General features: G+C 72.7%; 60 protein-coding genes and 1 tRNA gene (1 of these 61 cut by a window edge). 36 read left to right on the forward strand and 25 right to left on the reverse strand.

What is annotated here, in order from left to right; all coding sequences use genetic code 11:
* The first annotated feature begins 45 nt into the window (after positions 1–45).
* The gene (locus tag BLW78_RS12610) at positions 46–432 is read left to right on the forward strand and encodes a response regulator (RefSeq protein WP_026604970.1); all 387 of its coding nucleotides are present in this window, start codon (positions 46–48) and stop codon (positions 430–432) included.
* 58 nt (positions 433–490) lie between these two features.
* Positions 491–1783 (forward strand): O-acetylhomoserine aminocarboxypropyltransferase/cysteine synthase family protein, encoded by a 1293-nt coding sequence (locus BLW78_RS12615; protein WP_091679953.1) that lies wholly within the window; start codon positions 491–493, stop codon positions 1781–1783.
* A gap of 130 nt (positions 1784–1913) precedes the next feature.
* On the opposite strand, the gene BLW78_RS12620 is transcribed toward BLW78_RS12615, so the two are convergent.
* Entirely contained in the window at positions 1914–3083 is a 1170-nt protein-coding gene (locus BLW78_RS12620) for an acetyl-CoA acetyltransferase (RefSeq protein ID WP_091679956.1), read from the reverse strand.
* Positions 3084–3281: 198 nt separating this feature from the next.
* Positions 3282–3851, reverse strand: a complete 570-nt coding sequence (locus BLW78_RS12625) for an NUDIX domain-containing protein (protein ID WP_091679959.1) — start codon at positions 3849–3851, stop codon at positions 3282–3284.
* 129 nt (positions 3852–3980) lie between these two features.
* On the opposite strand from BLW78_RS12625, the gene BLW78_RS12630 reads away from it, so the two are divergent.
* Genes BLW78_RS12630 through BLW78_RS12660 form a run of 7 tightly spaced genes read left to right on the forward strand, consistent with a single transcriptional unit; the run spans position 3981 to position 8201 of the window.
* Positions 3981–4484, forward strand: coding sequence for a hypothetical protein (locus BLW78_RS12630; RefSeq protein WP_020093420.1), 504 nt, complete (start codon positions 3981–3983; stop codon positions 4482–4484).
* Positions 4481–4732: a monovalent cation/H+ antiporter complex subunit F gene (locus BLW78_RS12635; protein WP_020093421.1), complete on the forward strand. Its 252-nt coding sequence runs from the start codon at positions 4481–4483 to the stop codon at positions 4730–4732. Before BLW78_RS12630 ends, BLW78_RS12635 begins: the two co-directional genes overlap by 4 nt.
* Positions 4729–5013: a monovalent cation/H(+) antiporter subunit G gene (locus BLW78_RS12640; RefSeq protein ID WP_091679961.1), complete on the forward strand. Its 285-nt coding sequence runs from the start codon at positions 4729–4731 to the stop codon at positions 5011–5013. The genes BLW78_RS12635 and BLW78_RS12640 overlap by 4 nt, the downstream gene beginning before the upstream one ends.
* On the forward strand, positions 5010–5261 hold the full coding sequence (locus BLW78_RS12645) for a Na(+)/H(+) antiporter subunit B (protein ID WP_056525210.1): 252 nt from the start codon (positions 5010–5012) through the stop codon (positions 5259–5261). Before BLW78_RS12640 ends, BLW78_RS12645 begins: the two co-directional genes overlap by 4 nt.
* Complete coding sequence (locus BLW78_RS12650; RefSeq protein ID WP_091679964.1) at positions 5258–6034, forward strand: MnhB domain-containing protein; 777 nt, start codon at positions 5258–5260, stop codon at positions 6032–6034. Before BLW78_RS12645 ends, BLW78_RS12650 begins: the two co-directional genes overlap by 4 nt.
* Positions 6031–6450 (forward strand): sodium:proton antiporter, encoded by a 420-nt coding sequence (locus BLW78_RS12655; protein ID WP_091679967.1) that lies wholly within the window; start codon positions 6031–6033, stop codon positions 6448–6450. The genes BLW78_RS12650 and BLW78_RS12655 overlap by 4 nt, the downstream gene beginning before the upstream one ends.
* The gene (locus BLW78_RS12660) at positions 6447–8201 is read left to right on the forward strand and encodes a complex I subunit 5 family protein (RefSeq protein ID WP_091679971.1); all 1755 of its coding nucleotides are present in this window, start codon (positions 6447–6449) and stop codon (positions 8199–8201) included. Before BLW78_RS12655 ends, BLW78_RS12660 begins: the two co-directional genes overlap by 4 nt.
* A gap of 111 nt (positions 8202–8312) precedes the next feature.
* On the opposite strand, the gene BLW78_RS12665 is transcribed toward BLW78_RS12660, so the two are convergent.
* The 3 genes from BLW78_RS12665 to BLW78_RS12675 form a co-directional block, all read right to left on the reverse strand.
* A tRNA-Thr gene (locus tag BLW78_RS12665) sits at positions 8313–8388 on the reverse strand.
* Between the two features lie 109 nt (positions 8389–8497).
* A complete protein-coding gene (aroB, locus tag BLW78_RS12670; protein ID WP_091679973.1) occupies positions 8498–9637 on the reverse strand; it encodes a 3-dehydroquinate synthase in 1140 nt (379 codons plus the stop codon).
* Positions 9638–9656: 19 nt separating this feature from the next.
* On the reverse strand, positions 9657–10280 hold the full coding sequence (locus tag BLW78_RS12675; protein WP_020093428.1) for a shikimate kinase: 624 nt from the start codon (positions 10278–10280) through the stop codon (positions 9657–9659).
* A gap of 244 nt (positions 10281–10524) precedes the next feature.
* Between BLW78_RS12675 and BLW78_RS12680 the strand changes: the two genes are divergently transcribed.
* The 3 genes from BLW78_RS12680 to BLW78_RS12690 all read left to right on the forward strand — a co-directional run bounded on the left by BLW78_RS12680 (position 10525) and on the right by BLW78_RS12690 (position 12266).
* The gene (locus tag BLW78_RS12680) at positions 10525–10677 is read left to right on the forward strand and encodes a hypothetical protein (protein ID WP_012317685.1); all 153 of its coding nucleotides are present in this window, start codon (positions 10525–10527) and stop codon (positions 10675–10677) included.
* A complete protein-coding gene (locus tag BLW78_RS12685; protein ID WP_091679976.1) occupies positions 10674–11618 on the forward strand; it encodes a site-specific tyrosine recombinase XerD in 945 nt (314 codons plus the stop codon). Before BLW78_RS12680 ends, BLW78_RS12685 begins: the two co-directional genes overlap by 4 nt.
* Positions 11619–11747: 129 nt before the next feature.
* Positions 11748–12266, forward strand: a complete 519-nt coding sequence (locus BLW78_RS12690) for a MarR family winged helix-turn-helix transcriptional regulator (protein WP_020093430.1) — start codon at positions 11748–11750, stop codon at positions 12264–12266.
* 63 nt (positions 12267–12329) lie between these two features.
* Here BLW78_RS12690 and BLW78_RS12695 read toward each other — a convergent pair whose 3' ends face one another.
* Positions 12330–12695: a c-type cytochrome gene (locus tag BLW78_RS12695; protein WP_042673136.1), complete on the reverse strand. Its 366-nt coding sequence runs from the start codon at positions 12693–12695 to the stop codon at positions 12330–12332.
* A gap of 210 nt (positions 12696–12905) precedes the next feature.
* Positions 12906–13922, reverse strand: coding sequence for an NAD-dependent epimerase (locus tag BLW78_RS12700; RefSeq protein WP_091679978.1), 1017 nt, complete (start codon positions 13920–13922; stop codon positions 12906–12908).
* 160 nt (positions 13923–14082) lie between these two features.
* Between BLW78_RS12700 and BLW78_RS12705 the strand changes: the two genes are divergently transcribed.
* The 7 genes from BLW78_RS12705 (at position 14083) to xseA (ending at position 20143) form a co-directional block, all read left to right on the forward strand.
* Positions 14083–14313: a hypothetical protein gene (locus BLW78_RS12705; protein ID WP_020093433.1), complete on the forward strand. Its 231-nt coding sequence runs from the start codon at positions 14083–14085 to the stop codon at positions 14311–14313.
* Between the two features lie 147 nt (positions 14314–14460).
* Positions 14461–14724 carry a hypothetical protein gene (locus BLW78_RS12710; RefSeq protein WP_056522641.1) on the forward strand — a complete coding sequence of 88 codons (264 nt, stop codon included), beginning with the start codon at positions 14461–14463 and terminating at the stop codon, positions 14722–14724.
* Between the two features lie 104 nt (positions 14725–14828).
* The gene (locus tag BLW78_RS12715; protein WP_020093435.1) at positions 14829–15086 is read left to right on the forward strand and encodes a DUF6894 family protein; all 258 of its coding nucleotides are present in this window, start codon (positions 14829–14831) and stop codon (positions 15084–15086) included.
* A gap of 67 nt (positions 15087–15153) precedes the next feature.
* Positions 15154–15360 (forward strand): ribosome modulation factor, encoded by a 207-nt coding sequence (locus BLW78_RS12720; protein ID WP_020093436.1) that lies wholly within the window; start codon positions 15154–15156, stop codon positions 15358–15360.
* Positions 15360–16676: an MFS transporter gene (locus BLW78_RS12725; protein WP_020093437.1), complete on the forward strand. Its 1317-nt coding sequence runs from the start codon at positions 15360–15362 to the stop codon at positions 16674–16676. The genes BLW78_RS12720 and BLW78_RS12725 overlap by 1 nt, the downstream gene beginning before the upstream one ends.
* A 182-nt stretch (positions 16677–16858) precedes the next feature.
* Complete coding sequence (locus BLW78_RS12730) at positions 16859–18331, forward strand: MDR family MFS transporter (protein WP_020093438.1); 1473 nt, start codon at positions 16859–16861, stop codon at positions 18329–18331.
* Between the two features lie 111 nt (positions 18332–18442).
* The gene (gene xseA, locus BLW78_RS12735) at positions 18443–20143 is read left to right on the forward strand and encodes an exodeoxyribonuclease VII large subunit (RefSeq protein WP_091679980.1); all 1701 of its coding nucleotides are present in this window, start codon (positions 18443–18445) and stop codon (positions 20141–20143) included.
* 52 nt (positions 20144–20195) lie between these two features.
* Here xseA and BLW78_RS12740 read toward each other — a convergent pair whose 3' ends face one another.
* The gene (locus BLW78_RS12740; RefSeq protein ID WP_091680181.1) at positions 20196–20948 is read right to left on the reverse strand and encodes a GNAT family N-acetyltransferase; all 753 of its coding nucleotides are present in this window, start codon (positions 20946–20948) and stop codon (positions 20196–20198) included.
* Between the two features lie 125 nt (positions 20949–21073).
* On the opposite strand from BLW78_RS12740, the gene BLW78_RS12745 reads away from it, so the two are divergent.
* Positions 21074–22501, forward strand: a complete 1428-nt coding sequence (locus BLW78_RS12745) for an alpha/beta hydrolase (RefSeq protein ID WP_091679983.1) — start codon at positions 21074–21076, stop codon at positions 22499–22501.
* A complete protein-coding gene (locus BLW78_RS12750) occupies positions 22498–24045 on the forward strand; it encodes a GMC family oxidoreductase (protein ID WP_091679985.1) in 1548 nt (515 codons plus the stop codon). The genes BLW78_RS12745 and BLW78_RS12750 overlap by 4 nt, the downstream gene beginning before the upstream one ends.
* Before the next feature lie 6 nt (positions 24046–24051).
* Here the strand turns inward: BLW78_RS12750 and BLW78_RS12755 are convergent, their stop codons facing one another.
* Positions 24052–24768, reverse strand: coding sequence for a GNAT family N-acetyltransferase (locus tag BLW78_RS12755; protein ID WP_091679988.1), 717 nt, complete (start codon positions 24766–24768; stop codon positions 24052–24054).
* Positions 24765–25391: an FMN-binding negative transcriptional regulator gene (locus tag BLW78_RS12760; RefSeq protein WP_091679991.1), complete on the reverse strand. Its 627-nt coding sequence runs from the start codon at positions 25389–25391 to the stop codon at positions 24765–24767. Before BLW78_RS12760 ends, BLW78_RS12755 begins: the two co-directional genes overlap by 4 nt.
* Before the next feature lie 98 nt (positions 25392–25489).
* Between BLW78_RS12760 and BLW78_RS12765 the strand changes: the two genes are divergently transcribed.
* Positions 25490–26995: a MocR-like pyridoxine biosynthesis transcription factor PdxR gene (locus BLW78_RS12765; RefSeq protein WP_091679994.1), complete on the forward strand. Its 1506-nt coding sequence runs from the start codon at positions 25490–25492 to the stop codon at positions 26993–26995.
* On the opposite strand, the gene BLW78_RS12770 is transcribed toward BLW78_RS12765, so the two are convergent.
* The 9 genes from BLW78_RS12770 to BLW78_RS12810 all read right to left on the reverse strand — a co-directional run bounded on the left by BLW78_RS12770 (position 26967) and on the right by BLW78_RS12810 (position 36181).
* Entirely contained in the window at positions 26967–28241 is a 1275-nt protein-coding gene (locus BLW78_RS12770; RefSeq protein WP_091679996.1) for a hypothetical protein, read from the reverse strand. The genes BLW78_RS12765 and BLW78_RS12770 overlap by 29 nt on opposite strands.
* Before the next feature lie 88 nt (positions 28242–28329).
* Positions 28330–29355, reverse strand: coding sequence for an ABC transporter ATP-binding protein (locus tag BLW78_RS12775; RefSeq protein WP_091679999.1), 1026 nt, complete (start codon positions 29353–29355; stop codon positions 28330–28332).
* Positions 29356–29363: 8 nt separating this feature from the next.
* Entirely contained in the window at positions 29364–30419 is a 1056-nt protein-coding gene (locus tag BLW78_RS12780; RefSeq protein ID WP_091680001.1) for an ABC transporter ATP-binding protein, read from the reverse strand.
* Positions 30416–31351 carry an ABC transporter permease gene (locus BLW78_RS12785; RefSeq protein ID WP_091680005.1) on the reverse strand — a complete coding sequence of 312 codons (936 nt, stop codon included), beginning with the start codon at positions 31349–31351 and terminating at the stop codon, positions 30416–30418. Before BLW78_RS12785 ends, BLW78_RS12780 begins: the two co-directional genes overlap by 4 nt.
* A gap of 14 nt (positions 31352–31365) precedes the next feature.
* Positions 31366–32319 carry an ABC transporter permease gene (locus BLW78_RS12790; protein WP_056522601.1) on the reverse strand — a complete coding sequence of 318 codons (954 nt, stop codon included), beginning with the start codon at positions 32317–32319 and terminating at the stop codon, positions 31366–31368.
* A 160-nt stretch (positions 32320–32479) separates the two neighbouring features.
* Complete coding sequence (locus BLW78_RS12795) at positions 32480–34102, reverse strand: ABC transporter substrate-binding protein (protein WP_091680008.1); 1623 nt, start codon at positions 34100–34102, stop codon at positions 32480–32482.
* Between the two features lie 107 nt (positions 34103–34209).
* Entirely contained in the window at positions 34210–34593 is a 384-nt protein-coding gene (hpxZ, locus tag BLW78_RS12800) for an oxalurate catabolism protein HpxZ (RefSeq protein ID WP_091680011.1), read from the reverse strand.
* Positions 34590–35990, reverse strand: a complete 1401-nt coding sequence (locus BLW78_RS12805) for an AtzE family amidohydrolase (protein ID WP_091680014.1) — start codon at positions 35988–35990, stop codon at positions 34590–34592. Before BLW78_RS12805 ends, hpxZ begins: the two co-directional genes overlap by 4 nt.
* Positions 35987–36181, reverse strand: a complete 195-nt coding sequence (locus BLW78_RS12810) for an AtzG-like protein (RefSeq protein WP_091680016.1) — start codon at positions 36179–36181, stop codon at positions 35987–35989. Before BLW78_RS12810 ends, BLW78_RS12805 begins: the two co-directional genes overlap by 4 nt.
* A gap of 767 nt (positions 36182–36948) precedes the next feature.
* Between BLW78_RS12810 and BLW78_RS12815 the strand changes: the two genes are divergently transcribed.
* The 3 genes from BLW78_RS12815 (at position 36949) to BLW78_RS12825 (ending at position 38198) form a co-directional block, all read left to right on the forward strand.
* Positions 36949–37329 carry a DUF6481 family protein gene (locus tag BLW78_RS12815; RefSeq protein ID WP_020093455.1) on the forward strand — a complete coding sequence of 127 codons (381 nt, stop codon included), beginning with the start codon at positions 36949–36951 and terminating at the stop codon, positions 37327–37329.
* Positions 37330–37500: 171 nt separating this feature from the next.
* Positions 37501–37806, forward strand: a complete 306-nt coding sequence (locus tag BLW78_RS12820) for a hypothetical protein (RefSeq protein WP_091680019.1) — start codon at positions 37501–37503, stop codon at positions 37804–37806.
* A gap of 104 nt (positions 37807–37910) precedes the next feature.
* Complete coding sequence (locus tag BLW78_RS12825) at positions 37911–38198, forward strand: hypothetical protein (RefSeq protein WP_091680021.1); 288 nt, start codon at positions 37911–37913, stop codon at positions 38196–38198.
* 15 nt (positions 38199–38213) lie between these two features.
* Here BLW78_RS12825 and BLW78_RS12830 read toward each other — a convergent pair whose 3' ends face one another.
* From BLW78_RS12830 to BLW78_RS12845, 4 genes are all read right to left on the reverse strand, one after another.
* Positions 38214–38420: a hypothetical protein gene (locus BLW78_RS12830; protein ID WP_091680024.1), complete on the reverse strand. Its 207-nt coding sequence runs from the start codon at positions 38418–38420 to the stop codon at positions 38214–38216.
* A gap of 189 nt (positions 38421–38609) precedes the next feature.
* Complete coding sequence (locus tag BLW78_RS12835) at positions 38610–39275, reverse strand: HAD family hydrolase (RefSeq protein ID WP_091680026.1); 666 nt, start codon at positions 39273–39275, stop codon at positions 38610–38612.
* 154 nt (positions 39276–39429) lie between these two features.
* Positions 39430–39837, reverse strand: a complete 408-nt coding sequence (locus BLW78_RS12840) for a DUF2934 domain-containing protein (RefSeq protein WP_091680029.1) — start codon at positions 39835–39837, stop codon at positions 39430–39432.
* A gap of 109 nt (positions 39838–39946) precedes the next feature.
* Positions 39947–40414, reverse strand: a complete 468-nt coding sequence (locus BLW78_RS12845) for an atp-dependent helicase (protein ID WP_091680183.1) — start codon at positions 40412–40414, stop codon at positions 39947–39949.
* 190 nt (positions 40415–40604) lie between these two features.
* Between BLW78_RS12845 and BLW78_RS12850 the strand changes: the two genes are divergently transcribed.
* From BLW78_RS12850 to BLW78_RS12900, 11 genes are all read left to right on the forward strand, one after another.
* Positions 40605–41171: a NifU family protein gene (locus tag BLW78_RS12850; RefSeq protein ID WP_020093462.1), complete on the forward strand. Its 567-nt coding sequence runs from the start codon at positions 40605–40607 to the stop codon at positions 41169–41171.
* Positions 41172–41459: 288 nt separating this feature from the next.
* Complete coding sequence (gene tsaB / locus BLW78_RS12855) at positions 41460–42134, forward strand: tRNA (adenosine(37)-N6)-threonylcarbamoyltransferase complex dimerization subunit type 1 TsaB (protein ID WP_026604975.1); 675 nt, start codon at positions 41460–41462, stop codon at positions 42132–42134.
* On the forward strand, positions 42131–42646 hold the full coding sequence (locus BLW78_RS12860) for a GNAT family N-acetyltransferase (RefSeq protein WP_091680032.1): 516 nt from the start codon (positions 42131–42133) through the stop codon (positions 42644–42646). The genes tsaB and BLW78_RS12860 overlap by 4 nt, the downstream gene beginning before the upstream one ends.
* A gap of 4 nt (positions 42647–42650) precedes the next feature.
* Positions 42651–43517: a lysophospholipid acyltransferase family protein gene (locus BLW78_RS12865; protein WP_091680034.1), complete on the forward strand. Its 867-nt coding sequence runs from the start codon at positions 42651–42653 to the stop codon at positions 43515–43517.
* A 343-nt stretch (positions 43518–43860) separates the two neighbouring features.
* Positions 43861–45597 carry an L-lactate permease gene (locus BLW78_RS12870; RefSeq protein WP_056522564.1) on the forward strand — a complete coding sequence of 579 codons (1737 nt, stop codon included), beginning with the start codon at positions 43861–43863 and terminating at the stop codon, positions 45595–45597.
* Positions 45598–45751: 154 nt separating this feature from the next.
* Positions 45752–47089, forward strand: coding sequence for a tRNA (N6-isopentenyl adenosine(37)-C2)-methylthiotransferase MiaB (gene miaB / locus BLW78_RS12875; protein WP_091680037.1), 1338 nt, complete (start codon positions 45752–45754; stop codon positions 47087–47089).
* A 127-nt stretch (positions 47090–47216) separates the two neighbouring features.
* Positions 47217–48233: a PhoH family protein gene (locus tag BLW78_RS12880; protein WP_244526936.1), complete on the forward strand. Its 1017-nt coding sequence runs from the start codon at positions 47217–47219 to the stop codon at positions 48231–48233.
* Between the two features lie 2 nt (positions 48234–48235).
* Positions 48236–48715, forward strand: coding sequence for an rRNA maturation RNase YbeY (gene ybeY, locus BLW78_RS12885; protein WP_026604977.1), 480 nt, complete (start codon positions 48236–48238; stop codon positions 48713–48715).
* A 36-nt stretch (positions 48716–48751) separates the two neighbouring features.
* Entirely contained in the window at positions 48752–49885 is a 1134-nt protein-coding gene (locus BLW78_RS12890) for a hemolysin family protein (RefSeq protein ID WP_091680042.1), read from the forward strand.
* Positions 49886–49973: 88 nt separating this feature from the next.
* Entirely contained in the window at positions 49974–51605 is a 1632-nt protein-coding gene (lnt, locus tag BLW78_RS12895; RefSeq protein ID WP_244526929.1) for an apolipoprotein N-acyltransferase, read from the forward strand.
* A complete protein-coding gene (locus BLW78_RS12900) occupies positions 51602–52846 on the forward strand; it encodes an MFS transporter (RefSeq protein ID WP_091680047.1) in 1245 nt (414 codons plus the stop codon). Before lnt ends, BLW78_RS12900 begins: the two co-directional genes overlap by 4 nt.
* On the opposite strand, the gene BLW78_RS12905 is transcribed toward BLW78_RS12900, so the two are convergent.
* Both BLW78_RS12905 and BLW78_RS12910 read right to left on the reverse strand, forming a co-directional pair.
* Entirely contained in the window at positions 52798–53274 is a 477-nt protein-coding gene (locus BLW78_RS12905) for a cupin domain-containing protein (protein WP_091680049.1), read from the reverse strand. The genes BLW78_RS12900 and BLW78_RS12905 overlap by 49 nt on opposite strands.
* Before the next feature lie 83 nt (positions 53275–53357).
* Positions 53358–53922 carry the 3' portion of a catalase gene (locus tag BLW78_RS12910; protein WP_056522549.1) on the reverse strand. Its footprint extends 1025 nt past the window's final position, so the window shows 565 of its 1590 coding nt (coding positions 1026–1590); the start codon falls outside the window, past its right edge — the gene reads right to left on this strand; it ends in the stop codon at positions 53358–53360.

A 53922-nucleotide genomic window follows, 5' to 3' on the forward strand; every position in this document is an offset into this window, starting at 1 on the left:
AATAGGGCGCGGGTTTCGGAATTGAGACGCACCTTCGCAGGTCTGATGTCAGATAGCCCGTCCGACCACCCCGTCGTTCTCCTCGTGGAAGATGACGGCCTCCTTCTGATGGAGGCCTCGGACACCCTCGCGGATGCGGGCTTCACCGTCGTCGAGGCGACGCATGCCGACAAGGCGTTGAAGGTTCTGGAGAACCGCGACGACGTCGGGGTTCTGATGACCGACGTCGACATGCCGCAGGGGTCGATGGACGGCTTCGCCCTGGCGCGCCTCGTCGCGCATCGCTGGCCGTCGATTCCCGTGCTGGTGGTGTCGGGCATGGGCACGCCCGGTCCCAACGACATGCCGGAGGGCGCCCGGTTCATCCCGAAGCCCTACGAGCCGACCACCCTGGTCCGGACCCTGCAGGCCTTCATCCGCCGCGCGGCTTGACGCACGGATCCGCTCGGGCTGACACCCGGTCCGGGCCCTGAACACCCGACCGAGAGCCATGACGGACAAGAATCGACCGCACCGCTTCGCGACCCGGGCCATACACGCCGGCGCGGCGCCCGATCCCGCTACGGGTGCCCGGGTCCAGCCGATCTACTTCACCAACGGCTTCGTCTTCGACTCGACCGAGCAGGCCGCCGACATCTTCGCGGGCCGCCGGACCGGCTTCTCCTACTCGCGCGGATCCAACCCGACGGTCGCCGCGCTGGAGCGCCGGATCGCCGATCTGGAAGGCGCGAAGGCGGGTGTGGCAGTGTCCTCCGGACAGTCGGCCATGCAGCTCATTCTGATGACGCTGTTGAAGAGCGGCGACGCCTACGTCGCGTCGCCGCGCCTGTTCGGCGGGTCGCTCGGCCTGATGCGCCGGCTTGACGGGCGCTACGACCTGAAGCCGCGCTTCGCGCGCGGTATGGCCCCGGAGGATTTCGAGGCGGCGATCGCCCCGGACTGCCGGGCCATCTTCTGCGAATCGATCGTGAACCCCTGCGCGTCGGTGGTGGACCTCGACGGCATCGCCGCGGTGGCCCGCCGCCACAATCTGCCGCTCGTCGTCGACAACACCCTCGCCTCGCCGGCCCTGATCCGGCCGATCGAGCACGGCGCCGACATCGTCTGGCACTCCACCTCGAAGTTCCTGAGCGGCTCCGGCCAGACCATCGGCGGCGTGATCTGCGACGCCGGCCGCTTCGACTGGGCGAAGGTCGGCGGCTACAACCTGATCACCGAGCCCTGGCCGGACTATGACGGGCTGGTCCTCACCGAGGCCTTCCCGGCGACCCCCTTCGCGGCGGCGTGCCGGTTCTTCGGCCTGCGGGACCTCGGGCCCGGCCTGTCGCCGATGAACGCGTTCCTGACGCTGATGGGGATCGAGACCCTGCCGCTGCGCATGGAGCGGCACTGCGCCAACGCCCGGGCGGTGGCGGCCTTCCTGAAGGATCACCCGGCCGTGGCCTGGGTGAGCTACCCGATGTTGCCGGGCCAGACCGGCGAGGACCTCGCCCGCCGCTACACCCCGGACGGGCCGGGCTCGATCTTCACCTTCGCGCTGAAGGGCGGCGAGCCGGCGGCGCTGCGGTTCATCGCCGGCCTGGAGCTGATCTCGCACTTGGTGAACATCGGCGAGATCAAGTCGCTGGCGATCCACCCGTCCTCGACCACGCACCGGCAGCTGCCGGAGCACGAGAAGGCCGCCGCGCAGGTCGGGCCCGAGACCGTGCGGTTGTCGATCGGGCTGGAGAACGAGGCCGACCTCATCGCCGATCTCCAGCAGGCGCTGGATCGCCTCCTCTAGTCCGTCATCGCGAGCGCGGCGAAGCGACCCAGAGCCGCGCGATCTCGACGATCGTGAGGCCGCTGGATTGCTTCGCGCTGCCCGCGAGGACGGCCACGGCGGGCAGGGATTGGACGCAACCGGGACGGCCTCAGCGCCGCCGCTCCAAGATCGACACGTAGTTGGCGACCGCCGCGCCGCCCATGTTGAAGATCCCGGCGAGCTCCGCCCCGGGCACCTGCATCTCACCGGCCTCGCCCATGAGCTGGAGGCAGGCCATGACGTGCATCGACACGCCGGTCGCCCCCACAGGATGACCCTTGGCCTTCAACCCGCCGGACGGGTTGATCGGCAGCCGGCCGCCCTTCTCGGCGAGTCCCTCGCGCACCACGCGAAAACCCTCGCCCGGGGCGGCGAGACCCATCGCCTCGTACTCGATCAGCTCGGCGATGGTGAAGCAGTCGTGGGTCTCCACGAAGGAGAGGTCCTCATTGGCGATCCCGGCCTGGGCCCGCGCCCTCTCCCAGGCCATTCGCGCGCCCTTGAACTCCACCGGGTCGCGGCGGGACAGGGGCAGGATGTCATTGACGTGCGCCCGGGCGCGGAAGCCGATCGCCCGCTCCAGGCCCTCGGCGGTCTCGGCATCGGCCACCACAAGCGCCGCCGCCCCGTCCGAGATCAGCGAGCAGTCCGTGCGCCGCAGGGGGGCGGCCACGTAGGGGTTCTTCTCCGAGACCCGGTTGCAGAAGTCGAAGCCGAGGTCCTTGCGCAACTGCGCGTAGGGGTTGCCGACGCCGTTGCTGTGGTTCTTGGCGGCGATGCGGGCCAGCTCCTCGCTGCGGTCGCCGTAGCGCTGGAAGTAGCCCGCCGCGATCCGCCCGAACACGCCCGCGAAGCCGCCCTCGATGTCGGCCTCCTCCTTCCGGTAGGAGGCGCCCAGCAGGATGTCGCCGGTCTCGGCGACGGTCTTGGCGGTCATCTTCTCGGCGCCGATCACCAGGGCCACGCGGCCGCGGCCGCTGTCGACGAAGTCGAGGGCCGCGTAGAGCGCCGCCGACCCGGTGGCGCAGGCGTTTTCCAAGTGGGTCGCCGGCGCGTGGGCGAGGCCCGGCCGGTTCACCGCAACCAGCGAGCCCTCGAAGCCCTGCTTGGAGAAGCCGGTGTTCATCGAGCCCACGTAGATGCCGTCGACCTGCGACTCCTCGACGCCGGCATGGGCTAGCGCCTCCCCCGAGACCCGGGCGATCAGCCCCTCGACATCGGGCTCCTCGAGCTTGCCGAAGGGGGTGTGGGCCCAGCCCACGATGCAGGCGCGCGTCATCCGGTGACCTCCCGTGTGTGGACAGGACGATGGGCCCGCCACGGCCGGCGATCAAGACAGGGCGCGGGTTCTTCGACGCGCCGGACCCGTCCGGAGGAGGGCCGCTCGGGCCCGCTCAGCGCAGGTGGAAGGCGACCCACGCGACGCCGACCAGCACCAGCGCGGTCAGCAGCGCGCGGCCGAGCGCGCGGCGGCCTCTCACGGGGCGAACAGCTCCGAATGGCGTGCACGGAGTGCCAGGATCAGGGCCAGTGTCTTGAGGTCGGTGATCTCGGCGCGGTCGGCGCATGCGGCGAGCTCGGACAGCGGCATCTCAACCACCCGGATGTTCTCGTGCTCGCCCTCGGCCCCGCCGCCGGCCTCGGCGCGGTCCGCCCGGCCGTAGGGCGCGAGGTAGAGGTGGATCTTCTCGGTGGTCAGGCTGGCGCAGGAATAGGTGGCGCCGACGAACTCGAGCGCCCGCAGGCGCAGGCCCACCTCCTCCAGCGCCTCGCGGCGGGCATTCTTCTCCGGGCTGCCGGCGTCGATCAGCCCCGCCGGCGCCTCCAACTGGACCTGCTCGCCGGCCGCGAAAAGCGGCGGCACCCGCAGCTCGCGCACGAGCGTCGCGACCTTCCGCTCCGGGTCGTAGGGCAGGATCCCGACCGAGTCGCCGTGGTCCTCGATCTCGCGCTCGACGACGGCGCCGTCGGCGAGGCGCACCCGCGCGATCCCGAAGCGGCTCCAGCTCTCGTGGACGAAGCGGACAGTGAGGATCTCAGCTTTCATATGCACGCCCACCCCTCATCGCCTTACACGGAACCGTGTCCCCGGGTTCCGGGAACGCCGGCGCCCGCGGTCACGTTTGGTCGGACACGCGCATGGTCACGCTTCCGCGGGGCGCGCCGGTCAGGATCGATGCGGGCAGGATCGACGCAGGCAGGACCGATCGGCGGGATCCGGAAGCGTTCGCGGCGGGACGGCGCCGCGATCTGGGTCGTCCTCGCGCTCACCTACATGGTCTTCGCCGGCTCGGTCAGCCTGAACGAGGGGATGGCCGCCGTCGGATGCGCCAGTCTCGGCACGCTCTGGTGGTGGGGCGTCGGACGGCGCGGCGGGCTGCGCTTCCGCTTCGACCGGGCGTCGCTCCACCCGCTCGGCCCGGCCGTCCGCGACATGCCGCGCCAGACCGCCCGCGTCGGGCTGCACCTCCTGCGCGCGATCCTCGGTCGCGCCGGCGGCGGCGCGACCCGCGAGCGGAGCGCCGCCGAGATCGCCTGGGCCACGCCGGAGGGCGACGCGGCGCCGGCGGCGCGGGCGGTCGGGTTGCTGGCCGCGTCGCTCGCCCCCGACAGCTACGTGCTCACCCTCGACCGCGCGCACGGAACCGTGGTGACGCACGGCCTGGAGGAGGCGCGATGAGCGTCTGGACGGTCGCCATCCTGGCGCTGCTGCCGCCGCTCGCGGTGGCCGCGGTGCTCGCGTGGCGGGGCAGACCCGGCCAGCGTTTCGCCGCCTACCAGCTCGCCGGCAGCGTCACGGTCCTGATCCTGACGCTCATGGCCTTCGCCACCGATCAGGCGTCGATCACCGATCTCGCCCTCACCCTGGTCCTGCTCAACCTGCCCGGCACGATGCTGCTCGCGGTCTTCCTGGAGCGCTGGATATGAGCGTCGCGATCGGCTCGGTCCTGGCCCTTGCCGTGGCGGCCGCGTGGCTCGCGGCCCTCGCCCTCTGGCGCCTGCCCCGGGCGCTCGACCGGATTCACGCGCTCGCGTTCCTGAACGTCGCGGCCGCGATCCTCGTGACGGTGGCGGCCTTCCTCGCGGACGGCGTCTCCGGGCGCTCGCTCAAGATCCTGGTGATGATGGTGGTGTTCCTCGCCTGGGCGGCGGTGCTGTCGCACGTCTCCGGCCGGGCCGTGCTGATGCGCGAGGGCCGCTCGGCATGACGGTCATCCTGCCGCTGCTCTTCCTGCTCACCGCGGTCTCCGGAACCGCCGTGGTCCTCGTGCGCGACCCCGCGCGGCAGGTCTTCGCCATCGCGGTCAACGGGCTCATCCTGGCGATCCTGTTCGACGCCCTCCAGGCCCCAGACGTCGCGCTCTCGGAGCTGGCGGTCGGTTCGGCGGCGGTGCCGCTCCTCTTCCTCGTGGCCCTGATGGCCGTGCGGACGCAGCCGCCCGAGGAGGAATCGTGAGCCCGCGCGCCCGCGTCGCGCTCCTGGCCGTCGCGGGCCTCGTCCTCCTCCCGGGCGCGGCCGCGGTGATCGCCGGCTTGCCGCCCTTCGGATCGACGATCGCCCAGTACGGCGCGCGCATCAACGCGATCACCCCGGAGGCCCGGCACGTCGCCAACATGGTCAGCGCGATCAACTTCGACCTGCGCGGCCTCGACACCCTCGGCGAGGAGTTCATGCTACTCGCCGCCATCACCGGGACGGTGGTGTTGCTGCGCGGGCGGCGCGGCGAGGGCACGACCGGGCGCGCCATGCGCCGGCCCGGCCGGGCCGTGATCCCGCGCTCCGAGGCCGTCGTGCTCGCGTGCCGCGTCGCCGGCCCGCTCACTGCGCTGTTCGGCCTCTACGTCGTGCTGCACGCGACCGTCACGCCGGGCGGCGGCTTTCAGGGCGGCGTCATCCTCGCCTCAGGGACCCTGCTGATCTATCTCGGCGAGGGCTATGCCGGCTGGCGCGACGCCATCCGCAGTCACTGGCTCGATGCCCTGGAGGGTGGCGGCGCGCTGCTCTTCGCCCTGTGCGGGCTCGCGCCGATGCTGACCGGCGCCGCCTTCATGCAGAACATCCTGCCGCTCGGCACCTTCCGCGACCTGTTCTCGGGCGGCCTGATGCTCGTCGAGAACCTCGGCGTCGCCCTGGCGGTGACGGGCGGCTTCACGCAGCTCTTCCTGGAATTCATGGAGGAGACCCGCGCGGCCGACGCGCCCGAGGAGCCGGGGGAGGAATCCGCGTGAGTGCGGTCATCAGTGTCCTGCCCTACGCGGTCGCCGCGTGGCTGTTCGGGATCGGCCTCTACGGCATCGCCACGAGCCGCAACTTCATCCACCTCGTGGGCTGCCTCGGCGTGTGCCAATCGGCGACCTACGTGCTCCTGCTCGGCCTCGGCTATCGCTGGGGCAGCATCGCGCCGATCTTCTACGACCACCCGCCGGGAACGCCCGCCGTCGACCCGGTGATGCAGGCGCTGGTGCTCACCGACATTGTGGTCGGCGCGACGCTCACCGCCCTCCTCCTCGTCCTCACCATCCAGGCCTACAAGCGCGGCGGCAGCCTGGACCCGGAGAAGCTCCGGCCGATGCGCGCGGGCGGCAAGTCCGGGCGCGATGCGGGATCGAGCCGGGTGCGCGACGCGGAGCGGGGCGGCCCGTGACCGCCTTCCCGGCCGCCCTCCTGCCCCTGCCCGTCGCGATCCCCCTCGTGGTCTGCGCCGCGATGCTGGCGACCGCGCACGTCCTGCCCGGTCGCCTGCCCGACATCCTGGCGACGCTGGCGGCGCTCACCGTCGCGGTGCTCTGCGGCGTCATCGCCACACACGCCGCCGACGGGCCGCTGGTCTACTGGTTCGGCGGCTGGGAGCCGCGCGACGGCGTCCATCTCGGGATCGGCTTCTCGGTGGACGAGGCCAGCGGCTGGGTCGCGGCCTTCATCGGGCTGCTCTACGCCCTGACCTTCGTGTTCGCCTGGGGCTTCTTCGACCGCACCCACGGCCACTTCCACATCCTGATGCTGCTGTTCCTGGCCGCCATGGTCGGGTTCTGCTTCACCCGCGACATGTTCAACCTGTTCGTGTGGTTCGAGGTGATGAGCGTCGCGGCCTTCGCGCTCACGGCCTACCACTTGGCGGAGTCGTCGCTGGCGGGCGCCATCAACTTCACGGTGGTGAACAGCCTCGCGGGCTTCCTGATGCTCGGCGGCATCGGGCTGATCTACGCCCAGACCGGCACGCTCGACTTCGAGGGCATCGCGGCGGCGGTGGCGCGGGGCGGCCGGGATCCGGTGGTGGCCGGGGCGTTCTGCCTCGTCGCGGCCGCCCTGATGATCAAGGGCGCGATCGTGCCGTTCCAGTTCTGGCTCGCCGACGCGCACGCGGTCGCGCCGAGCCCGGTCTCGGTGATCTTCTCCGGATCGATGGTCTCGCTCGGCCTGTTCGGCCTCGCGAAGGTGAGCGCCATCGTGTTCGGCGGCTCCGATCAGGTCCAGCACGCCCTTCCGGGACTGCTCATCGGCCTGGGCAGCTTCACCGCCCTCCTGGGTGGCTGGATGGCGCTGCTGCAGCGGCACCTCAAGCGGCTGCTCGCCTTCTCGACCATCTCGCACGCCGGCATCATGCTCACCGGCCTCGGCGCCCTCTCGGTCGACGGGACCGGCGGGATGCTCGTCTACGTGGTCGGGCACGGGCTGGTGAAGGGCGCCCTGTTCATGATCGCCGGCATCCTGCTCGCCACCCAGGCCAGCATCGACGAGATCGCCCTGCGCGGCCTCGGACGGGGGATCTGGCCCGCCGGCGTCGCCATGGCTCTGGCCGGGCTGCTGCTCTGCGGCCTGCCCCTCGGTGTGCTCGACCAGGGCACGCGCCTCGTCCAGGGGGCGCTCTGGCAGCAGGGGCACGGGGTGGCGCTGGCGGCCGGTGCCATCGGCGCGGCGCTGACCGGGGCCGCGGTGCTGCGGGCCGCGGGCCGGATCTTCCTCGGGCTCGGGCCCGATCCCGGCGACGAGGCCGGCGCCCCGAGCGCGGACGAGCGCGAGAAGGCCAACCGGCCGCTCTGGCTGATGCTGGCGCCGTGCTGCCTTCTCCTCGCGCTCGATATCGGTCTGCCGGTGGCTCTCATCGAGCACGCCCTGCCGCGGGCGGCGTCGGCCTTCATGCACCGGCCGACCGTGCACGCGCTGGCGGAGGGGCCCGGCTGGCTCCCCTGGGCCTCGGTCGCCGCCGCTCTGGCCGGCGCGGGATACGGGCTGTTCCGCAGACATCTGCCCGCGTTCGTGGTCCGGCCGGTCAGCGCGACGCAATCCGCGCCGACCCGCGTGCTGGAAATGCTCCATAGCGGCTTGATCGGCGATTACGCCGCCTGGCTCGCCGTGGGCGTGGCGGCGATCGCGGCCGTGCTGGCCATCGCCTGAGCGCGCCCGTCGCCGCGCGCCTCAGCCGACGGGCTCACGCGGGCTCGAGCCGGCACAGGCCATCGGCCAGCGGCTCGCTCGTGTATGCTTTCGGGAAACGCCTGGGGGAAGTGGTGCCGCAAGAGGGATTCGAACCCCCGACCCCCTCATTACGAATGAGGTGCTCTACCAGCTGAGCTATTGCGGCCCTGGCCCCGACGGGACCGTCGGCGGCGCGCGGTGACCGGCGCCGGACGTGGCAGGCTCATAGCGGCCCGGCCTGCGTTAGGCAAGGCCACAGCAGGCGCTCGCGGGCGTCAGGCGGCTTGGTCCGACGCTAATTCATCCTGCAGGAACGCCGCCACCTCCGCCCGGTCCACGCCGGGGGCGATGAAGCTCTGGCCGATCCCCCGAGCGAGGATGAAGGTCAGCGCGCCGTCGCGGACCTTCTTGTCCTGGGTCATCGCGTCGAGGAGCGCCTCGGCGTCGCCGCACCCGCCCGGAACGGCCTGCAGACGGGTCGGCAGGCCGGCGAGCGCGAGATGGTTGGCGACCCGGCCCGCGTCCTGTCCCGCGCAGAGCCCGAGGCGTGCCGAGAAGCGGAAGGCGAGCGCCATCCCGATCGCGACGCCCTCGCCGTGGACCAAGCGGGCGGAATCGTAGCCGGTCAGGCGCTCCAGGGCGTGGCCGAAGGTGTGGCCGAGATTGAGCAGCGCCCGCTCGCCGTCCTCCCGCTCATCGCGGGTGACCACCGCGGCCTTGGCCCGGCAGCAGGCGGCGATCGCCTGCTCGCGCTCCGGGCCGCCGGCGAAGATCCCGCGCCAGTTCGCCTCGCACCAGTCGAAGAAGCCCGGATCGGCGATCAGCCCGTACTTGGCGACCTCGGCGTAGCCGGCGCGCATCTCGCGCTCGGACAGGGTGTCGAGGGCGGCCGTGTCGGCCAGGACGAGGCGCGGCTGGTGGAAGGCGCCGATCAGGTTCTTGCCCAGCGGCGCGTTGATGCCGGTCTTGCCGCCGACCGAGGAATCGACCTGCGCGAGCAGGCTCGTCGGCACCTGAACGAAGCGCACGCCGCGCCGCAGGGTGGCGGCCGCGAAGCCCGCGAGGTCGCCGACCACGCCGCCGCCCAGCGCCACGACGAGGTCGCCGCGCTCGACCTTGAGGGCGAGCAGACCGTCGCAGACCTCCGCGTAGCCCGCGTAGGATTTGGAGGCCTCGCCCGGCGCCACCGTCACCACGCCAGCCTGGAGGCCGGCGCGCTCCAGGCTGGTCCGCAGCCGCGCGGCGTAGAGCGCGCCGACCGTCGCGTCCGTCACGATCGCCGCCCGGCGGGCCCCGAGTGCGGCGACCGCGGTGCCGGCGGTGTCGATCAGCCCGCGCCCGATCTGGATATCGTAGGCGCGGCCGGCGTCGAGGGGTACGTGGACGGTCAGGAGGTCCGGACGGGGCAGGGTCATGGATCGGTTCGCTCGGGTCTCACTGGGCGGCCACGGGGATGGATCCTTCGCCGCTGAGATGGGCATCCAGCGCCTCCAGCACGTCCTGGACGACCCGGTCGTGCGAGACCTCCCGCGAGATGACCATCACGTCGGCTGCAGCGTAGACCGGGTGGCGCACGGCCATCAGGTCGCGCATCGTCGCCTCGGGATCCTCGGTCTGCAGCAGCGGGCGGTTGCCGCGCTTGCGGACCCGACGCATCAGCACGTCCAGATCGGCCTTCAGCCAGACGGAGACCGCCGATTCAGCGATGCGCGCGCGGGTCGCCTCGCGCAGGTAGGCGCCGCCGCCCGTCGCCAGGACCAGCGGGCCGGCCCGCAGCAGGCGCGAGATCACCCGCTCCTCGCCGTCGCGGAAGCTCGGCTCGCCGTAGATCGCGAAGATGTCGGGGATCGTCAGGCCGGCCGCGGCCTCGATCTCGATGTCGGCATCCTTGAAGATCAGGCCGAGGCGGCTCGCCAGACGGCGGCCGACGGTGCTCTTGCCCGCTCCCATGAGGCCGACGAGCACGATCGAGCGCAGGCCGAGCGCGCGGCGCAGACGCGCCTCGATCGGTTCCCCCGCCTCCTCCCCGCTCATGGCCTCCTGCATCGACTCCTGCATCGCATCCGTGCGGCGTCCCCGCCTCTCCACCGGCCCCCGCGCGCCTGTCGCCCGGGCAGCCTCACATCCTGCGGCAGGCTCTTAGCGCGATTCAAGCGGCCTGCGAAACGCATCCCTGTGTCGTCGTGGGCCTTGTCAGCGCCTCGTTCACGTGGTCGAACCCGGGCATCGGCGGCGGCTCGGAGAAGGCCTTCGCCCGCCCCCTCCCCGCCGCCAGCGCCCGTCTGCCCGAGGTTCGACCGACGTGCCGACCCTGTTCCGTTTCTTTGCCACCCTCGCGATCCTGGCGGGTCTGGTCTACGCGGCCATGTTCGCGCTCGCGCATTTCGTCCAGCCGACGCCGCGGGAGATGAGCGTGACCATCCCCGCCTCGAAGCTGCAGCCGGGCAACCGTTGAGCGGGCCGGAGGGCAGCGGCGACGCCGCCCGGGCGCCGCACCCCGAGGTCGCCGAGTACCTCGACATGCTGGCCGCCGAGCGCGGTGCCGGACTGAACACCCTGAGCGCCTACCGCCGGGACCTGGACGATTACCTCGACTATCTCGCGCGCTCGGGCACGGCGCTCGGCGACGTGGAGGCCGGCACGCTGCGGGCCTTCCTGATCGACCTCGAGACCCGGGGCCTGAAGGCGTCCTCGGCGGCGCGGCGCCTGTCCTGCGTGCGCGGTTTCCACAAGTTCCTCTATGCCGAGGGCGGCGCCGAGAGCGATCCGAGCGTCGCGGTGTCCGGTCCGCGCCGCGGGCGCGCGCTCCCCAAGGTGCTATCCATCGCGGAGGTCGACCGGCTGCTCGCCACGGCGCAGGCGGCCGCCGCCGCCGATCAGGCCCCCGGCCCGGCCCGGCGGGCACGCCGGATGGCGTGCCTGCTCGAGCTGCTCTACGCCACGGGCCTGCGCGTCTCGGAACTGGTCGCCCTGCCCCGCGCGGCGGGCGCGACGCGCGAGCGCTACCTCATCGTCAAGGGCAAGGGCGGCCGCGAGCGCCTCGTGCCCCTGACCGATGCGGCCCGCACCGCGATGGCGGCGCATCTTCCGGCCGTGCCGGAGGACAACTCGTGGCTGTTTCCCGCCGACAGCGACAGCGGCTATCTCACCCGGCAGGCCTTCGCCCGCGATCTCAAGGTGCTGGCCTCGGCGGCGGGGCTCCACCCGGATCGGGTGAGCCCCCACGTGCTCCGCCACGCCTTCGCGAGTCACCTCCTGCAGAACGGCGCCGACCTGCGCATCGTCCAGGAGCTGCTCGGCCACGCCGACATCTCGACGACGCAGATTTACACGCACGTCCTCGATGAGCGCCTGAAGGCGATGGTCCGCGATCTGCATCCGTTGATGGATGGCTAAGCGCTGCCGAGCGGATGGTGTGGCAACTCTCGGTCGGTCGCCCCAATTGTATACGTTTAGCGAACTGCCTAGAAGTAGCCCCTCGCCATACCGGTACGCGAGCCAGCCTTTACCAGAGAGAGTTTTCCTATGTCAGGCCCCACGGCCTCGCAGATCGGCATCGAGCCGGATCGAGCGGGGCACACGCGTGCCGACCAGCTTTCGCAGCGGGAGCGGCAGCGCCTCGACAACCAGCTGTGCTTCGCGGTCTACGCCGCCGCGCACGCGTTCGGCCGCGCCTACCGCAACCTCCTGGGGCGCCACGAACTGACCTATCCGCAATATCTCGTCCTGCTGGTCTTGTGGGAGCAGGACGGATTGTCGGTCAAGGAGATCGGGAACCGCCTGTTCCTGGATTCGGGGACGCTGACGCCGCTCCTGAAGCGCCTGGAAGCCTCCGGGCGCGTGCGCCGCGCCCGCGACCGGGTCGACGAGCGTCAGGTCAGCATCTTCCTCACCGCCGCCGGCGAGGCCCTGCGCGAGGAACTCGCCTGCCTGCCCGACGAGGCGGGGGGCATGACCGGTCTCGATATCCAGGGCCGCAAGGACCTGCTTCAGGATCTCGTCACGCTCAGGCTGAGCCTGCAGGCCGGCCTCACGCCCGACTAGGGCGCGGCCGGAGCCCCGGGAGCGGCCGGGCGGCCGCTCCCGGTTCGTACCGATCTTCGCCTCTCAGGACTGCGTCTTGAGGTAGGCGATGACGTCGTTGATCTTCTTGTCGTCGGGGTAGCCCTGGAAGATCATCTTGGTGCCGGGCACCTTCGCCTTCGGGTTCTTCAGCCACTCGTGCAGGTTGGCCTCGTCCCAGGTGATGCCGGAGTTCTTCAGGGCGGCGGAGTAGTTGTAGCCCTCGTAGGTGCCCGCCTTGCGGCCGACGACGCCCTTCAGGTCGGGACCCACGCCGTTCTTCTGGAAGTTGTGGCACGCCTTGCAGGGGGCGAACGCCTTCTCGCCGGCCGCGGCGTCGCCGGCGTCCTGGGCCTGCGCGGCGAACGGCATCACGACGGCAAGGACGGCGCCGAAAACGAGTGAACGCATGGATTTCCTCCTGTTGGCCGCCGCTTGGGCAGCGATGCGGGCAGAGCTTGCCTGCCTGGAACAGCTCTAAATGAATGTGCCCGGCGCGCGCAACGGCCCAGTCTGGGATAGCCGTCATCCGGGGCCGGTTGGCGGCTGCTGCGGGCCGCCGCCCCACTCAACACCGCGTGAACGGATTGGCTCCGTGCGACGGCGCGCGGCGCCGTTCCCTCAGATCCCGTGATAGGTCCGATACCAGTCGACGAAGCGCCCGATCCCCGTCTTCAGCGGCGTGGCGGGCCGGAAGCCGGCGTCCCGCACGAGGTCGTCGATGTCGGCGTAGGTCGCCGGGACGTCCCCGGGCTGCATCGGCAGGAGGATCTTCTCCGCCTTGCGGCCCAGGGCGTCCTCGAGGAGGGCGATCATCTCCAGGAGCGCCACCGGCTCGTTGTTGCCGATGTTGTAGATCCTGTAGGGGGCGGAGCTGGTCCCGGGATCCGGCGCCGCGCCGCTCCACGCGGGGTCGGGCGCGGCCGGCCGGTCGGCCAGGGCCCGGATCCCCGCGACGATGTCGTCGATGTAGGTGAAGTCCCGGAGCATCCGCCCTTCGTTGAACACGCGGATCGGTTCGCCCGCCAGGATCGCGCGGGTGAACAGGTACAGCGCCATGTCGGGCCGGCCCCAGGGGCCGTAGACGGTGAAGAAGCGCAGGCCCGTCGTCGGCAGGCCGTAGAGATGGCTGTAGCTGTGCGCCATCAGCTCGTTCGCCTTCTTGGTCGCGGCGTAGAGGCTGAGCGGATGGTCGACGTTCTGGTGCACCGAGAACGGCATCGCGGTGACGCCGCCGTAGACGGAGCTGGAGGACGCGTAGAGGAGGTGTCCCACGCCGCCGTGGCGGCAGGCCTCGAGGATGTTCAGGAAGCCGACGAGGTTGCTCGCCGCGTAGGCGTGCGGATCGGTGAGCGAGTAGCGCACGCCGGCCTGGGCCGCGAGGTGGATCACCGTGCGGAACGCGTGGCGGTGGAACAGCGCGTCGAGGCCGCCGCGGTCGGCGAGGTCGAGGCGCGCGAAGCTGTAGCCCGGGAAATCCGCGAGGCGTTGCAGCCGGGCTTCCTTGAGGCGCACGTCGTAATAGGCGTTGACGCTGTCCAGCCCGACGACCTGCCGACCCTCTTCGAGGAGGCGCAGGGCGAGCTGGTTCCCGATGAAGCCGGCCACGCCGGTGATCAGAACAGGTGGCAGGGACATGCGCGCGGACCGACGGGCTGACTGGCCGCCCGGGGTCGAGCTGTAGCATGGGGTATGGGCGCGACAAATCGGTGTCCGACATGAGCCTGCCGACATGAGCCTGCCGACGCTCCGAGCGGCCTGTCGCGCGGGCGCGTGACGCGCTAGGCTCGCGGCTGCCGTGCAGCCCGATCCGAGACCGCTCCCCGACAGCCTGACCCGCCTGCTCACCGTGCCGGAGCAGCGCCCGGTCCGGGCGCGTCCCGAGCCTTCGCGGAGGGAGCGGGCTTCGGAGCCGCGCTCCGCACACGCGGCGCTGGAAGCGGCGATCCTCCGCGGCTTCGTGTTCGGTCTCTCGGGGCTCGTCTGGCTCGTCGTGCTGGCGCTGTCGGTCCGGCATATCGCGCACTGATCGTGCCCCGAGCCCCCGCAGTCCCGGCGTGACGCTGTGGATATCGGTGGTGCGCCTGTTCGCCCGCGTCCTCAATCAGTACGCGAACAGCCAAGTTCGCTATTGAGGCGGCCAGACCGGGGGCGGCTCGACGGCGAGGATGGGACGATGTCTCTGACAGGGCGTTTCTGGTTCCGGAAGACCTGGACAGGGCGGCTGGTGCTCCTGGTCGAGGAGGAGCGCCCCCGCTGGTTCGGCCGCGGCTCTGGCAAGCCGCGCTGGCGCAACGCCAAGCTCCTCGATTTCGCCGAGCCCGAGCTGCGGCCGCTCATGGCGATGGAGAAGCAGCACCGCGCGGGCGGTTCCAGCGGCCAGGTGCGGGCGCTGCGCCCGGTCCCGTCCGCGCCGGCCGCGCGCGCCGCGCACGGCTGAGGGCCGAGACAGGGGGGCGCGCCGCATCTGGTCCGACGCGCGGCCATCACCACCTGTCGTGGGTCGCTCCGCCCGGGGCGGCACCCCTGCAATCGGTGAAGACCATGCCGCGCTACTTCTTCCACACGCAGATCGGCGAGGACGTCATCTCCGACCCGACCGGGATCGAGCTTCGGGATCCGGACGCGGCCTGGGAGGCGGCGCGGGAGACGATCCGCGCCGCCCTGCGCCAGCCGCAGGATCAGGCCCGGCTGATGACGGCGTGCCTCGTGGTCACGGACGACGACGGCGAGGTCGTGCTGGAATTCCCGTTCAGCGAGGCCGTGGCGCTGCCCGCCGACGCGGACCCGACGCGTCACTGAGATCGGCGACGCGCGCGCTCCGCGCCCTACATCGCGCCGCAGCCCACCGGAACGGAGCTGCGCCCGTATGGATACGCCACCGAACGACCTCGATGCCCGCGCCCTCGGCCGGGCCGCGCCCGCCAAAGGGCTCGCCCGGGAAGCCTGCCCCTACGCGGAGGGGACGGAGGCGCGCGCGCTCTGGCTGGCCGGTTACGACGCGGCCCTGGCGGAGGGCGAGACGCCCGTGACCGGCGGTCTCGCCAAGCACCCGGTCGACGGATCGGCCCGCTGATGGACGCCCGGACCGCACCGCATCCCGGCGCGCATCATTCGACTCTCGACCGCAAGTCGGTCGGGGCCGTCGTCCTGGGCAACGCCCTCGAATTCTACGACTTCACCGTCTACGCCTTCTTCGCCAAGCCGATCGGCGAGGCCTTCTTCCCAGCGAACGACCCGACCCACAGCCTGCTGGCATCGCTCGCCCTGTTCGGCATCGGCTACGTCATGCGGCCCATCGGCGGTGTGCTGATCGGCGCCTTCGCGGACCGGGCCGGCCGCAAGCCCGCGATGCTGATCACCATCGCGCTGATGGCCGTCGGCATGCTCATGCTGGCCGCCTGCCCCTCCTACGCGACGATCGGCGGCTGGGCGCAGGTCATCGTCATCGCCGGACGCCTCGTGCAGGGCCTCGCCCTCGGCGGCGAGGTCGGTCCCTCGACGGCCTTCCTGCTGGAGGCCGCGCCCCCGGACCGGCGCGGCTTCGTGACGAGCTGGCAGATCGCCAGCCAGGGCTGCGCGGCCCTGTTCGCCGGGATCATCGCGACCGCCCTGGCGCTCGCGGTCGGCGACCAAGCGATGGCGCAGTGGGGCTGGCGGCTGATGTTCGCCCTCGGCCTGTGCGTCGTACCGGTCGGCCTCATCATCCGCAGCCACCTGCCCGAGACCGCCGGCGCCGAGGAGGATCCGCACGCGGCGGCCTCGACGATGGCGGTGGTCGGCCGGCTCCTGCGCGAGCACGGCCGCCTGCTGGGCCTGACCTTCCTGGTCATCGCGGCCTCGACCGTGTCGAACGCGGTCGGCACCAACATGCCGGTCTTCGCGGGCGCGACCCTCGGCCTGAGCGAGACCGCCGCGACGGCGGTGCCGATCGCCCTCGGGCTCGCCTCGGTGATCTTCCCGCTGCTCGGCGGCTGGCTGGCCGACCGGTACGGGCGGCGACCGGTGATGATCTGGCCGCGGGCGCTGATCCTGATCCTGGCGGTCCCGGCCTTCGCCTGGGTGGTGCGGGCGCCGAGCGCTGCCAGCGTCTACGCGGTCACCTTCCTGCTCTCGGCGCTGTCGTCCATCAACGCGGCGGCCGTGATCGTCGGCATTCCCGAGGCCCTGCCGCGGGCGGTGCGCAGCGCCGGGTTGTCGATCGTCTACGCGGTCTCCGTCTCGGTGTTCGGCGGCAGCACGAACTACGTGGTGAACTGGCTGATCGCCGCGACCGGCGACCGGCTCGCGCCGGCCTACTACCTCGCCGCATTCAGCCTCGTCGGGACGATCGCCGCGTTCCTGCTGCCCGAGACCCGCGGGAGGGACCTCGACGCCGACGCGGAGGCCTGAGTCGGTCGCGCTGGGGCGTTCCGCATTATGTATGCACGTGCTGCATCGGGGCGTGTCGTCCATGCGCCCATCGCGGGGCCGACGCCGAGCGGATGTGCGCCCGCGCACGGATCTCGCCGCGAAGAGGTCGGTTGCCCGGGTCAACGCTAGGTGTGCAGGCGCGGCGGGCCTAGATCGGCCCGATGCCCAAGTCCCTCGAGACGCGCCGCCCGCTGGTCCTCGCCGCGGTGATGGCGTCGATGTTCATGATCGCCATCGAGGCGACGATCGTCTCGACGGCGATGCCGCAGATCGCCGGTCATCTCGGCGACCTTCACCTCTACGCCTGGGTGTTCGCGTCCTTCCTGCTGACGCAGACGGCCACCACGGTGGTGTTCGGCAAGCTCTCGGACCTCTACGGACGCCGGCCGGTCCTGCTGTTCGGCATCGCGGTGTTCCTGGCGGGCTCCCTCCTGTGCGGGCTCGCGTGGTCGATGCCCTCGCTGATCCTGTTCCGCCTCATCCAGGGCGTCGGCGCAGGGGCGATCCAGCCGGTGAGCCTGACCGTCATCGGCGACCTTTACGCGGTGCGGGAACGCGGCAAGGTCCAGGGCTACCTCGCGAGTGTCTGGGGGATCTCGTCGGTGGCCGGCCCGCTGGTCGGCGGCCTGATCATCGGCCACCTGAGCTGGCCCTGGATCTTCTGGATCAACCTGCCGATCGGCGTGATCGCGGCCGGCCTGTTCCTGTGCTTCCTCCACGAGGGCGTCGAGCGCCGCCCGCGCCAGATCGACGCGATTGGTGCGGCCCTGTTCACCGCCGCCATCGCGGCGCTGATGATCGCGCTGACCGAGGCGGGCGAGTCGGCCGAAGCGGCCCTGTGGCCGGCGGTGGCCTTCGTGGTGGCCGCGACCCTGTTCGTCGTCCAGGAGCGGCGCGCGCCAGACCCGATGCTCGACATCCGCCTGTGGTTGCAGCGCCCCATCGCGACCGCCAACACCGCGACGCTGCTCTCCGGCATGACGGTGATCGGGCTCACGGCATTCCTGCCGATGTACGTGCAGGGCGTCATGCGGCAGTCGCCCCTGATCGCCGGACTGACCCTGACCCTGATGGTGCTCGGCTGGCCGATCGGCGCCACGACGGCGGCGCGCAGCTTCGTGCGGTTCGGCCTGCGCCCGATCCTGCTGGTCGGCGCGACGCTCCTGCCCCTCGGCGCGGTCGCCTTCGTGGCTCTCGGGCCCGACACCTCCCCGGCGGTGGCGGCCTGCGGCTCGGTCGTGATGGGGCTCGGCATGGGCTTCCTGTCCACGGCCGCCATCGTGATCATCCAGGACAGCGTCGCCTGGGCGCAGCGCGGGGCGGCGACGGCCTCCAACATCTTCTCGCGCAACCTCGGCTCGACCCTCGGCGCGACCGTCCTCGGGGCGGTGCTGAATTACCGGCTCGCGAACCCGTCGAGCGGCCCGGCGGTGAACTCCGATCAGCTGCGGCGCCTGCTCGACGATCCGGCAAGCCTTGGGGCCGGCGGCGAGGCGATCCGGGCCGGCCTGGAGCACGCCCTGCACGGCACGTTCTGGACGGTGTTCGCCGTGGCGGGGCTGACCCTGCTCCTGTCGCTGCTGGTCCCGCCGGTGGCGATCTCCGACCGGCCGCGCGAGCTCGCCGTCGAGTGAAGGGAGCGGCATTCGCCGAGGGAGAGGCGCCGCAGGCGCGGCGCCGGCCGAGCGATCCCGTCTCCACAGCGGGCCTTTGACTGTCCCGCCGGAGGCCCCTAGCGTCGGCTCATGCCCCTCGTGCCGCCCCCGCGCCCCGCAGCCCAGCAAGCGGCGGACATCCCGCCGACCAGCGTGCTCAACGCCAACCAGCCGGAATGGTCGGTCGGCGAGCTCGCGGGCGCCCTGAAGCGCACCCTCGAGGACGCCTTCGGGCACGTCCGGCTGCGCGGGGAGATCTCGGGGTATCGCGGCCAGCACGGCTCGGGCCACGCCTATTTCTCCCTGAAGGACGGGCAGGCGCGGATCGATGCGGTGGTCTGGAAGGGCGTGTTCGGACGCCTGCGCCAGCGGCCGCAGGAGGGGTTGGAGGTCGTCGCCACCGGCCGCATCACGACCTTCGCGGGCAAGTCCTCGTACCAGATCGTCATCGAGAGCCTGGAGCCCGCGGGGCTCGGCGCCTGGATGGCGCTCCTGGAGGAGCGCAAGAAGCAGCTCGCGGCCGAGGGCCTCTTCGCGCCGGACCACAAGCGGCCGATCCCCTACCTGCCGCGGGTCGTCGGCGTCGTCACCTCGCCGACCGGCGCGGTGATCCGCGACATCCTCCACCGGCTGGAGGACCGCTTTCCCCGTCCGGTCCTCGTCTGGCCGGTGCGGGTCCAGGGCGACGGCGCGGCCGAGGAGGTCGCGGCCGCGATCCGCGGCTTCAACGCCCTCCCGGCCGGGGGACCGATCCCGCGCCCGGACGTGCTCATCGTGGCCCGCGGCGGCGGCTCGATCGAGGATCTCTGGGCCTTCAACGAGGAATGCGTCGTCCGCGCCGCCTTCGCGAGCGCGATCCCGCTGATCTCGGCGGTGGGGCACGAGACCGACACCACGCTGATCGACTACGTCTCGGATCGCCGCGCGCCGACCCCGACGGGCGCCGCCGAGATGGCGGTGCCGGTCCGCGCCGACCTGATCGCCACGGTGGCGGACCTGTCGGCCCGCGGCCGGGGGGCGGTCGGGCGCAGGATCGACCGCGACCGGTCGGACCTGCGCGCCCTCGGACGCGCCCTTCCGAGCGCCGACGCCCTGCTGGCGGCCAAGCGCCAGCGGCTCGACCTCGCCGAGGCGCGCCTCGCCCCGGCGCTGGCGGCGGGCGCGAGCCGCCACCGCGCGCGGCTCCAGCTTCTCCTCGATCGGATGGCCCGCCGCTCGCCCGACGTGGCCCTCGCCAACGCCCGCGCCCGGCTGGCGCGGATCGACCACCGGCCGCTCCACGCCCTGCGCAACGACGTCCAGCGCAAGGGCGAGGCCCTGGTCCAGCTCGGGCGCCGCCTCGTCGTCGCGCGCGAGGCCAGCCTGGAACGGGCCCGGGCGCTGCAGGCGCGCCGCACCGACCGGCTCCTCGCCCTGTCGGAGCGCCTCACCCAGGCGGGCGCGCGCGGGATCGAGCGTCGTCGCGACCGGCTCGACGGTCTGGCGGGCCTGCTCGGCTCACTCAGCTACCGCGCGGTGCTCGACCGGGGCTACGTGCTGGTGCGCGACGCCGCGGGGCTGCCCGTCCGCCGCGCCGCGGAGGCGGCGGCCGCCCAGCGCCTCAGCCTGCAATTCGCCGACGGGACCGTGACGGCCGTGCCCGACGGGACTGCCGATCCGTCCCTGTCGGCCGCTCCATCCCCGTCCGCGAAGCCCGCTCGGCGCGGCGGCGCGGCCGCGCCGGCGACGGCCGGCAAGCGGACCGGCGCGAGCCCCGCCCCCACGCGGCAGGGCTCGCTGTTCGACGCCTGAAACGGTCGCCGCGGCCGGATGTAAGGGCCGGCCCGCGACCCCCCCCCGCGTCTCAGCCGGGCTCCGGTCCGACCCGGTAGTGATAGCGGTACAGTTCGCGCTCGAATCCGAGGGCGCTGTAGAGCGCCCGCGCCGGCGTGTTCGCGGCCACGACCTGCAGGCAGGCGGCCCGGGCGCCCTCCCCGCGGCCCCAGCGCAGCAGCGCGCCGACCGCGCGCCGGGCATGGCCGCGGCCGCGCAGGGGTTCGGGCGTCGCCACCGCCTCGATGACCATCAGCTCCCGGTCGAGCACCCCGAAGGCGATGGCGCCGATGCCCCACTCGGCCGCTGCCGCCGCGAAGGCCCGCGGCAAGGCCAGGGCGGCGACGGTGTCGCGGAACACCCGCGCGGCCGCTCCATCCGCCCGATTCACCGCGTCGCGCAGGGCCAGCCAGTCCGGCCCGGGCGCCGCGGCGACCGCCACGGCCGGATCGGGCGCAATCGGCAGGTCGTCGAGACCGCGGATCAGCGTGCAGGTTTCGTCGACCACATCGTAATCGCCGCCGGCGAGGAGCGGCTCCATCTGCGGGGCGATGGCCGGCACGCGGAAGATCGGGCGCTGCCCCAGGCGGCCGTAGATCGCGCGCGCCGCCGCGATGGCCGGTCCGGGCGCGCCGCTCCCGCGCATGGGGTTCACGGAATTCTGCCGCTTCGAGCGGCCGCCGGCGGCGCGCAGCAGGTAGCCGTCGACCAAGAGCTCGCGCGGGCTCGGCCAGGCGTTGAGGCAGGCCTCCTCCACGCGCCAGGCCTGTTCGAGATCCGCCATCGCCGCCACCTCCGATGCTCCTGATCGCACGCGGCCACGACTCGGCCAATGAGTCCGAGACAAGACTTCGGCCATGCGGCGTCGCGTACGCTTGAAGCATTCCGGCGCCGCGCGATGTCTCGCCGATGTCCGAGCCCGAAGTCCTGTTCTGCCTGCACTTTCTGGGCGGAAGTGCCCGAAGCTGGGAGCGTCTCGCGCGCGCCCTCGACGGGACGCCGTTGACTTGCGTGCCCGTAGACTTGCCGGGCTTCGGCGATGCCGCCGGCACGCCGGGCTACTCCGTCGCCGCCATGGCCGATCACGTGGCCGAGGCCATCCGCGCGCGGGCTCCGGCGCGCTACGCGATTGCCGGCCACAGCATGGGGGCCAAGGTGGCGCTGGCGCTCGCGCGCCGGGCCGAGGATGGCGAGGCGGGGCTGGCGGGGCTCACCGACCTCGTCCTGGTCTCCGGTTCGCCGCCGAGCCCGGAGCCGATCCCGGAGGATCGGCGCGCCGACATGCTCGCTTGGATCGACGCGGATCCCGAGACCCGGCGCCGCGAGGCCGAGGCCTTCGTGCGCGCCAACGTGGGCGACGGCCTGGATCCCGAGAGCGAGGCGCGGGCGGTGGCCGACGTCCTGCGGGCCGAGCCGGCCGCCTGGAAAGCCTGGCTCGAGGAGGGCGCCAACGAGGATTGGTGCCGCCGGATCGGCGTCCTGCGCACCCCGGCGCTGGTCCTCGCGGGGTCCGAGGATGCCGACCTCGGGCCTGACGCGCAGCGGGCCCTCACGGCGCCCCACCTCGCGCACCATCGTCTCGTCACCGTGGACGGCGTCGGCCACCTCCTGCCGCTGGAGCGGCCCGAGGCCCTGGCCGACCACCTGCGCGCCCATCTCGGTGACCGGCCCCGGCCGCCCGTCGAGGCCGGCCCGGCGGTACCGCCGGACTACGCGGCGCTGATCGCCTCCGAGCGCGTGAACAGCCGCCTCCGTGAGGCGCTCGCGGAGCGCGCCGCGCCGGGCGATCCCGCATATCGGCCGGCGGCCCTCGACCCGGTGGAACTCGCGATCCTGCGGGCCGCCCTCGCCCGCGTCGTGCCGGTGCCGCACCTCGATCTGGTCGCCCGCCTCGATCGGCGGCTTTCCTCCGGCGACGGGGACGGCTGGCGCTTCTCGGCCCTGCCGCCGGACGCGGAGGCCTACCGCGCCGCCCTTCGGACGCTCGACGCTGCCGCCCGCATCGCCCGCAACCGCCCGTTCGTGACCCTCGACGCGGCCGAGCAGGACGGGCTGCTCACCCTGTGCGCGCGCGCCGCGCTGCAGGTTCCGGAGAGCCTCGGCGGCCGCCTCGACGCCGACCGGATGCGGTTCTGGTTCGAGGATCTCCGCGCCGACGCGGTCCGCCTCTGGCTCGGCCATCCGGCGGCCCTGGCGCGGATCGGCTTCTCGGGAATCGGTGCCGGCGGCGACCGGCCGGGCGAGATCGCGGACGGCCTGCCGGGCTTCCACGCCGTCGGACTCGACGCGCCGGAACCCTGGGAGCCGCGGGCGCTGCGGACGGAGGCGGGACGATGAACCTCGCGGGGATGCGGACCTACCGCGCGGACGAGGCCGTCGACGCGGTCGTGGTGGGGACCGGCGCCGGCGGCGCGCCGCTCCTGGCGCGCCTCGCCGCGGCGGGGCTGAAGGTCGTGGCCCTGGAGGCCGGACCGAACTTCACCCCGGAGCGCTTCGCCTTCGACGAGACGCTGGCCGACGAGATCTACTGGACCGAGGAGCGGCTGAGCGGCGGCTCGACCCCGGAGGCCTTCGGGGCGAACAACAGCGGGACCGGCGTCGGCGGCTCGACGCTGCACTGGGGCGCCTTCGTGCCGAGGGCCGACGCCCGCGACCTCCGACTGCACACGGAGAGCGGCGAAGGGGTCGACTGGCCACTCTCCTACGAGGACCTGCTCCCGTTCTACGAGCGGGTCGAGCGCTTCCTCGGCGTCTCCGGTGCGCAGAGCTATCCGTGGGATGCCGGCCGCCGTTATCCCCTGCCCCCGGTCCCGCGGAACGGGCCGGCGCAGATCATGGCGCGGGCCTGCGAGGCCCGCGGCATCCGGTGGGCGGACGCGCCCGCCGCCGTGGTCTCGCGGGACTTCCAGTCCGAGGACGGGCCCCGCCGCAACGCCTGCATCAATTGCGGCTTCTGCCACCAGGGCTGCCGCACGGGCGCCAAGGCCAGCATGGACGTGACCTACCTGCCCTACGCGGTCGCCCACGGCGCCGAGATCCGGGCCGAGGCCTTCGTCCATGGCCTGGAGCGGGGGGCCGACGGCCGGATCACCGGCGTGGTCTACCGGCAGGACGGCGCGGAGCGGCGGCAGCGCTGCGGCGCCGTCTTCCTCTGCGCCGGGGCGGTCGAGACGCCGCGCCTGCTGCTCCATCTGGGCCTGGCCAATTCCAGCGGCCAGATCGGGCGCAACTACATGGGGCACGTGGCGACCCAGGTCTGGGGCACCTTCGACCACGAGGTGCGCATGAACCGGGGCTATCCGTCCTCGCTGATCACCGAGGACTTCATCCGCGCCGGTGCCGACTTCGCCGGCGGCTACCTGATCCAGAGCCTCGGCGTGGTGCCGTTGACCTTCGGCAACGCGGCGGCGCGGGGGCGCGGCCTGTGGGGGCAGCCGCTGCTCGACTACCTCGACCGCTACAACCACTTCGCCGGCATCGGCATCAACGGCGAGACGCTGCCCTGCGACGCCAACGTGCTGACCCTTGCCGACGAGACCGACGCGCACGGGATGCGCAAGGCCCATATCAGCTTCGGCTACAGCACCAACGAGAACCGCCTCAACGCGCACGCCACGAAGGTCATGCGCGGTCTCTGGGAGGAGGCGGGGGCCGACGACGTCTGGGTGCTGGAGCGCGTCGCCCACACGCTCGGGACCTGCCGGATGGGCCGCGACGGGACGAGCGCCGTGGTCGACCCGCACGGCCGCAGCTTCGACATCGACAACCTGTGGATCTGCGACGGCTCGACCTTCCCGAGCTCGCTCGCGGCGAACCCGGCCCTGACCATCATGGCGCTGAGCCTGCGCAGCGCGGAGGCGTTCCTGGCCGGCAGCCCCTGAGCCGGCTCAGCCCGCGGCTGCGCGCAGGTCCGCGAGCTCACGCCGCTGGCGACCCGACCCGTCGAAGTTCGACGGGTCGAGCCACGCCGCGAAGCCGGCGCGGACCCGCGGCCACTCGGTATCGGTGATGGAGAACCACGCCGTGTCGCGGGAGCGGCCCTTCACCACCACGGCGTTGCGGAAGATGCCCTCGAAGGTGAAGCCGAGCCGCAGCGCCGCTGCCCGGGACGGGGCGTTGAGGCTGTCGCATTTCCACTCGTAGCGCCGGTAGCCGAGCTCGTCGAAGGCCCGAGCCATCATCAGCGCCATGGTCTCCGTGGCGGCGGGCGCCCGCTGCAGCCGGGGGCCGAAGTGGAGGTGGCCGACCTCGATCACGCCGTTGCCGGGATCGATCCGGAGATACGAGGCGATCCCGAGGGCGTCGCGGCTCTCGGGATCCAGGATCGCGTGGAACAGCGGGTCCTCGCTCGTCTGCTGCTGCGCGAGGCGCGCACGGTAGGCCTCCGCGCTCTCCGGCATCTCGTCGCCGAGATAGGTCCAACCGCGCGTGTCGGGGGCGGCCCTGTAGGTGGCGTAGAGTGCGTCCGCGTGCGCCGCGGCGTCGAGCGGCACGAGCCGGCAGAAGCGGCCCTCCAGGGGCGTGCGCGGCGGCCGCGGGCGCGGGCTCCAGTCCGGTAGCGCCGGGCCGACGGGCTGGCCGAAGCCGTTGAGGCGCGCGCTCACAGCCCGCTCCGCTCGGCGACCAGCCCGGCGAGACCCGCCTCGCCCTCGGCGCGCAGCCCCGCGATGACCCCGTGCCGGTCGGCCTCGGGCCTGTTCTGGCTCATCTTCCACTTCCCCTCGACCCGCGTGATCGGAATCTCGATGCCGATGATGCCCCGAACCTGCGCGGCGACGAACGGCGCCGGCGCGTCCGCGACCGCCCACGGCTCGGCCCGGGACGCCTCGCGCAGGGCGGTGAGGTCGGCGATCTGGCGCCCGAGCCAGTTCGTATCCTCGATCATCCGCGGCCGGCCCCAGGCATGGACGGTGGCGTAGTTCCAGGTCGGAACCACCCGGCCGTGCTCGCGCTTGCTCGCGTACCAGCTCGGCGTGACGTAGCCCTGCGGCCCCTGGAACACGACCAGGCACTCCTCTGCCGCGGCGAGATCCTGACCCTGCGGGTTGGCGCGGGCGAGATGCGCCCGCAGCACCCCGTGGGGACCGTCGTCGTCCAGGAGGAACGGGATCGGGTTGGCGGTCAGGCCACCCGCGCCGGCGGTCACCAGCAGGCCGAGGGGGTTGGCGCGGATCAGCGCGTGCTGCGCGGCGCGTGAATCGTCCCGGAAATGGGGCGGCTGGTACATGGGCCTGTCCTGCGGCGATCTTGCGGATCCGGGCTTGACCGTTCGGCGGTCCAGGCAAAAGGTCCAATTCTCGCACCGCGACTGGACCAGTTTGCCGCATGGCCTGGGCTCGCCTGCCCCTGACGCTCACCCTCGACACCGCGGCCGCGGCGCCGCTGCACGCGCAGCTCCGGGAGGGCCTGCGCGCGGCGATCCTCGAGCGCCGGCTGCCGCGCGGGGCCCGGCTCCCGGCCTCGCGGGTCCTGGCCGCCGACCTCGGCTGCGCGCGCGGGACTGTCGTCCTGGCGCTGGAGCAGCTGACCGCCGAGGGCTACCTGACGGCGCGGCCCGGCTCCGCGACCCGCGTCGCCGCGACCCTGCCGGATGACGCGCTGCCCGCGCCCGGCCCCCTCCGCCGCCCGGGTGACGAGCCGGCCCCGACCCTGTCCCGTCGGGGCACCCGCCTCGTGTCCGCTTCGAGCCGGCGCTACATGGCGGGTCCGGGCGTGCCCGACGCCTTCGCGCTGGGCCGGCCGGCGCAGGACGCTTTCCCCTTCGAGGTCTGGGGTCGCCTGCTCCAGGCCGAGTGGCGCCACGGCCCGACCGAGCGGCCGGACCCGCGCGGCTCGCCGGCCCTGCGCGGCGCCATCGCCGCCTACCTGGCGCAGGCGCGCGGCGTCGCCTGCGAGGCCGACGACGTCATCGTCACCGCGGGTATCCGACAGAGCCTGCGCCTGCTCGCCGAGCTGCTCCTCGATCCCGGCGAGACCGCCCTGGTGGAGGAGCCCGGCTTCCCGGGCATCGCGCAGGCCCTCGCCGGCGCCGGCCTGAACCCCATCCCCGTCCCGGTCGGACCCGGGGGCCTGTCGGTGGCCCTGGCCGCCGCGGGGGCGCCCGGCGCGCGGCTCGCGGTGGTGACGCCGGCCCACCATTACCCCCTCGGGCACGCCATGAGCCTGGAGAACCGCCTCGACCTGCTGGCCTGGGCCGAGGCGGTCTCGGGCTGGATCGTGGAGGACGATTACGACGGCGCCTACCGCTACGCCGGGCGCCCGCTCGCGCCGCTGCGCGCCCTCGATCGCGGCGGCCGGGTGATCTACGTCGGCAGCTTCTCGAAGCTGCTGCTGCCGGCCCTCGGTTTGAGCTACCTCGTCCTGCCCCGCGGCCTCGTCGCGCCGGTCAATCAGGCGCTGGCCGAGACCGGTCCCGCCCCGCCCGGGATCGGCCAGTGGGCGCTCGCGCGCTTCATCGAGGACGGCCACCTCGCCGGCCATCTGCGCCGGACGCGCCGCCTCTACGCCCTGCGCCAGGAGGCGCTGATCGAGGCCGCGCGCCGCCACGCCGGGGACGTCGCGGCGATCGCCGCGATGGAGGGTGGGATGCACGTCATCGCACGGCCGGGGCCGGCCTGGCGCCCGGCCCTCGCCGACGTGGCCGCCGCGGCGGCGCTCGGCCGCGCGGGGATCTCGGCGGTCGCGCTCTCGGCCTACCATGCCGGACCGGCGGAGCCGGGCCTGCTCCTCGGCTACGCCGCCGTGCCCGAGCGGGCGATCGAGCCGGCGGTGCGGCGCATGGCGGAGGCCCTGCGGGCGGCGGTCAGTGGAGGATCGCGCCCGTCTCCATGAACCGGTTCAGCCGCTCGACCAGCGGCGCGACCATCACCCGCTCGTACTGCGGCAGCAATCCGCGCCGCGCGTGGGCCACGTTGGCCTCGGCCTGCTCCCGGGCGAGGCGATGCCAGCGCGCCCGGTCGTCCCGGCACGCGGCCCAGGCGCGCTCGATCGACCGGAACACGAGCGGCAGCCGCTCGGCCGGGTCGGACACGAGGTCGTAGTGGTGGTCGATCAGGCCGCCGAAGGTCTCGAAGCCCAGCTCGGACAGCCGCGCGACGGCGCGCGGCGCGCCCACCGTCACGAAGGGCAGGCCCGTCGCCGCCGCCTTGATCGACTTCTCGGTGATCCGCTCGACGCCCGGCTCGAAGAAATCGGTCTCCGAGATGACGGTCAGGTCGCACTCCGCGTAGGCCTGGGTGTCGAGGGTCATGACCATGTCGGTGCCCTGATCGGCATCGATCCGCCGCGCCCGCCGCGGGATCCAGCTGCCGACATCGGCGAGCAGCGGCCCGAAGGCCGCCTCGATCTCCGGCGGGGCGTGGAAGACGTCGATGCCGCCCGCCTTCGGGTTGTCCTCGCCGATGCCGTGGAAGGAGATCAGCCCGTCGCGGTCCAGCCCGCTGAGCTGGAACCAGCGGTAGAGCAGCACCCGGTGCCAGCGCAGGGCCGCGTTCTGGCAGAGGAACCGGGCCGGGCCGGCGGCGCGGGCGAAGGGCGCGTAGCCGGTGCGGTCGAGGGGGTGCTGGGGGAAGAGCCGCGGACCCTCGGCGTCGTCCAGCCAGAGGGCGACCTGGAGCGGGAAGAACTCGAAGGTCCAGAACCGCAGGCCCTCGCCGTAGAGGCGCTCGTAGTCGAGCCGCAGCAGCCGGTTCTGCGTGACCAGGATCACCCGCTCGCGCGGGATCCCGCGGTCTTCGAGGTTCCGGTGCAGCGCTTCGAAGGTCGGCGCGTGCAGGCCCGGCCCCTCGTTCGAGAGGTCGAGGAGCAGCGCGGCGCGCCCGGCGCGGAGGTTCTCGGCGTCCCCCGGTTCGAGGAGGCCGAGGCGCCCGTTCGCCTCCGGGAAGCCCAGGCGCACGAAATCGAGGACCGGCAGGCAGAGGACGTGGTTCGCCGGGCCGGGTTGGGCGGTGACGGTGACCCGCTTGCCCAGCCAGCCGAGGGCCGCCGGCAGGAAGTGCCCGGCCTCGCCCCGGGGGACGAGCAGGATCTCGGACGGGACTGGCCCGGATAGGACTGGCCCGGATTGGACTTGGCTCATCGTGACGCCCGCGCGGCCGGTTCGGACGCGGTCCGCCGCCGCGGGACCGCGCCGAGCCGGATAAAGCCTCGGCGCGGGGGCGTCGAGGTCAGGCCGGGACCGGCTCGGCGGCGCGCACCGGGGTCGGGCCGGCCCGGTAGGCCGCCGAGGCCTCCTCGGTCCGCCAGCAGGCGACGCGGTGGCCGGGGGCGATCTCGACGACCGGCGGCATCTCCCGGCGGCAGCTTTCCTCGGCCAGGAAGCAGCGCGGCGCGAACGGGCAGCCCGGCGGGCGGTTGGCGAGGTCGGGCGGGCTGCCCGGGATGGTCTGGAGCCGGGAGCCCTTGGCGAGCGCCCCCTCGGCCCGGCTGCGCAGCAGGCCGATCGTGTAGGGATGGTGCGGGTTCAGCACCACCTGATGCGCGGTGCCGGTTTCCACGATCTTGCCCGCGTACATCACGGCGATCCGGTCGGCGACCTCGACCGCCGCGCCGAGATCGTGGGTGACGATGACGATCGACAGGCCGAGGTCGCGCTGCAGCTCGCGGAGCAGCAGCAGCACCTGGATCTGCACCGTGGCGTCGAGCGCCGTGGTCGGCTCGTCGGCGAGCAGGACCTGCGGCCGGCAGGCCAGCGCCAGCGCGATCATGGCCCGCTGGCGCATGCCGCCCGACATCTCGTGCGGGTAGTTGTCGAGCCGACGCTCCGGGCTCGGGATCCGCACCCGCTCGAACAGGGCGAGCGCCCGCTTCCGTGCCGCGTCCTTGGAGATCGTCTCGTGGCGCAGGATCGCCTCGGTGATCTGCCGGCCGACCGTGTAGACCGGGTCGAAGGCGAGCAGCGGCTCCTGGAAGATCATCGAGACGTCGCCGCCGCGGAAATCGGCGAGCTGGCGCCGGGTCAGCGCCTGCACGTCCTTGCCGGCGGCCCGGATGCCGCCCTCGATCCGGCTGCGCCCCTCCGGGAACAGCCGCAGGATCGCCCGCAGGGTGACGCTCTTGCCGGAGCCGGATTCGCCGATGAGCGCCAGCGCCTGACCGCGCTCCAGGCTCAGGTCGACGCCGTCGACGACCTGCACCTTGCCGAAGGCGACGCGCAGGTTCTCGAGGGCGACCGCGGGTTCTGAACCGGACATCGGGGTGCTCATGCTGCCAGCGCGCCCGCGGGCGCCGCGGAGTGGCCGGAACCCGGCTGGCGGGCGAGGCAGGCGACGCGGTGCAGCGGCCGGATCGTGTCGAGGGGCGGCTCCGTCCGGCCGCAGACCTCCTCCGCCAGGGCGCAGCGCGGGTGGAAGCGGCAGCCCGGGGGCGGGTCGATCGGGTTCGGCGGGTCGCCCGCGAGCAGCGCCGCCTGGGTGCGGTTGTCGGGATCGAGCGACGGCATCGAGGCGAGCAGCGCCTCGGTGTAGGGGTGCGCCGGCGCGTCGAGCACCGTGTCGGACGGTCCGATCTCGGAGACCCGGCCGAGATACATCACCATCACCCGGTCGGAGATGAAGCGCACGACGTTCAGGTCGTGGCTGATGAAGATGTAGGTCAGGCCGAATTCGGCCTTCAGGTCGAGGAGCAGGTTCAGGACCTGCGCCTCCACCGACTTGTCCAGCGCCGAGACCGCCTCGTCGAGGAGCACCAGCCGCGGCTCCAGGGCGAGCGAGCGGGCGATGTTCACCCGCTGGCGCTGGCCGCCGGAGATCTCGTGCGGGTAGCGGCCGGCGAAGCGCTTCGGCTCCAGCCCGACCCGGGCGAGCAGCCCGCGGGCGCGCTCCACCGCCTCGCGGGCGGGCACGCCGTTGACCTTCGGGCCGAAGGCGATCGACTGCTCGACGGTCATGCGCGGGTTGAGGGACGCGTAGCTGTCCTGGAACACCATCTGGGCCTGGCGCCGGTAGGACCGCCACGGCATGGCGCGCTCGCCGACCGGCTGGCCGTCGTACAGCATCGTGCCGGAATCGCGCTCGATCAGGCCCATGAGCAGCTTGGCGGTCGTCGACTTCCCGCAGCCGGACTCGCCGACGATGCCGAGCGTCTCGCCCTTCAGGACGTCGAAGTCGACGCCGTCGACGGCGCGCACGACCTGCTTCTTGCCCCCGGCCTTGCGGACCGGGAAGTGCTTGACGAGGCCCGAGACCGACAGGAGCGGCTGGGCGGGTCCGCCGCGGTCGCGGGCGAACGGGTCGGGGGCGTCCGGGATGACGCTCACTGGCGAATCTCCATGGCGGACCGGAGGCCGTCCGAGAACAGGTTGAAGGCGATCGAGACGACGAAGATGCAGACGCCCGGGAGGGCGGCCACGACCGGGTTGACGTAGATCGCCGTGCGCAGGGTGTTGAGCATCAGGCCCCATTCGGGCTCGGGCGGGCGCACGCCGAGGCCGAGGAACGAGAGGCCGGAGGCCAGGATCATCGAGACCGAGATCAGGCTGGTCGCGTAGACGAAGATCGGCCCGACGACGTTGCCGAGCACCTGCACGCGCATGATCGTGAGCGCCGAGGCGCCCGACAGCTTGGCGGCGTCGATGTAGTCGCGCTTGCGGATGCCCGTGGTGACGCTCTCGGCGACGCGGGCGATCTGGGGCACGAACACGCAGGTCAGCGACACGATCGAGTTGAAGATGCCGGCGCCGAGCGCCCCGGACAGCGCGATCGCCAGCAGCACCGACGGGAAGGCGAAGAACACGTCGATGGTGCGCATCAGGATCGTGTTGGTCCAGCCGCCGACGTAGCCGGCGAGGATCCCGATCGCGGAGCCGATCACGAAGGCGATCAGCACCGGCGTGACGCCGATGAACAGCGACAGCCGCGAGCCCAGCATCAGCCGGCTGATCATGTCGCGGCCGAGCTCGTCGGATCCGAGCCAGTAGGTGGCGTCGCCGACGTGCCTGAGGCGGCGCAGCATGGAGCCCTTGTAGGGGTCCATCGGGGTGATCCAGGGCGAGAGGATCGCGATCAGCACGACGATCAGGATCACGGCGCCCGCGCCCATGGCGACGGGGTCGCGCACGAGCCGGTGGCCGACATGGCCCCAGAAGCCCCGCGACGGGGCGAAGGCGGCCTCGGGCCCGTGGGTCACGTCCTCGGCGGCGAGGACGCCGCCGTCGAGGGCCACGGAGGCCGCGGTGACGGGAACGGTCATCGTAGGGCTCCGGCTCAAGCGCGCTCGATGCGCGGGTCGAGGGCGGTCTGCATCACGTCCACCAGCAGGTTGAGGAGCACGAAGAACATCGCCAGCACGAGGATCGAGCCCTGGAGCAGGGGCAGGTCGCGCTGGAAGATCGCGGCGTTGAGAAGGAAGCCGGTGCCCGGCCACGCGAACACGGTCTCGACCAGGATCGAGCCGCCGAGCAGGTAGCCGAGCTGCAGGCCCATGATGGCGAGCGCGGTCGGGGCGGCGTTGCGCACGACGTGGCGGAACACGCCGCGCTCGTCCATGCCCTTGGCGCGCAGGGCCTCGACGAAGTCCTGGGACAGGATGTCGGCCACCAGCGCCCGGACCGTGCGGGCGATGATGCCCATCGGGATCACCGACATCGTGATGGCCGGCAGGATCAGGTAGCGCAGGTGCTCGAAGTCGGGCCGCCAGTTGCCGGAGCCGTCGGGCCCGGCCCCGGTGGGCGGCAGCCAGCCGAGATTGGCCGAGAACACGATCACCAGGACCATGCCGAGCCAGTAGTGCGGCACGCTCACGCCGAAGACCGACACGGCCGAGGCGGCCCGGTCGGCCAGGGAGTTGCGGTGATAGCCCGCCACGAAGCCGAACAGGGTGCCGAAGGTGAAGCCGATCACGGTCGCCACCGAGGCCAGGATCAGCGAGTTCACCACGGCGCGGCTGACCTCGCCGAGCACCGGCCGGCCGGTGGCGATTGAGGTTCCGAGATCGCCGTGCAGCACGTGCCAGAGCCAGATCAGGTACTGGACCGGCAGCGGCTTATCGAAGCCGTAGGCGGCCCGCATCTCGTCGATGGTGGCCTGGGTGGCGTCGGCGGGCAGGACCGCGCTCAGGGGATCGCCCGGCGCGAGGTGGACGAGGAGGAAGCAGACGACGCTGACCCCGAACGCCACGGGCGTCACGTAGACCAGACGTTTGAGGATGTAGAGCAGCATTCAAGGGCCTGTTGTCTACTCAGCCGAGACTATTCCCCTCCCCCTTGTGGGGAGGGGTCAGGGGTGGGGGTAGTTCAGGAGGCACCGCAACGCCCTAGCCTGCACCACCCCCACCTCCGGCTCCTCCCCACAAGGGGGAGGAGAGAGGCGCCCCGTTACGCTACCGCCCCGCGGTCGCCATCGTAATCTTCGAGAAGTCCTGGAACCAGTTCTGCGCCTGGACGAAGCCCTTCACCTTGGGGCTCATCGCGCGCGGATTGACGTCGTGCGTGATCATGATGAACAGCGCGTCGTCGACGTACTTCTCGTGGACCTTCTCCAGGACTTTCGTCTGCTCGGCCTTGTCGAAGGTGTTGCGGACCTGATCGAACAGCTTGTCCATCGCCGGATCGCAGTAATAGCCCCAGTTCGTGCCGTTCGGCGGGGCGAAGTTGCACTGCAGGTGGCGGATGAAGCCGGTGAAGGGGTCCTGGATGAAGTACGAGTAGTTGATCGCCGAGACGCCGCGGGAGATGTCGGCCTTGGCCCCGGCCCGCCAGATGTTGATCAGCGTGTTCCACTCCACGACCTCGTAATCGACCTGGATGCCCACGTCGGCGAGGTTCTGCTGGACGAACTCGTTCATCGGCAGCGGCTGCATCTGGCCCGAGCCCGAGGCCGAGATCGCGACCTTGAGCTTCAGGGGCTTGGCCGCGCTGTAGCCCGCCTCGGCCAGCAGCTTCTTGGCGGCCTCCGGGTCGTACTTGATGTCGAAGGTCGGGTGGCCGAACCACTGGTGGCCGGGCGGCATGAAGCCCTTGGCGGGGATCGCGAGGCCGCCGAGCAGCTCCTTCAGGCCCTCGCGGTCGATGGCGAGGTTCGCGGCCTTGCGGACGCGGATGTCGTTCCAGGGCGAGCCCTCGACCCGCGACAGGTGCCACGTCCAGTTATGCGGGTAGGCGTTGGTGACGATGGTGAAGCCGGCGCTCTTCAGCGAGGCCACGGAATCCGGCGCGGGCGCCTCGATCCAGTCCACCTGTCCGGAGCGGAGGGCGGCGGTCCGGGCGTTGGCCTCCGGCAGCGGAATCAGCACGAGCTTGTCGAGCTTCGGCACGCGGTCCTTGTCCCAGTACTCCTTGAACGGGACCATCTCGGCCCGCTCGCGCGGGGCGAACAGGGTCAGCTTCCACGGGCCGGTGCCCGAGGGCTGCTTGGCGAAGGCGTCCCAGGACTTGCCGAGCTTCTCCCACTGGGCCGGCGACGACATCATGATCCAGGCGATCTGGTAGGGCAGCGTCGCGTCGGGGGCCTTGGTGGTGATCTCGACGGTCAGCGGGTCGACCACCCGGTAGCTCGCGACGGCCGGGATGCGGGTCTTGCCCTGCGCGGACTGGCGCGGGTCGTATTGCGGCGCGTCGGCCTTCAGGAGCTTGTCGAGGTTCCAGACCACCGCGTCGGCGGTGAAGTCCGAGCCGTCGTGGAATTTCACGCCCGGCCGGAGCTTGAAGGTCCACTTGGTCTTGTCGGTGGCGTCGACGCCCCAGCTGGTGGCGAGCCCCGGCACGAGGTCGGAGGCCAGCTCGGCGCTCGACAGGTCCCAGTTGATGAGGCCGTCATAGACCGTGTAGCCCATGAACCGCATGCCCTCGCCGCCGTTGTCTGTCTGGCCGGTGGTCAGCGGGATGTCGGAGGCGGTCATGCCGATCCGCAGCGTCCCCTGCGCGAGGGCAGCGGTGCTCGCGGAGAGCGCCAGGGCGCCGGCCAGCGCCGCACGGGCGCCGAGTTTTCTCAGACGGGACAGCATCTTGGGTCGGGTACTCGCGTTGGTCCGCGCCAGACGGCGCGGAATACGCTCGACCGTATGCAAGCCCGCGGCCACACGCCCCCGCCGGGGCGCGGGCCGCTCCGCGGCTAGTCCGCGTCGATCAGGCTCACGTGCGCGGCGACCACCCGCCAGCCCTCCGGGAAGCGCGCCCAGGTCTGGCTCTGGCGACCGATCTTCCCCGGCGCGCTGGCGCGGGTGAACAGCGTCATCGCGGTGGCGAAGTCGCGCCCGTAGGTGGTGATCTGCGTCCGCGCCAGGGTCCGCTCCAGGCCCACCGGGGAGCGGGCCCGGCGGAAGGCGCGGATCGCGTCCATGCCGTAGAGGTTCTCGCCGATCCCGTAGCGGATGGTCAGCGGATCGTCCCGGAACAGCGCCTCCAGGGTCGGGACGTCGTTGGTGGTGAGCGCCGTCTCGTAGGCCCGGAACGCGGCCTCGACCTCGGCCTTCACGGCGGGATCGTCGATGATCATCGGGCAAGCTCCGCGATGGGCGCCGTGCTGACGCCGGTCCGTTCGAGATAGCGCGCCGCGCGCAGGACGAGATCCTCGCGCCAGGGCGCGGCGATGATCTGGACGCCGAGCGGCAGACCGGCGTCGAGCCGGACCGGCGCCGCCACGACCGGGAGGCCGATGAAGCTGACCGGCTGCGTGAACACGCCGATATTGGCGCGCACCGGCAGCGTCACGCCGTCGAGGACGAAGTGGGTCTGGCCGCCCCTCGGCGCGCGGCAGGGCGTGGCCGGGGCCAGGATCACGTCGACGGTCTCGAACAGCTCCAGCACCCGCGCCCGGTACCAGCGGCGGAACCGCTGCGCCCGCTCCACGTGGGGCGCCGGGATCATCGCCCCGGCGATCAGCCGGTCGCGCACCGCCGGGTCGAAATCCTGCGGCCGGGTGCGGAGACGGTCGAGGTGGAGCGTGGCGCCCTCTGCGGCGGTGATCAGGTAGGCGGCCGCGCGAGCGCGGTGGGCCTCCGGCAACTCGACGGTGCGCCGCGCGCCGAGCGCCTCGGCGGCGCGCGCCACCGCCGCGAAGGCTTCCGGATCGCCGTTGCGGGCGAAATGGCCGCCGGCCACCGCGACGCGCAGGCCGTCGATCCCCGCCTCGAGCCGCGGCAGGACCGGCTCCGCCGGGCGGAGCGTCGCCACCGGATCGTCCGGATCGGGGCCCTGCATGGCGTCGTAGGCGAGCGCGAGATCGGTCACGCTCCGGGCCATCGGCCCGAGGTGGTCCAGGCTGCCCACGAACGGGAAGCTCCCCGCGCGCGACAGCCGGCCGTAGGTCGGCTTGAGCCCGAAGCAGCCGCAGAAGGCGGCGGGCACGCGGATCGAGCCGTTCGTGTCGGAGCCCAGGGTCAGCGGCACCATCCCGGCGGCGAGGGCCGCGCCCGAGCCGCCCGACGAGCCGCCGGTCATGTGATCCAGGGCGTGCGGGTTGTGGGCGTCGCCGTCGTGGATGTTCTCGCCGGTGAAGTCGTAGGCGTACTCGCCCATGTTGAGGGCGCCGACGAGGATCGCCCCCGCGGCCTCCAGGCGCCGGACCAGGGCGCCGTCCCGCTCGGCCGGCGGCCGCTCCCGGTTGATCCTCGATCCGGCGCGGGTCGGCAGGCCGTCGATGTCGATCAGGTTCTTCACCGCGAACGGCACGCCGGCCAGCGGGCCCGGCGACGCACCCTCGCGGCGCGCCGCGTCCTGCGCGTCGGCCCGGGCCAGAGCGCGGGCGGACAGCACGTCGGTGAACGCGCCGACCCGGTCGTCGAGGCGCCCGATCCGGTCGAGCGCCGCCGTGACGGCCTGCCGCGCGGTGGTCCGGCCATCGACGATCGCTGCGGCGATCGCCGTTGCCGTCGAGGGATCGCTCGCGCTCACGCTTCGAACCTCGGGGCCGCGTCGATCTCGTCGGCGAGCTGGAAGGCCTCCACCAGCTCGGCCGCCGCGGCCAGGACGCGCAGATTCGCGGTCACCGGGGCGATCCACGCGGGGTCGAGGGTGAGGCCGAGGAGGGCCGCCGCGGCCGCGGCGTAACTCTCGGGATCGTACGGGGGGCGGGTCTCGGACATGGAACTCCTCAGGCCGATCGAGCGGGACGCGATCGATCGCGGCAAGCAGGGCCTGTGCCGCGAGCCCGCGCGCAGTGCGGCGAACCGGCGCGCCTGCGTGCCTAGATCATAGGCAGGCAGGGACGTGCTGGCGATGGCTTCGACGCGCTCCGATCCGCGTGCACAAGAATTAGGCGGCGGCGGGAGGACCGTTTCCGGGCATGCCCGCGCGCCGAAGCGGAATCGCGACCCCTCGCGGGATCGAAGGTCCGGCAGTGAATACGATGTCGATTTTGCAGGTCTGCTTTGCGATGAAAGTATAGGTGCGTCCAGCGGACAGCTGCGCGACGGGCGCCGGGCGAACACGAATCTTGTCTTCGCCCGGCGCGCGACCCATCTAGGGCTGGCAGGCAAGTCCAGGGGATGGATGCGCGCCCACCTGTCGAGCACCGAAGCCCCTGCCGGCTGCCGGCCTGAGGTATTTCCGCACCGCGGGTCGAAACTCTTACAGAGTGGGCCGGGATTGTCGCTGGACCTGCCGCCCGCGCAGGTCTCGCCGATTGCATCTCGCGTGAAGCTCTGATTAAGGGCTCTGCGATCTTCGAACAATGGTCCGACCCGAGCGTTCAGACGCAGGCCGAACGCTCGGGTCGGACCATCGGTACAGCCGGTGGATCGGTGCGGTTCCGGGGCGCGGGGATGGCGTCGGAACCTGCAGACTCCGTACGTGCCCGGCCCCGCCGGATGTCCCCGCGACACGCGAGACGTACCCAACTGAGAAAGGTCAGATGAGCGCATTCGACTACAGGAATTTCGACGACCGTCGCCAGAACTCGCAGAACGCGAAGGCCGCCCTGCTGGCCAAGTTCAAGGCGCGCCCCCCGTCCGACGACCCTGAGGTGATCGCCAAGGCGAAGGCCCGCGCCGAGGTCGCCAAGGCCCGCGAGGAGCGCTCCCGCGAGCGCGAGGCCGCCCGGATCGCCGCCGAGCGGAAGGCCGCCGAGGAGAAGCGTCAGCGGGAGGAGGCGGAACTCGCCGCCCAGATCGCCCGCGAGGCCGCCGAGCTGGCCGCCGCGCAGGAGCGCAAGTCGGCCGACCTGGCCGCCAAGAAGGCCCAGCGCGACGCGCGCTACGCGGCCCGCAAGGCGAAGGTCAAGACCAAGCGCTGAGCGCAGGCCGTCGGCTCACCCGAGCTTCGGACGCCCACGACGCCCGCCCGCAAGGCGGGCGTCGTCGCGTTCGGGGGGGCGTGACCGCACGCGGCAACCAACGCGCGCGGCAACGCGTTGAGGGCGGCCGAACTGCGACGCGCCCGTCCGGCGCGGGCAGCCGAGGCCGCGATGCTTTCCCGATCCCGACAGGTTCTTCCCGCGGTCCTCGTCCTCGCCGCCATGTCCGGCGCCGTCGCGCCCCGGACGGCCCGCGCGCAGGGGGCGGACTCGGTGATGGCCTGCGAGACGCTGATCGCCGCCCGGCGGATCGACGCGTCCTCGGGCAGCGGTGGCCCCGCCCCCACGGAGGCCGGCTGTCGGCGGATCCCGCGCAGCGCGATCGGCACCGTGGAGCAGCGGGCCCTGATCGGCGGGGCGCCCTACGAGTGCCTGACCGTCGCCGGCGGGGGGCCGTGCCGCTGGATCGTGCCCTGACGCGAAGGCTGTCGATTATTGCCGGAGCCCGCACTCTGACCAAGCTTCACGGGTGATCGAGACGCTCTATCTGTGTCCCGAGCGAGTGAGGTCCGAACGTCAGTATGCCGAGTACCCTGGCAAGCACGCGCGTATCGATCGTGGCAGCGACCTGGATCGTCTCGGCCCTGGCCGGCGGGGCCGCCCGCGCGGAGCCGCCGATCCGGAGCCCGGAGGACGCGGCCTGCCGCAACGAGGCCCGCGCGAGGGTCTTCTCGGCGCCCAACCCGCAGGGTCTCGAACTCGAGGAGATCGGGCGCCGGATCTACTTCGCCTGCATGGACCGCGTCGCGAAGGCGGCCGCACCGGCGGCGAAGCGGGGTGGCCGGCGCCATCGGCACCGGCGGCATTGACCCGCGACGCGGGGATCAGGCGTCGAGCGGCGCGCCGATCCGGGCGCGGAGCCGCAGCCGCAGGGCCTCGTTACCGCCTTCGGCATCGAGGGCGGCCATCAGGCGGAGCAGCTGGCTGAGCGGGGTCGACCGGCTCTCGACCGCGTCGGCGATCTGCTCCGGCAGCGACTTGGCGACCGGTACGAAGCGCGGTGCCGGGCCGGCCTGGTGAGTCTGGGGCATGCGAGGCGCTCGTCCTTCGAAGGAGTCCAGATTGGCGGGCGGGTCGCTACGCCTTTCGATCGACGGGCACCAGTCCTTTTCGCGTGAATACGTAGCCGGCATCGCTCCGCGTCACCGCGCTGCAACAGCGTGGCGGGAATGTGTGGATGATGCCGGACCCGCCGCGGAATCCGCTTGCCGGGCCGGCGCTCAGCCGCCCGCCAGCGGCGACTCCGCGAATCGGTCGAGCAGATCCTCGGGGTCCCGGTAGATCGCCGCGCAGCCGGCCGCCCTCAGGTCCGCCTCCGGAAAGCCGCCGCAGAGGAGGCCGACGGTGCGCAGGCTCGCCTTCGCGGCGGCTTCGGCGTCGTAGGGGGTGTCGCCGACGACGATGATCGCGTCGGGCGGGACGCCGTCGAGCTTCGCCAGGGCGGCCTCGAAGATGTCGGGGTGCGGCTTGGACCGGTCCGCGTCGTCCGAGCTCGTGGCGACGTCGACGAGGTCGCCGATCTCCAGGATCTCGGTGTAGTGCTCGACCTCGGAGCGCTTGCCCGACGAGGCGAGTGCGATCTTCAGCCCGGCGGAGCGGATGTGCTCGAACAGCGGCCGGACACCCGGGAACGGCCGGACCTCGGACAGGTAGCGCCGTTTGAACAGGTCGGAGCGGTAGGCCTCGATGGTCTCGCCCTCCCGCGCGATCCGCTCCTCCGACAGGAAGACCGGCATCAGCTCGTCGCCGCCCTTGCCGATCTGCCGGCGGACTTCGGCGAAGCCGGTTTCCACGCCGAAATGCGCGAAGGCCTCCACCCAGGCGCGGGCATGCAGGTCGACGCTGTCGAGAAGCGTCCCGTCGATGTCGAAGATCACCGCGTGCATCGCAGCCCCGTCGCGGAGCCCTGCGCCCGCATCAGGCCGGACAACCTGCCGGCGCCCGGCCTGTTCCGCGCTGGGCCCACGAACGACGGAAGCCCGCCCCTGCGCGAGGGACGGGCTCCGGGAAAGGCCGTGGTGGCGCCGCGGCGCCGACCCTTCAGTGCATCGAGGCCGGGGTCCGGGCAGGCTTCGCCTTGGCGGCGAGGCTGGCGGTCACCGCGGCCTTGGAGGCGCGGGCGGGCTTCGGGGCCGCCGGCTTCGCGGCGGCCTTCACGGCCGCGGGCTTGGCAGCGCCGGTCTTCGACGCGGCGGGCTTGGCAGCGGCGGGCTTGGCAATGGCGGTCTTGGTGGCAGCGGTCTTGGCGACCGGCTTGGCGGCGGTCTTCACCGGCGCGGCCTTCGCGGCGGCCTCGACCGTCTCGGACGCGGCGGCCGCGAGCATCGCGTTCGCGCGCAGCTCGGACTCGGCTCGGATCCAGTGGGCCGCAGCGTGCCCGTGAATCCGGCCCTCGTTCTCCCAGATGTAGTAGGCGCACTCGCGCACGTGGTGCTCGCTGATCAGCATGCGGTCGATCTCCTGTCCGTCCCGGGGACGACGATGGGAGAGCCGGGTTAAGCGTCGGTTAACCCTGCCGCCGGCGACCGGTCGCGGTGCGCGCGCGCTTCGGGCCGCCCTACTGGGCGATCCCCAGCACCCGCCGCGCCTCGGTCAGCAGCACGGCGTGCCGGGCCGCGCCCGGACCCTGATCCGGCGCCTCGCGGCCGGCCCGGGCGATCAGGTCCTGGAAGCGCCGCCGGTCGAGGGCGCGGTGTCCGATGCTGGCGAGGACCGCGCCCAGAACGGTCCGGACCGCCTCGGTGCGCTCGTCGGCCATCGCGGCGGCTTCGGACGCGGCCGCGTTCGCCTGCGCGTCCACCTGCGTCTCGGCCCGCGCGGTCGTGGCCGCCTCCGCGCGGGTCTGCGCCTCCGCGAGCGCCGCGGCGAGGCGCTGCCCCTCCTGCCAGGCCTGGTCGTGCTGATGCGTGCGCAGCGCGAGCAGCACCTTGAGCGAGGCCGCTTCCGCGCGCGCCGCGTCCAGCTTGGCTTGGGCCTCGCGCAGATCCTTCAGCAAGTCCTGCGCGAGGGTCTGGTCCGCGGTCATGTCCACTGCCGGCTCCTCTGGCGTTCGACGGCGTTCGTCCTGTCGCGCCGTCGGCCGAATGTCCACTCTCGCGCGCCGGCGGGACCGGACGACAGGTTGAGAAAATCCGATCGCCGGTCCACATGGGAGGCGGCGCCTCGCGGCGCCTGTCCCGGCCGGCCTTGAACCGGCGCAGCGGAGTATCGCCACCATGTTCATCCAGACCGAAGCCACGCCGAACCCGGCCACCCTGAAGTTCCTGCCCGGCCGCGTCGTGCTGGCGGAATCGACCTTCGAGGCGCGGGACGCCGAGGCCGCTGCCCGCTCGCCCCTGGCCGCAGCGCTGTTCACCGTCCCGGGCGTGGCGGGCGTCTATTTCGGCCACGATTTCATCTCGGTGACCAAGGCCGAGGACGGCTCGGACTGGGCGCAGGTCAAGCCGGCGGTGCTCGGCGCGATCATGGAGCACTTCCAGTCCGGCGCGCCCGTGATGGCCGAGGGCGGCCACGGCGAGATCGAGCCGGGCGACGAGTTCTACGACGAGGCGGACCACGACACCGTCGTGACCATCAAGGACCTGCTCGAGACCCGGGTGCGCCCGGCGGTGGCGGGCGACGGCGGCGACATCACCTTCCGCGGCTACAAGGAGGGCGTGGTCTATCTGGAGATGAAGGGGGCCTGCTCGGGCTGCCCGTCCTCCACGGCGACCCTGCGGCACGGCGTGCAGAACCTGTTCCGGCACTTCCTGCCGGAGATCCGCGAGGTCCAGGCGATCTGAGGATTCGCGCCCGCGCCGCGGTGCGGGCGGCACGCCGGAGGGCCGGAACGGCCCTCGGCTGCCCCCCGGCTCCCGCCTTCGCGGCGGAGCCGGGGGCCGGTGCGCCGGACCCGTCCGAGGCCGCGGGCGCGCACCGGCGCAAGCCGGCAACACTCCACCGGTGATCCGCCCGGTGCGGGCGCCCCGCCGCTGACGAGGCGTCGGTTTTGCTCTAACGCTGGAGGCTCTTCGCGCCCGTCGCGGCGCAGGGAGGCAACCGTCGGCGCGGACCGGCCTGTGGGAGTGAGCGTGCGTATCCTGGCCATCGACACAGCGCTGGACACCTGCGCCGCCTGCGTCATGGCGGAGGAGTCCGAGGCGCCCCTCGCCGCCGAGTCGCTGCCCATGGCGCGCGGCCACGCGGAATCCCTGCTGCCGCTGATCGAGCGGGTGATCGCCCGGGTCGAGGGCGGATTTGAGGCGATCGACCGGGTCGCCGTGACGGTCGGGCCCGGCAGCTACACCGGGCTGCGGGTCGGCCTGTCGGCGGCCCGCGCCATCGGCCTCTCGACCGGCAAGCCCGTCGTCGGCGTCGGCACCCTCTCGGCGCTCCTCGCGCCGCTCCTGGCCGACACCGTCGCGGGCACGATCGCCGCGGTGATCGACGCCCGCCACGGCGCTGTCTACGTGCAGGCCCTCGGGCCGGGCGACGGCCTCGCGCCCGCGCATCTCGCCGTCGAGGCGGCGGCCGAGCAGCTGGGCGACGGCCCGGTGGTGCTGACCGGCTCCGGCGCGCCGATGCTGGCCGCCGCGCTCGCAGCGCGCGGCGTCGCGGCGCGCGTCGCCCATGTCGGCGGTCCCGATATCGCGGCGGTGGCCTCCCTCGGCCTCGTCGCCGACCCGGCGCAGGCTCTGGCGCGGCCCCTCTACCTGCGGGGGCCGGATGCCCGGCCGCAGGACCACGCGCGGATCGCAAGGCGATGACGCGCCCGCTGCCCTTCTGGCCCTTCGACTGGTGGTTCGCGTGGTGGGACGCGCTGACCCCGGAGCCCTACGTCGCGCCGCTCCGCGACGCCGCGCAGGCCCCTGCCCTCGCCCGCCTCCACGCGACCGCCTTCGCGCGGCCCTGGGACGCGCACGAGTTCGAGCGGATGCTCTGCGAGCGCTCGACTTACGCGCACGCCCTCTGGCGCGCGGGCGTGCTCCAGGGCTTCGTGCTCTCGCGCCGGGCCGCCGACGAGGCCGAGATCCTGACGGTCGTGCTGTCCCCGTCTCTGCGCGGCGGCGGCCACAGCCGCAAGCTGCTCCGCGAGCACCTGGCGAGCCTCGCCCTCGACGGCGTCGCCCGGGTGCATCTGGAGGTCGACGAGGGGAACGCCCCCGCCCTGCGGCTCTACGCCCGGCACGGCTTCCGGCAGGTAGGTTCGCGCACCGGCTACTATCTCAAGGCCGACGGCAGCCGGGCGACCGCGCTGACGATGAGCGCCGACCTGTGACGCCGTGAGCCGCCTCGGCATCGCCTGGCGCATCGCGGCCCTCGCCCTCGCCTTCGCGGTGCTGGGACCGCCCCACTGGATCGCCCTGCGGCTCCTCGGCCGCCGCGCGACCCTGGCGCCGATCCTGTTCCACCGCGTCTTCCTGTGGCTGTTCGGGGTGCGGGTCACGCAGAGCGGGACGCCCCCGGCCCCCGGCGAGGCGGCGCTGGTGCTCGCCAACCACGTCTCGTGGCTCGACATCATCGCGGTGGGCTCGCTGCGGCCGCTCTCCTTCGTGGCGAAGTCCGAGATCGCCGGCTGGCCGCTGATCGGCGTCCTCGCGGGGCTCCAGCGGACGATCTACATCGACCGGCAGCGCCGCGGCGCGACCGCGAGCGTCAGCACCGCCATGGGCCACCGCCTGGCCGAGGGGGAGCTGGTTGTCCTGTTCGCGGAGGGGACCACCGGCGACGGGACCCGGCTCCTGCCGTTCCGATCGTCCCTCGTCGGCGCCGCCCGCGCGGCGCTGCAGGCCGAGGCCGGGCGCGGACGGGTGCGCCTCCAGCCGCTCGCCATCGCCTATCCACGGCGCAACGGCCTGCCGGTCACGCGCGCCGAGCGCGCGGAGATCGCGTGGTACGGCGACATGGAGCTGGTGCCGCACCTCGCGACCTTCGTGCAGGGCGGCCCCATCGACGTGCACGTGGTCTGGGGCGCGCCGATCCCCTTCGAGGCCACCACCGACCGGAAGGTCGCCACCGCGGCCGCCGAAGCCGAGGTGCGCGCGGCCCTGCGGGGCGCCGGCACGGGCGCCGGCACCGCCCCGGCACCCGACGCGCGGCCGGCCGCCCCGGAGATCGGTCTCCAGGGGCCGGAGATCGCGCCGGTCTGAACCCTCGGCGCTGCGCCGGACGCTGCGCCCGCGTCGGGATCCGTGACGGGCGCGACCGCGATCCGGGCACCGAGGAAGGTGCGCGCCGCCTGCTTCTCCACGCCTAAGCTCTTGACGGCGAACGGAATCCTGTCTCAGCTCCAGACTTTACGCCTGTTCCGGACGGGTCTGATCCTTTCGAGACCAGCTCGTCGCTGTTCGACCGGGCGGATCCGCCGATCCGCGCGAGAGAAAGCCGGTGGAATCACCGTCAGAATACATGATTCAACGCATTGAGCGGCCGGAACACGTCTGCTAGCTAGGCCGCAATCCGGAACAGACGGAAATTATTGGAGGACGCCCGGTGCAAACCTGGAACCAGGTTTACGACCCGTTCGGGAGCCCGTGGCTCTCGACGCTCGCCGCTTCAGTGCCGGTCATCGCACTGCTCGCCATGATCGCCAGCGGGCGCGTGAAGGCCCATATCGCGGCCGTCATCGCCCTCGGCCTCGCCATGCTGGTGGCCATCGTCGGCTTCGGCATGCCGACCGATCTCGCCACCCGCGCCGCCATCCTCGGGATGGTCACGGGCTTCTTCCCGATCGGCTGGATCATCCTCAACGTCATCTTCCTCTACCGGCTCACGGTGGAGAAGGGCTGGTTCGCGATCCTGCAGCAGTCCGTGGCCGGCATCACGGCCGACCGGCGGTTGCAGCTGCTCCTGGTGGCCTTCGCGTTCGGCGCCTTCTTCGAGGGCGCGGGCGGCTTCGGCACGCCGGTCGCCGTCACGGGCGCGATCCTGATCGGCCTCGGCTTCTCGCCGCTCGCCGCGTCCGGCCTGTCGCTGATCGCCAACACCGCGCCGGTGGCCTTCGGGGCGCTCGGCGCGCCGATCCAGGGCCTCGCCTCGGTCACCGGCTACCCGCCCGAGATCCTCGGCGCGATGATCGGCCGGCAGCTGCCGCTGTTCTCGCTGATCGTGCCGTTCTGGCTGATCTGGGTGTTCGCGGGCTTCCGCGGCATGATCCGGGTGTGGCCGCCGATCCTGGTCTGCGGCGCCTCCTTCGCGGTCGCGCAGTTCCTGATCTCAAACTACGTCAACCCGTGGATCGTCGATATCGGCGCCTCGCTCGCCTCGATGCTCGCGCTGGTGCTGTTCCTGAAGGTCTGGCAGCCCAAGGAGATCTGGTCGTCGCCGGCTCTGCGCGGGCACGATCCGTCGCTCGCCGTCGCCGGTCCGCGGCCCGTGGCGCTCGGCGCCGGCGTGCCCGGCACGCCCCCGGTCCATACCGGCGCCCGCACCGCCTCGCAGGGCGAGATCCTGATGGCCTGGGTGCCGTGGATCATCCTGTCGATCGTCGTGGCCATCTGGGGGACCGGCTGGTTCAAAGGCATCGTCAACCCGCTCTTCACCTGGAAATACGAGGTGCCGGGCCTGCACAACGTGATCATGAAGGTGCCGCCGGTGGTGGCCAAGCCGGTGCCGGAGGGCGCGGTCTTCCTGTTCACCTACATGTCGTACACCGGCACGGGCGTGCTGATCGCGGCGATTATCTCCGGCCTGATCATGCGGTTCTCGCCGCTACGCCTCGTCACCGCCTACTTCGAGACCATCTGGGCCCTGCGCTACTCGCTCATCACCATCGCGGCGATGCTCGCGCTCGGCGTCCTCACCCGCTACGCGGGCGTCGACGCCACGCTCGGGCTGGCCTTCGCGGGCACCGGCATCCTCTACCCGTTCTTCGGGACGCTGCTCGGCTGGCTCGGCGTGGCGCTCACGGGGTCGGACACGGCCTCGAACGTGCTGTTCGGCGGCCTCCAGAGGATCACCTCCGAGCAGCTCGGCCTCTCGGGCGTGCTGATGGCGGCGGCGAACTCGTCGGGCGGCGTGATGGGCAAGATGGTCGACGCCCAGTCGATCGTCGTCGCCTCCACGGCCACCGGCTATTTCGGCCAGGAAGGCAAGATCCTGCGCTTCGTGTTCTGGCACTCGATCGCGCTGGCCTGCCTCGTCGGGCTGTTCGTGATGCTGCAGGCCTACGTGCCGTTCTTCCAGCAGATGGTCATCGACCTGCCCGCGGCGGCGCCGGCCGCCCACTGAGGCCGGTTCGACCGGCCGGCCTCTGACCGGCCGCCCGCGGGCGGCCGGTCGCGTTTCGGGCGCCGCGACGGCCCCCGCGATCCGTGCTACAGGCCGCGTGCCGGGCCCCGCGGGGCGGGTGCAAGGATCATCGGACGGTTCGGGACGGCGCGCGTTGAAGAAGGCTTTCGTCAAATCCTACGGTTGCCAGATGAACGCCTACGACGCGGCCCGCATGGCCGACGTCCTCGGCGCCGAGGGCTACACGGCGACCGACACGGTCGAGGACGCGGACGTCGTCGTCCTCAACACCTGCCACATCCGCGAGAAGGCCGCCGAGAAGGTCTATTCCGAACTCGGCCGCCTGCGCGTGCTCAAGGGTGAGCGGAAGGCGCAGGGCCTCGACACGCGCATCGTGGTCGCGGGCTGCGTCGCCCAGGCCGAGGGCGCCGAGATCCAGGCGCGCCAGCCCGCCGTCGACGTGGTCGTCGGCCCGCAGAGCTATCACCGGCTGCCGGACCTGCTGGCACGCTCCCGCGAGCGCCGCGTCGTCGACACCGAGTTCCCGGTCGAGGACAAGTTCGACCACCTGCCCCGCCGGCGGACCCTCGGGACGTCGGCCTTCCTCACCGTTCAGGAGGGCTGCGACAAGTTCTGCGCCTTCTGCGTGGTGCCCTACACGCGGGGCGCGGAGGTCTCGCGCTCCGTGGCGGCGGTGCTCGCCGAGGCCGAGAAGCTCGCTGACGGGGGCGTCCGCGAGATCACGCTGATCGGCCAGAACGTCAACGCCTATCACGGCGACGGCTCCGACGGCGCGCCCACGGGCCTCGCCGACCTGGTGCGCGCGGTGGCGAAGATCCCCGGCATCGCGCGGATCCGCTACACGACGAGCCACCCGAACGACTTCGACGACGCCCTGATCCGGGCGCACGCCGAGGTGCCGGCCCTGATGCCCTACCTGCACCTCCCGGTGCAGTCGGGCTCCGACCGGATCCTCGCCGCGATGAACCGCAAGCATACCGGCGACCAGTACCGCCGGCTGATGGACCGGATCCGCGCGGCGCGGCCCGATATCGCCCTGTCCTCCGACTTCATCGTCGGCTTCCCCGGCGAGACCGACGCGGACTTCGCCGAGACCCTGCGGCTCGTGCGCGACGTCGGCTTCGAGAGCGCCTTCTCGTTCAAGTACAGCCCACGCCCCGGCACGCCGGCCGCCGACCGCACCGATCAGGTGCCGGAGGCCGCGATGGCGGCCCGGCTCGCCGAGCTGCAGGCGCTCCTCGACGGCCAGCGCCACGCCTATCAGCGGGCGGCCGTCGGCCGGGTCTTCGACGTTCTGGTCGAGAAGCCCGGGCGGCATCCCGGTCAGGTCGCGGGCAAGACGCCGCACCTGCTGGCCGTCCAGTTCGACGCCGCGCCTCACCATATCGGACAGGTCGTGCCCGTGCGGATCACCGAGGCGGGGTCCAACAGCTTGTTCGGAGAGCTCGTCTCCGCGGCTGCGGCGGCGTGAGGAGCGGAGCGGTCGGGATGATGGCGAGGATGGCGGCTTGAGCGCGTCGGACGGTGCGGGCGCGCGCGGCGCGCTCAAGGGGCGCGGCCCGGCGGCGCGGCCGGCCGGATCGGACGAGGCGGTCGAGGTGCCGCTGACCTTCGACGACAACCGCCTCGCGAGCCTCGTCTTCGGCCAGTACGACCAGAACGTCGCCCATATCGAGCGCCGGCTGGAGGTCACCGCCACCGCGCTCGGCAACCACCTCGTCATCAAGGGGCCGGCCGACGCCGCCGAGACGGCGCGGCGGGTGTTCCAGAAGCTCTACGCCCGGGTGCGGACCGGCGGCAGCACGCTGACCCTCGGCGACGTGGACGGCGCCATCCGCGAGGCCACCGCGCAGGCGACCCTGTTCCCGGCCGAGGTCATCGCGGCCGAGGCCGACAGGCCGCATTTCGAGCAGATCGCCACCCGCAAGCGCGGGGCCGTGCGGGCGCGCAACCCGGCGCAGGACGCCTACATCAAGCTCCTGCGCACCAACGAGCTGGTCTTCGCCGAGGGCCCGGCCGGGACCGGCAAGACCTGGCTCGCCGTCGGCCACGCCGTGTCGCTCCTGGAGCAGGGCCATGCCGAGCGGCTGATCCTGTCCAGGCCCGCGGTCGAGGCCGGCGAGCGCCTGGGCTTCCTGCCGGGCGACATGCGCGAGAAGGTCGACCCTTACCTCCGCCCGATCTACGACGCCCTGTACGACTTCATGGAGGCCCGCCACGTTGATCGTGGCCTCCAGACCGGCCAGATCGAGATCGCGCCGCTCGCCTTCATGCGCGGCCGAACCCTCACCAACGCGGTGGTGCTGCTCGACGAGGCGCAGAACACCACCTCCATGCAGATGAAGATGTTCCTCACCCGCCTGGGCGAGGGCTCGCGCATGATCATCACCGGCGATCCGAGCCAGATCGACCTGCCGCCGGGCCAGAAATCCGGCCTCGTGGAAGCGGTCAGCGTGCTGGAGGGCGTCGAGGGGATCGGGCACGTGCGGTTCAAGGACGTCGACGTGGTCCGCCACGACCTCGTCCGCCGGATCGTGACCGCCTACGAGCGCGCCGCCCACGGCAGCGCGGAGGCCGACCGCAACCGGAATCCCCGCCGCCGGCCCCTGGCGTGACCATGCCCCACGAGATCGACCTCGCCGTCGAGGACGCGCGCTGGGAGACGGCGGTTCCGGACCTCGAGGCCCTCGTCACCCGCGCCGTCGAGGCCGGGCTCGCCGTCGCCCCCGAGAGGCCGGACGGTCCCGTCGAGGTCAGCGTCCTGCTGACCGACGACGCCGCCGTCCGGGAACTCAACAGGACCTGGCGCGGCAAGGACAAGCCCACCAACGTCCTGTCCTTCCCGGCCGCCCCGCAGCCGCGGCATGCCGGGACCGCCGCGCCCCTCGGCGACGTGGTCCTTGCGTACGAGACCCTGGTGCGCGAGAGTGCCGAGCAGTCGAAGCCGCTCCAGAATCACCTCGCCCACCTCCTCGTCCATGGCACCCTGCATTGTCTCGGTCAGGACCACGAGATCGGCGAGGCCGAGGCCGATGCCATGGAAGCCCTCGAGGTCGCGGCACTCGCGACCCTCGGCATCCCGGATCCCTATGCCTGAGCGCGCGACGTCCGAGCGACCCCAGACCCGAGAGACATGAGCAACGATCGAAGTCGCGGCGCGGCCCTGGCCGCGCCCAGTTCCACCGAGGGCGAGTCCCAGCACCGGGAGCCCTGGTACGACCGCCTGCTCCAGGCGCTCCATCTCAAGCCGCGCGATTCGCTGCGCGAGGGTCTTGAGGAGGCGCTGGCAGAGCCGGACGCCGGCGAGAGCGGCCTCACCCCGCTCGAGCGCGTCATGCTCAAGAACGTCCTCGGCCTGCACAAGGTGCGCGTCGACGACGTGATGGTCCCCCGGGCCGACATCGTCGCCGTCTCGAACGACACGAGCCTCGGCGAGTTGCTCAAGCTGTTCCGCACGGCCGGCCATTCCCGGCTGCCGGTCTACGGCGAGACCCTCGACGATCCCCGCGGCATGGTCCACATCCGCGACCTCGTCGACCACATCGCCGCCAAGGCCGAGCCGGCCCGCCGCAGCGCGCCCGCCGTCTCGAAGCCCGCCGAACTCGCGGCCGACGGCGCGGCGGACGCGCCGGCCGCGCCGCGCCCGCGCCGGCCGGCGTCGCGCCTGCCGCGCGGCCTGGACCTCGGCAAAGTCGACCTGACGACCACGCTGGCGGCGGCGCGCATCCAGCGGCCGGTCCTGTTCGTGCCGCCCTCCATGCCGGCGATCGACCTGCTGGTGCGGATGCAGGCGACCCGCACCCACATGGCGCTGGTCATCGACGAGTACGGCGGCACCGACGGGCTGATCTCCATCGAGGACCTGATCGAGGTCGTGGTCGGCGACATCGAGGACGAGCACGACGTGGCCGAGGACAAGTACGTCCAGCGCGTCGAGGGCGAGGGCGAGGTCTTCGTGGCCGACGCGCGCACGCCGCTGGCCGAGGTCTCCGAAGTGACAGGCGTCGACCTCGTCGCGGCCGTCGGCGAGATGGCCGAGGAGATCGACACGCTGGGCGGCATGATCGTGACGCTGGCGGGCCGCGTCCCGTCGCGCGGCGAGCTGATCGCCGGCCCCGGGGACCTCGAGTTCGAGGTGCTCGACGCCGATCCGCGCCGCCTGAAGCGGCTCCGGTTCCACAAGGGCGCGGCGCGCATCGGCAACGTCGTGCCGCTCGCCCTGCCGCCGCCCGCGAACGCCCCGGTCGCCGAGACGCCGCACCCGTGACGGTCGCGGCGTGACAGGTCTGGTGGACGGTTTCGCCCGGTCGCCCGCGGCGGCCGGCGCACCGATGCGCGGGCCGATCCCGGGTCCCATGTCCGATCCGGAGCGGGCGCGCGTCCCCGGCGCGGTGCTGGCGATCGCGCGCCTGACCGGCTGGCGCCGGCTCGGGTTGGCGTGGCTCGCCGGCGCCCTGGGCGCGCTGGCCATGCCGCCCTACGGGCTCCTGCCGGCGCTCGCGGTCTCCCTGACGGTCGCGGTCTGGCTGCAGGACGGGGCTGCGGCCGGTCGGACGACGGTCCGGAGATTCGCGCCCTGCTTCCTCATCGGCTGGGCCTGGGGCTTCGGCTACCTCACCGCCGGTCTCTGGTGGCTGGGCCAGGCCTTCCTGGTCGAGGCCGACGAGTTCCTCTGGGCCCTGCCGCTCGGCGTAATCGGCCTGCCCTTCGCCCTCGGCCTGTTCTACGGCGCCGGTTTCGGCGCCGCGGGCCTGCTCTGGGGCCGCGGCGCGGCGCGGATCGCCGCCCTCGCCTTCGGGCTCGGCGCGGCCGACTGGCTGCGCGGCCACCTGTTCACGGGGTTCCCCTGGAACACCCTCGGGATGGCGCTGGCCCAGAACCTCTGGCTGATGCAGGGGGCGGCGGCGATCGGGCTCTACGGCCTGTGCATCCTGGCCGCGCTGGTCTGCGCGGCGCCCGCGACGCTCGCCACCGGCGCGAGTCCGCGCGCCCGGTTCGGGCCGAGCGTCGCCGCCGCGATCGTGCTCGCCGGCCTGGCGCTCTACGGGGCCGAGCGGCTCGGTCCGCCCGACCCGGTGGTCGCGGGTGTCCGGCTGCGGCTCGTCCAACCCAACCTGCCCCAGGACGCCAAGTTCAGGCCCGAGAACCGGGCCGACATCGTCGACCGCTACATCGAGCTGAGCCGGCGCCCGACGGAGGCCGGTGCGCCGGAACCGACCCACATCGTCTGGCCGGAATCGGCCTTCCCGTTCCTGATCCAGCGCGACCCCGACGCCCTGGCCAAGGTGGCGGCCGGCCTCAAGCCCGGGCAGCACCTGATCACCGGGGCGGCGCGCGCCGAGGAGCCGCTGCCGGGCGAGCGCCTGCGCTTCTACAACGCCGTCCTGGTGATCGGCCCGGACGGCCGGATCTCCGACAGCTACGACAAGGTCCACCTCGTCCCGTTCGGGGAGTACCTCCCCGCGCCCCTCGACGCCGCCCTGCGGGCCGTGGGGCTGCGCCAGTTCGTGGCGATCCCCGGCGGGTTCTCGGCCGGGACGCTCGCCGGGCAGCGGATCCTGACGGTGCCGGGCCTGCCGCCGGTCGCGGCGACGATCTGCTACGAGGCGATCTTCCCGGGCGCGATCCTGCCCGCCGGGCACGCCGCGCCGTCCCCGCAGCCGCCGGGGCTGATCCTGAACGTCACCAACGACGCGTGGTTCGGCGACACGCCGGGGCCGCGCCAGCACCTGGCGCAGGCGCGCCTGCGCGCCGTCGAGGAGGGGCTGCCGCTCGTGCGCGATGCCAATACCGGGATCTCCGCGGTGATCGACCCGCACGGCCGCGTCGTCGCCCGCACCGCGCTCGACACCGAGACCTGGCTCGACGCCGACCTGCCCGCCCGCATCGTCGGCGGCACGCTCTACGGTCAGTTCGGCGACGCCGCCTTCGCGCTGATGCTGGCCGCCTGCCTGGGCGGAGCCGCGATCGCGCGGCGGCGGCCGTGAGCGCGGACCGGGCGACCGCCAACCGGTTCCTGCTCGGCCTCGCGCTGATGCTGGTCGCGTTCAACCTGCGCCCGGCGCTGAGCACGGTCGGCCCCCTGCTGGCGACGATCCGGGACGGCACGGGGCTCGGCGCCGGCGGCGCCGCCATCCTCACGACGCTGCCGGTCCTGTGCCTCGGCATCGCCTGCGCGCTGGCCGCGCCGCTGATCCGCCGGATCGGGCCCGACCTCGCGGTGCTTGCCGGCTCGACCATCCTCGTCGCCGGCCTGACGCTCCGCGGTCTCGGCGGCCTCGTGCCGCTCTTCGCCGGCACGGCGCTGGCGGCCATCGGGATCGGGCTCGACAACGTCCTGCTGCCGGCGCTGGTGAAGCGCGATTTCGCCGGCAACGGCGGCTTGATGACCGGCCTCTACACGATGACCCTGTGCCTCGGCGCGGCCGCGGGCGCCGGGGCCGCGGTGCCAGTGGAGCACGCCCTCGGGGGCGGCTGGCCCTCCGCCCTGGCGATCTGGTCGCTGCCCGCGCTGGTGGCGGCCTTCGTGTGGATCCCGTTCGCCCGCCGCACCGCCTCCACCGCCGCGCCCTCGGCCGGGCGGCTACTCCGCAACCCGCTGGCGTGGTGGGTGACGGGCTTCATGGGCCTGCAATCGTCGCTCGCCTACATCCTGTTCGGCTGGCTGCCGCTGCTGCTGCAGGGCCGCGGGCTGACGCCGCTGAATGCCGGGCTCTACGCCTCGCTGGCGACGCTGGTGCAGGCGCCGGGCGCCCTGCTCGTTGCCATGCTGGCGGCCCGCGCCCGCGACCAGCGCGCCTGGATCGTCGTGATTCCCGGCCTGACGGCCGCCGCCTTCGTGGTCCTCGCCTTCGGGGCGGAGTCCCTGCGGATCCCCGCCGCCTGCGCGCTGGGCTTCGGGATCGGCGGCTGCTTCGGGCTGGGCCTGACCCTGATCGTGCTGCGCGCCGCGGACGCCGCGAGCGCCGCCGGCCTCTCGGCCATGGCGCAGGGCATCGGCTACACCTGCGCCGCGCTGGGGCCGCTGGTCTTCGGTCTCGCCCACGAGGCGACCGGCGGCTGGACCGTGCCGGGCGCCCTGTTCGTCGGCATCACCGTCGCGGCGATCCTGATCGGGCTCGCCGCCGGACGCGACCGGAAGGTCAGCGCGGCCGAACCCGAGCCGCGGGATCCGGCCGCTCAGCCGCTGACCGAACTCCAGCCGGCGAACCCGGCCAGCGGTTCCTGATCGTAGCGGGCCATCAGGTCGGTCATCGCGGCGGCGTCGCCGAGCCGTCCCTCCGCGGCGAGGCGGGCCAGACCGTCGAAGAAGCCCTCGCGGCCGAGGGCCGGCGCGAAGCTCAGCGTGAAGCGCACCGGGCGGTCGCCGCGATTGGCGAAGGCGTGCGCGACGCCGGGCGGGATGAGCGCGAAATCGCCGGGTCCCAGGTCGTGGTCCGCACCGTCGACGTGGAGCGCGAGCCGGCCCGCCTCGACCGAGAAGGTCTCGGTCAGCCGGGCGTGGCGATGCAGTCCCGCGCCCGGCGTCCGGGGATCCATCGCGACGCGGTAGATGCCGAGGCCGTCGCCGGTCTCGTCGCTGCGCGCGAGATAGGTAACCCGCATGCCGCCGATGACGGCGTTCGGGCCGGGCCCGCGGTGCACGACACTCGCCATCTTCGCCCCCGTCCGTTCCGCAAACGAGAACCCCGCGCGGCCGGGTGACCGCGCGGGGCTGTGTCGATGAGCGCGCGCGGAGCTTACTCGGCGGCGACCCGGTGCGCCTGCGAGCCGTCGGTCAGGGTCTCGGACTGCAGGCGCTTGCCCGGCGCGGCGCGGCCCGGCAGCGGCGGCAGGGCCTTGGCCTTCTCCAGATCGATCCCGGCGCCCTCGGCGACGCGGCGGCCGTAATCCTCGTCGGCGTGCCAGAAGTGCCAGACCATCCGCAGCTGGATCGGCTCGGGGCACTGCTTCATGTCGGCCACGAGGTTGGCGATCAGGTCGTCGCGCTCCCAATCCTGGAACGAGCGGTACCGGACGCCGGCCTGGGTGTAGTCGTCCTCGGTCCGCGAGGTCTGGTAGCGGCCGAGGCGGCCCTCCACCGGCTGGTGGTAGTCCTTGGCGGGCTTCGGCGCCTCGCGCAGGCCCTCGGCCAGCGTCGAAGGCTCGTAGTTGATGTGCTTGTTCGGGCCGGTGCCGTCGACCGTGTAGGCCATCTGACCGTCGCGCTGGTTCGAGTAGACCTTCACGCCGGGCTGCGGCGCGTTGATCGGCAGCTGGAGGTAGTTGGCGCCGACGCGGTAGCGCTGCGTGTCCGAGTAGGAC

The sequence above is a fragment of the Methylobacterium sp. 275MFSha3.1 genome (assembly GCF_900108435.1).
Lineage (GTDB): Bacteria > Pseudomonadota > Alphaproteobacteria > Rhizobiales > Beijerinckiaceae > Methylobacterium.

Bases quoted from the DNA above. Each gene is read 5' to 3' on its own strand.
- xseA (WP_091679980.1), top strand. From the start codon at position 18,443: ATGCCCCTCGTGCCGCCCCCGCGCCCCGCAGCCCAGCAAGCGGCGGAC.
- BLW78_RS12615 (WP_091679953.1), top strand. From the start codon at position 491: ATGACGGACAAGAATCGACCGCACCGCTTCGCGACCCGGGCCATACAC.
- BLW78_RS12770 (WP_091679996.1), bottom strand. From the start codon at position 28,241: ATGAGCCAAGTCCAATCCGGGCCAGTCCTATCCGGGCCAGTCCCGTCC.
- BLW78_RS12840 (WP_091680029.1), bottom strand. From the start codon at position 39,837: ATGCTGATCAGCGAGCACCACGTGCGCGAGTGCGCCTACTACATCTGG.
- BLW78_RS12810 (WP_091680016.1), bottom strand. From the start codon at position 36,181: ATGTCCGAGACCCGCCCCCCGTACGATCCCGAGAGTTACGCCGCGGCC.
- BLW78_RS12750 (WP_091679985.1), top strand. From the start codon at position 22,498: ATGAACCTCGCGGGGATGCGGACCTACCGCGCGGACGAGGCCGTCGAC.
- BLW78_RS12795 (WP_091680008.1), bottom strand. From the start codon at position 34,102: ATGCTGTCCCGTCTGAGAAAACTCGGCGCCCGTGCGGCGCTGGCCGGC.
- BLW78_RS12850 (WP_020093462.1), top strand. From the start codon at position 40,605: ATGTTCATCCAGACCGAAGCCACGCCGAACCCGGCCACCCTGAAGTTC.
- BLW78_RS12710 (WP_056522641.1), top strand. From the start codon at position 14,461: ATGTCTCTGACAGGGCGTTTCTGGTTCCGGAAGACCTGGACAGGGCGG.
- BLW78_RS12745 (WP_091679983.1), top strand. From the start codon at position 21,074: ATGTCCGAGCCCGAAGTCCTGTTCTGCCTGCACTTTCTGGGCGGAAGT.
- BLW78_RS12635 (WP_020093421.1), top strand. From the start codon at position 4,481: ATGAGCGTCTGGACGGTCGCCATCCTGGCGCTGCTGCCGCCGCTCGCG.
- BLW78_RS12905 (WP_091680049.1), bottom strand. From the start codon at position 53,274: ATGGCGAGTGTCGTGCACCGCGGGCCCGGCCCGAACGCCGTCATCGGC.
- BLW78_RS12675 (WP_020093428.1), bottom strand. From the start codon at position 10,280: ATGCAGGAGTCGATGCAGGAGGCCATGAGCGGGGAGGAGGCGGGGGAA.
- BLW78_RS12610 (WP_026604970.1), top strand. From the start codon at position 46: ATGTCAGATAGCCCGTCCGACCACCCCGTCGTTCTCCTCGTGGAAGAT.
- BLW78_RS12620 (WP_091679956.1), bottom strand. From the start codon at position 3,083: ATGACGCGCGCCTGCATCGTGGGCTGGGCCCACACCCCCTTCGGCAAG.
- BLW78_RS12760 (WP_091679991.1), bottom strand. From the start codon at position 25,391: ATGTACCAGCCGCCCCATTTCCGGGACGATTCACGCGCCGCGCAGCAC.
- BLW78_RS12695 (WP_042673136.1), bottom strand. From the start codon at position 12,695: ATGCGTTCACTCGTTTTCGGCGCCGTCCTTGCCGTCGTGATGCCGTTC.
- BLW78_RS12890 (WP_091680042.1), top strand. From the start codon at position 48,752: ATGAGCAACGATCGAAGTCGCGGCGCGGCCCTGGCCGCGCCCAGTTCC.
- BLW78_RS12720 (WP_020093436.1), top strand. From the start codon at position 15,154: ATGGATACGCCACCGAACGACCTCGATGCCCGCGCCCTCGGCCGGGCC.
- BLW78_RS12830 (WP_091680024.1), bottom strand. From the start codon at position 38,420: ATGCCCCAGACTCACCAGGCCGGCCCGGCACCGCGCTTCGTACCGGTC.
- BLW78_RS12815 (WP_020093455.1), top strand. From the start codon at position 36,949: ATGAGCGCATTCGACTACAGGAATTTCGACGACCGTCGCCAGAACTCG.
- BLW78_RS12630 (WP_020093420.1), top strand. From the start codon at position 3,981: ATGCGGGCAGGATCGACGCAGGCAGGACCGATCGGCGGGATCCGGAAG.
- BLW78_RS12715 (WP_020093435.1), top strand. From the start codon at position 14,829: ATGCCGCGCTACTTCTTCCACACGCAGATCGGCGAGGACGTCATCTCC.
- ybeY (WP_026604977.1), top strand. From the start codon at position 48,236: ATGCCCCACGAGATCGACCTCGCCGTCGAGGACGCGCGCTGGGAGACG.
- BLW78_RS12790 (WP_056522601.1), bottom strand. From the start codon at position 32,319: ATGCTGCTCTACATCCTCAAACGTCTGGTCTACGTGACGCCCGTGGCG.
- BLW78_RS12730 (WP_020093438.1), top strand. From the start codon at position 16,859: ATGCCCAAGTCCCTCGAGACGCGCCGCCCGCTGGTCCTCGCCGCGGTG.
- BLW78_RS12725 (WP_020093437.1), top strand. From the start codon at position 15,360: ATGGACGCCCGGACCGCACCGCATCCCGGCGCGCATCATTCGACTCTC.
- BLW78_RS12700 (WP_091679978.1), bottom strand. From the start codon at position 13,922: ATGTCCCTGCCACCTGTTCTGATCACCGGCGTGGCCGGCTTCATCGGG.
- BLW78_RS12765 (WP_091679994.1), top strand. From the start codon at position 25,490: ATGGCCTGGGCTCGCCTGCCCCTGACGCTCACCCTCGACACCGCGGCC.
- hpxZ (WP_091680011.1), bottom strand. From the start codon at position 34,593: ATGATCATCGACGATCCCGCCGTGAAGGCCGAGGTCGAGGCCGCGTTC.
- BLW78_RS12640 (WP_091679961.1), top strand. From the start codon at position 4,729: ATGAGCGTCGCGATCGGCTCGGTCCTGGCCCTTGCCGTGGCGGCCGCG.
- BLW78_RS12845 (WP_091680183.1), bottom strand. From the start codon at position 40,414: ATGACCGCGGACCAGACCCTCGCGCAGGACTTGCTGAAGGATCTGCGC.
- BLW78_RS12785 (WP_091680005.1), bottom strand. From the start codon at position 31,351: ATGACCGTTCCCGTCACCGCGGCCTCCGTGGCCCTCGACGGCGGCGTC.
- aroB (WP_091679973.1), bottom strand. From the start codon at position 9,637: ATGACCCTGCCCCGTCCGGACCTCCTGACCGTCCACGTACCCCTCGAC.
- lnt (WP_244526929.1), top strand. From the start codon at position 49,974: ATGTCCGATCCGGAGCGGGCGCGCGTCCCCGGCGCGGTGCTGGCGATC.
- BLW78_RS12860 (WP_091680032.1), top strand. From the start codon at position 42,131: ATGACGCGCCCGCTGCCCTTCTGGCCCTTCGACTGGTGGTTCGCGTGG.
- BLW78_RS12775 (WP_091679999.1), bottom strand. From the start codon at position 29,355: ATGTCCGGTTCAGAACCCGCGGTCGCCCTCGAGAACCTGCGCGTCGCC.
- BLW78_RS12820 (WP_091680019.1), top strand. From the start codon at position 37,501: ATGCTTTCCCGATCCCGACAGGTTCTTCCCGCGGTCCTCGTCCTCGCC.
- BLW78_RS12625 (WP_091679959.1), bottom strand. From the start codon at position 3,851: ATGAAAGCTGAGATCCTCACTGTCCGCTTCGTCCACGAGAGCTGGAGC.
- BLW78_RS12645 (WP_056525210.1), top strand. From the start codon at position 5,010: ATGACGGTCATCCTGCCGCTGCTCTTCCTGCTCACCGCGGTCTCCGGA.
- BLW78_RS12835 (WP_091680026.1), bottom strand. From the start codon at position 39,275: ATGCACGCGGTGATCTTCGACATCGACGGGACGCTTCTCGACAGCGTC.
- BLW78_RS12740 (WP_091680181.1), bottom strand. From the start codon at position 20,948: ATGGCGGATCTCGAACAGGCCTGGCGCGTGGAGGAGGCCTGCCTCAAC.
- BLW78_RS12690 (WP_020093430.1), top strand. From the start codon at position 11,748: ATGTCAGGCCCCACGGCCTCGCAGATCGGCATCGAGCCGGATCGAGCG.
- BLW78_RS12825 (WP_091680021.1), top strand. From the start codon at position 37,911: ATGCCGAGTACCCTGGCAAGCACGCGCGTATCGATCGTGGCAGCGACC.